Origin of the sequence: Xanthomonas vasicola (genome assembly GCF_000772705.2) — a bacterium.
Taxonomy (GTDB): Bacteria; Pseudomonadota; Gammaproteobacteria; order Xanthomonadales; family Xanthomonadaceae; genus Xanthomonas; species Xanthomonas vasicola.
In genome coordinates, this window is the sequence record NZ_JSBW02000008.1 from 1 (window position 1) to 41,214 (window position 41,214).

Consider the following 41,214-nt stretch of genomic DNA (forward strand, 5'->3'; position numbering starts at 1 on the left):
CGCTGGCTGCTGCGCTGGATCGCGTTTTTGCGTGCCTGGATGCGGGCGATGGAATGGCCATCCTTTAGCCACGTGCCGCTGTCACAGACGGCACGGGGCGCTTGAAGGGGATTTTTCAGGGACAACTAACGAACAATTCAGCGAGCCGTGTCTTGCCCACGCGCGTTGTACCCAATACCAGCGAATGCCCGACGCGTTCGCCCAGCGGCAGGCTGACGTCCACTTCCTCCGGTTCGATGCCATGCAGTCGCGAGAGGCCACCCACGGGCGGCAGCGGCCGCACCGGATTGAAAGACACATCCCAGCCCGTGACCCTCGGCAGGCGCGAAAGCGGAAACGGCGCGAACTCCAATCTTTCTTCCAGCCGCCTTGCCAGCCGATATGCAGGAGTCGGTTCAACGTAGCGGCGGAACTCCGGCCGGTACGTCTGCATCAGCCGATGAGTGTGTTTCTGCTCCCACAGAAAGCCCTTGCCGATGAAGAGCCGCTGCTGGCTGACCGGCACGTCCTTGCTCGTCATCACATAGCGCGGCAGGCGGCGGATGTTGCGCCGGTAGCGCAGGATGATGCGGGCATCGCGGTATCGAATCGCGCCGTAGGCACTGAATGCCAGCGCGCTGCCGACGCCCATGCCCGGACTCAGCGCAAGCGACCACGGGGCCACCAAGGACAGAAACGCGGCGCCTGCACACGCTGCGACGGTGTATAGCTCCACTGCTGGGCGAAGTAGAACTTCAACCGGCTGTTTGCCCGACATGGCTTCATTGCTCGATGCTGGTGGCGGTGATCAGCGCCGGGTAGTGCCGCAGGCCCAAGCGCTCTGCTAGGTCGTCGCCTGCCACGGGGGCCATTTGCACGCCGGGAGCTAATGCGCGTAGCCGCGCCAATGCCTGCACGGTCTCGACATTGACCACCAGGCCGACCGCGCCGCGCTCGTGCAACGAGGCCGCATTGCGCCGCAGCCAGTCTTGGGAGGCCTTGTCGTCGCCGACGACCACGAAAGGCCGAAGGCCAGGGGCCTCGATCACTCGCCGCGCGACGGTGCCGGGCGTGAGCTTGGTGCTGCGCACCGGCAGCATCGCGGCCTCGTCTGCGGGGGGGGCGGGAACCTGGGGCGTCGGGATCTGCGGCCGGGCAGGGGAGTTGACACGCGGTTGGAGGTTCAGGGCTTCGTAGTACGGTAGCGCGGACGTGCCGCCACGGTCTTCGACCACGATCAGCGACTCGCCGGCACGCGAGGTCAGCGGCAGACCCGCCAACAGCACGAGCAGGCCCTTCGCCGCGAGATGGGCCAGATGGGATTTCGTCATGGGGAGGTCTCCTGCCGCGCGGCGAGGACTGCGGCGGTTGGGCGCGTGCCCTGCACGCGCGCGAGGTGGCGGGACACGCTGCGCCGATAGCGGGCTGCGGGCTCGCCACCGGCGGGGCGGTGGTAGCGGCCAATCGCCACCAGCCAGTTTTCGCCGGGGGTGTGCTGCTCTTGCAGGATCTCGGCGGCGATGGCGAGATTGCGGTACGGGTCGAGCAAGTCGCACGCGCTGGCGTAGCGCTGCTGGTGGTAGCCGAGGTTAATCTGGCCTAGGCCAGCGTCGATGCGCGTGTGCGGCGTGGAGCGCATGGCTTGCTGCAAACCGGCGCAGGCGTCGGCGCGGGTCGCATAGCGGCGCGATTGGCCGGCGATGTTGAGGGACCACGGCCATGGGACGACGCGCCCGTGGCGCCGGATGCCGCTCTCCTGCAAGGCCACGGCGTAGAGCACCGGCGAAGGAATGCCGGCGCTCTGCGCGGCAAGCTGGTAGGCCGGCGGCGGGATATCCTGGGCCTGGGCGGCGCAGGCGTACAGGCCCGCAGCTAGCACCACTGCACGCAGGTGCGGCGCGGCTACGGCTGACGCTGCCATTGACCGTTCACCTCGCGCACGGCGGCCGGCAGATCACCGATCAGGCCCAGTGACAGCCAGCGGCCGCCGTCGTGGTTGAGCGTGATGCTGCCGCTGCGCACTCGTGCCGGATCGATCTGCGCGCGCTTGGCCCAGTCGCGGATACGCGCGTCGTCCTGGCGGCTGCCGACCATGTACAGATCGAACTCGGTGCCCGAAGTTTGCAGGCGTTGCACGAGCTGCCCGCATGCGGCGCAGCCGTCCTTAATGAATACCGCCATGCGGCCGCTGCTGCGCACGGCGGCGCCTGGTTTGTCATCGGGCAGGTTCACGCGCTGCATGCCAGGGTTCAGCCTCTGCCAGGCTTCGTCGTAGGCGCGTTGGTACACCAGCAGCTTCTCCACGCGACGCGCTTCGACCTGCACCTGCAACTCCCCGTAGCGCCGCCGCTCTTCGTCGGTGCGGGCCTCGATTCCCAAGGCCGATAGCGGGTCCAGGTTCGGTGAGTAGATGCCGAGTGGTCCCTCCATCAGCTCGCGGTAGCGCGCCCATTCCTGCGGTTGCAGGCCCCAGTCGCGCGCCACGCGGTCATCCAGGATGCGGCCTGCCAGGGGCCGATCCTGGTTGGGCATATTACGGGACTGAGCCGTGGCAGGCTGCTGGGCCGAAGCCGGCAGGTGCAGCACTGCCAGCAGCGATAGAATGAGAACGGGATAGTGTTTCATCGCATGGTCTCTGCGTCAGGGAATCGCTAGGCGGCGGGTCTGCTCGCCCGCCTGGAACACGGCGGTATTTCCTTCGATGCCCTGCAAGCGCCACGGACCGGCCGCGTCGCCGGGCAGCAGTACCTGCACCTGGTCGGCGGTGAAATTCCCCTCGGCCGGGGCGACGGATACGCTGCGCTGGCCGGCACGCAGTTCAGCTCCCACGATGCGGAATGGCAGCGGGGCCAGCTCAAACTTGGCGGCAGTGGGCTTGCTCTGTGAGCGCGGCTTCACAGGCGCAGCCGAACATGTCGTCGCCTGTCGTGTCTTGATCTGCTCGACCTCGGCGCGCAGCGCCTGAAGGTCGTCCATGGAGGCAAGACCGAACAGTGTCTGCTCGATATGTGCGATGCGGGCGTCCAGGGCCTGGCGGGTGTCTTGCAGTCCTGCCGCCGTTGCGGCTGCCGGCCGCTGCTGCAAGGCTTGGGTGGTTTCGGTGAGCCCGGCGACCTGCGCTTGGAGGCGCTGCAGGCCGGAATCGACCTGCTTGAGGTCGGTCAGGTCGCTCATCGCTTGATAGTTCACGGCAGTGAAGACGCTCAGGCTGATCAGCCAAAGCCAGAGCAGGCTTTGCACGACTACGGCGGCAGTCGCTCGCCGGGAAGGCTGCCAGGCGTTTTTCATGATTGGCCTCCCGCGAGGGGAAACGTCTGCATCGCGTCGGCGGAAGGCGGTTCGGGCATCGGCGCGGTAGCGTCGCCGTGGATCTGCTCGAAGCAGACTTGGCGCGTGCGGTCATCCACATGCAGCTCCCAGGACGGGCCGGCCAGAGTGAGCAGCGCATTGCGCAAGGTCATGGGGCCCAGATTCAGGTGCGCCACCGGCAGCGGCAGCGCGTATAGCTCGATCACGGCGTGCGCCGTCTCGCAGAGCTGGTAGCCGCTGCGCTTGAGCACGTGCCGGAGTCCGTCGCCGACCGTGGCGCGTGCATCTGCGGGCATGGAGACATCGACGGTCTGCAGCAGCAGGTCGCGCTGCGCCGCCATCGGGGCCAGTTCCACCAGGGTGTAGCGTCCATAGCGCACGACCGGAATGAACGGCGGCGCCTCGGGTTCCGGTGCGGGCGAGGCTTCCTCGATGGCATCGGGCGCGTGCGGCGCCGCGGTCGTCGCGGTCGTCGCGCAGCCGCCAGCCAGCACCGAACAGAGCAGGCCGAGGATTCCCGCCAGCAGGCGGCGTTCGGGATGATGAAACCAGAGTGGAGAAGGGCACATAGCTCGGCGTCCTGAAACATCGAGCCCTCACCATCACCGCTAACGACGTGTGCAACAGCAAACAATGCGAATCACGCCGCGTCTGATTTGCCGGCAACGGTTCAAAAAAAAACGGCCCCGAAGGGCCGTAAGTGGAGATAGTCAGGCGGCGACAAGCTGTCGGGCCAATGCGACCTCGACAGAATCACCGTCCTGGTTCAGGACATCCAGCCCCGATTCGGGCACGTCGCCCGAGGTGGACTGCGATACCATGATCTTCTTGGCCATTAACTCCAAGCAGGTCATCTGCGAGGAGCCGGCGTAACCGAGATAGATCACTCGCACGGGTTCTTTCTGCCCGATGCGCCAGGAGCGGCGTGCCGCTTGCTGGAGCGAGTACACGTTGTAGCCCGACTGCATGAACACGATCGTCGGGAAGTCCAACAGGTCCAATCCCGTCTTGACGAGTTCGGGGTTGGTGATGAGCACATCGATGCCGCGGTCCAACTGCTCGGCGATCCAGTCTTCACGGCGGCTGGCATCTACGCTCGCGCGCAGCACCGCCACCTTGAAGCCTTCCTGCTCCAGCAGCACCTTCAGGCGTGACGTGGTGTCGCGCTTGCCGGTATAGACCGTGTAGGTCAGGACCTTGCGCCCCTGCGCCTTCTCCTGCTTGCAGATGTCGATCAGCTCACGCTCCTTGGGGCTGATCTCGAACTCGTGGAACTGAGCCGGGACGAACGCCAAGGTGTCGCGCGTGCGCGGATGTAACACGGTCTCCGACCGGAAGCAGCAATCCGGCCAGGCCAGCAGTACGTTGAGGACCACCCCCAACAAAGTCGCATCGCGTCGCGCCAGAGCCTGCTTCAGCTCTGCGGTCAGCCGACCCGCCAGGTCGCGGTAGGCCGCGACTTGTGCCGTGTCCATCGCGACTTCACGGAACTCCTCGTCATACGGAGGCAGGACGTTGCCACCGATGTCCTTGAGCTTGAGGAAGACCGTGAACGGCAGGATGCAGCGCAGCACGCCCTTGGGGCCGAAACCTGGGGCCTTGACCGTTCTGACACTGACTTTCGAGCCTTTCGCGGTCTTGTGCGCCGTACCTGTGCTTTCCGAATAAATATCCTTGAGGACTCCGTGGTCCCTCATGAACGCCATCGCGGCCGAGGCCATGCTGCCGCTCGTGGACGGGCGGTAACCGTCTTCGATCATCCGCCCAGGCAGGGCGCGGAACAGCAGGTAGAACAGGTCGTCGCCGTAGCCGCCCATCAAGGTGCCGGTGAGGAGCAGCGTCTTGCGCGACTTCGCCGCCAGCACGCCCATGGCCTGGCCCTGGGCACTGCCGCCGTTCTTGTACTCGTGCGCTTCATCCGCGATGAGCAGGTCGAACGTGCCTTGCGGCAGGTAGCGTTTGATGAACTCGGACGGTTGGTAGCCACCTTCGCCAAACCCGAACTCCATATTCGCCATCGCCCGTTCCATGCGGGTGGCTTGGCGGTCGGAAAACACCAGCTCACCGTTGCCGTCCATGAGGTTGATGAACTCATGCACGTTGTCTCCCAACATCGAGGCGAGGAAGCCATCACCGAAGCGTTTCATGAGCTTCTGCGCGGTGACTTCCCCGATCGTGGGAATCCGTTTCAAGGCTTTGAGGACGGCCGAAGACTGGTCGCTACCGGACAGGCTTCTCGGGCGGGTCAGCGTCCACAGGGGGGCGGCGCAATGGCTGCACTTCCTGCGGTACTCCTCGGCGTCGAGTTCGATCGGATTGACCGGCTCGCCGTCGAGGTCTGTGATGACATGGCCGCAGTCCGGGCAGGCTGCCACGTCGCCGTGGCGGGTGCGCCGCCGGGTGAAGACGGACCGCCAGTGGAAGCCCATCCGCATCCGCACACGCCCAAGGACGAAGAACTCCTGGCCCGTGGGCTGCACACCCAACTGCTCGCGCAGTTTGATGAGTTTGACCAGCGTGTCGGGGCCGTTGAGTACCCAGACCCTGGCGCCGGCCACTGTCTCCTGGATCTCGCGCCGCCACTTGTAAACCAAATGCGGTGGCGAAAGAACCAGGGTGCGGCGGTAGCCCTCGGCGTTGAGAACGGCGGCCGTGGCGATGCCGACGGTCGTCTTGCCGCAACCCATCTCGCCGTTGACGATCGCGGCGCGTTCGCCACGGTCGATCAGCAACTCGGCGGCGGCATGGACGACTTCCGCCTGGGCCTCAAACAGTTTGCGCTTGAGGCTGGCGACGATGAGCTGACGGCGCGTTTGCGGCTGACCCGTATAGACCGGCGGGTTGGCGCGATTGAGGGAGTCGAGCAGTTCGTCGCCGAACTCACCAACGAAATCCTGAAGGCTCAGGGTCAAAGGGGAAGATTCCGCGTCGAGCAGTTCGCTCTGCACGGGCGTGGCTTGTGCAGCAGTAGATTCAAGATCGAGGGACATGGTGATGCTCCACAAAAAAATGGGGCATGCACCACCCCCAGCGGGGCAATGGCATGCCCCGGGTGGGAAGATCAATCTCAATCGGCACACGGCCGACTGTGGATGGAAAACGCAGGCGCTGGCGGCCTGCGGGGGAAACGTGCTCAGTCCTAGGACGGCAGCACAATGAGGGTGAAATGGCGTTTCTCATCGGTGACGATGCGAATGCTCAGATCAGGGCTGACCAAGTAGCGCGATTCCAGCAATGCACCCGATTGCAGTGCGATGCCGTTGGCGTGCCATTGCTCCTCGGTAACATCACCCCAGTCGCCACGGACGTGGCGACGAAAGTACGGAAGCGGATCCAGGCAGCCCGCGCGAACCAAGCGGTCAATGTCTACGCTGAGGACGAGTGCGCCGGGGGTAAACAGCAGCTCCCGGCAGTACGTTTCGATTCGATGTGATGCCATGGGCTCCTCCTTGAAAAAACTTTGAGCCACGCCCCCCCTGGCGGAGTGAAGTGGCTCCGTCAGGTGGACGGGATGACGATGGACTGCCTTCAGATCATGTCGCGCTCTTCGGAAAGTTGGACCACCGTGGTCTGGTGGTCTTCGCTGGTCTTGACGATCAGCACCAGTTCCGGCGTGATCCGGTAGGAGGAGATCATCAGGTTGTCCTGTTGGAGTGCGACATCGTTGGCTTGGCCGGTCGCCTCGTCGATCTCTCCCCAATCGCCGCGCACATGGCGCTGCACATAAGCCAAGGGATCGATGAGGCCTCTGCGGGCCAGCCAATGCACCTTCTCGCTCAACTGCAAGGAGGCCGGTGCGAACAACGGTTGCTTTTGCGGCGCACGCCGCTGGAACAGACGTGAGAGCATGGTGTTTCTCCTTTGATGAAGTGCAGCGGGACGTCAGGCGTCCTGGGATTAGCGAATGGTCAACACCTCGCCCAGTGTCGGGGAGCCAGGCGTCATATCCCATGCGCGGATGACGGGGACGAACTTGTCGGTGAGGATCCGGGTTTCGGCGATGGAGCCGTCGTCGCGTTCGGTGAATTCCCTCTGGAGCGTCTTGTCCTTGTGGGTGTCACCTTTGACGACGAGCAGGCGCCCTGTCTTGGAACGCACCACGCCGGATATCGCGCCCGCGGCCAGGGCCAGAGCGAGATGCCAGTGGGAAAGAGCACGCGCCGGTGGACGCAGCAACTGCTGCGCGGCCCCGAGGTGCGTGTCCAGCGACGGCCAGAGGCCTTGGAGCCGACCAACCTCATCGGCGAACTGCTCCGGCTCCATCGTCACGCGGAAAAAATGCTCCGGCTCGGCCGGACTGGCGGGGACGATGTAAGGCAGAAACGGCCATTCGCTTGGCAGCTCCTCGGCTTCGACTTCGCCAAGCCCAACCTGCAGCAGCAGATTACGCATGGCCTTGACGCCATCCGGCGCCTGCTCGCGCTGGCGCATCCTGCGGCCGAAGATCACCACCTGCTTGAACTGCGTCTCCACTGCTCGGTAGATCCGAAGGTCCGTGTAGTGACGCGTCAGCCAGCCGACCAGCTCCGCGTCGAGCACATAGCTCGGAACGATGAAGACCAGCACACCGCCGTACTGCACCAGCGACAAGGTTCGCTGATAGAACAGCTTTTCGAGACGGGCGCGGCCCTGGCCCTGGTAACCGATGTTGCCGTTGACGTCCTTGGACAGGTCGCCATATGGAGGGTTGAGCCAGAGCAGCCCGAAGGACTGCTTGGAAATCATCGTGTCCATTAGGTCCGCGTGCAGGCAGTGATCGACCAGGCCGCGGGCATGGTGCGCCCGCTCCGCGTCGAACTCGACAGCGAATGCCTTGGCCTGCTCGCGCCCGAGAGCATGGGCGGCTTCGGCGATCGCCACGCCTTCGCCTGCGCAGGGATCGAGGATGCACATCGGACCATCGCTGGGCATCAGTGCGTTGAGGGCTCTTTCGAGCGTGGGTTCATCCGTGGGGAAGTACCCGGTTTTAACGAAATTGCGGGCTAGCCGCGGGAACATGAGGGCCATGGAAATCTCCTGGTTGGCGGGGATGAATGACGGAACCACGCCAAGGCGTGCTCCACGGGTGGGTCAAGCCGCTACCGCTTCCGGCGTAGAAATCTTGGACGGATGGGCATAGGCGGTGAGCACATCACTGCGGATCAGGGAGCCCAGCGCCAGAGTCAGCGTCGGCACGTCGATGGCGAGCCGATGGCCTTCCAGTGGCCCGAGGTCGAACGGAAGGCGGGCCAGCATCTCGCGGGTTTGCAGCAGTTCCAGCACGGTCTCGCGCCAGTGATCGAGCAGCGGCAACGGGCAGGTGTCCCGCACTAGCATCCACAGGCGGTCGAGCCGGTGGGCGCTGTCGCGTGGCAGCAATGCCAGCGCGCTGGCGTTGGCTTTGTCGGGCTTGACGCAGCGCCGGTCGAACAGCCACAAGTTGGAGAGAGAGCCGAACCGCGTTCGCCGATAGGCGCGCGTGACGCGCTTTTCCAGGCGATCGACGTTGCCGATGAACATCGGGACGCTGCCGCCCTGGTCAGTGATGACGTGGAACTGGTCTAGTCCCTGCTCATCGCGCCCGAGGGTCAGGCGAGCGAGGAACTGCTGGACGGCGGTGTCTCGCGCCCAGATCGACAGGAAGATCAGGTTGCCTTGGTCATCGCCGACGCAAGCGTCGGCCATCACGTCCGGGCATTCGTCAATGCGGTACAGCGTGGTGGAAGAAGTATTTACAAACATGGTGGTGTCCTCGGATGAACGGGAACAGCACCGCCCGTGGGGCAGGTACTGCCCCACGGGGTGGAAGAAAGTCGCTCAGTCCGGCTCGAACTGCCGAGTGTGCGGCTATGAAACTCAGTGCTAGTTCTCAGTACGAATCGCAACCGGCCGGGCAGTAACCCAGTTCGATGCCATGCGAGCAGTAGCCGTTTTCAGCATTCCAGTCCTGGGCTTCCTGCCGAGCGGCAGGTGTTGCGTAGTCCCATTTCTGAGCAATCTGCAAGGCCTGTGCGCGCTGTGATTCGGGCAATCGACCAACTTGCGTGTCGATTGCCGAACTGAAGCGTTCAACGTAGTAGTCGTGAGACAGACCGCAACCTTTCATGGCTTGTGCGGCTGCCGTCTCGCAGAGAGCCCGCCACGCGGATTCATCCAGCGCGCAACGGGTTGTATCGCAAGTGATAGTGGACATGAGACCTCCAGGAAAAAAACCGGGAGCCTCCCCGCATGGGGAAGTAACCCCCGACGGGTGGATGAAGGACACCACGGATGCGGTGCTTGTGATCACGCAGGTTGCAGCTCGGCCTGTCGGCTCCACTCTTGCGTCTTGAAGTCCAGCGCGAAACCCAGCTCGCCAAGGCGTGCGATCTGCGCGCGCAGGGCGCGGCGGTCGATGGTCGAATCAAGCTTCACAGATTCGCCCAGCGGCCACAGCCCGCCGAAAAGCGTGGCGTCCGGATCTTCCGTGCTGCCGGGGGCGGCAGACGTATCGAGCGGCTGCGCATCCACACCGAACGGCGTGGTATCGACCAGCGGGTCTGCCGATGCCTGCACGGGGGCAGGTTTGGCGGGCCGGGATGCTCTGGCCGGGGTTGCCACCGGCTGCGCGCCCAGTTCCTCATCGAGGGGATCGACGTCATGGGTGGCGAAGCTGCGTGCTTCGTCACAGCTCAGTTTGTCGATGCCGTTGAGCGTCATTCCGTCGAGGCTGGCGCGGATCTCAAATCGCATGCCGCCGCCGACCGGGTAGGACTTCGGGAAAATGTACCTGATGACGAACTCCCCGTCGTATTTGCCTTCGGGGTACTGCTCTAGTTCAGGGTCCTTGACCTCGAACACACCAAGGTGTGTGGAGAGGCGACCGACCGGGAACGGGCCGTTTTTACCGCGGATGATGCGCAGTGTGAGCTGGCCTGGGACGACGATGGGCGATACCGATCTATCGGGCACCGATGTGACTGCCATGATGGCTCTCCTTTGAGAAACTAGGAAAAAGCGGCAAGGCCCCGTGAGGGGCCAAGCCGGATCAGAACGAAGCAACCAATGCAGGCTCCTGCTCCTCGACTGCACCTTCGGACTCGCGCTCGGCGGACTCGATAGGCTGGTCGGAAACGGTGTCGGCGGCCGTGTCGATGACGTTGTCGGCTTTGGGCGCGGATGCGTCCTCCGCCGGCGGCGCCTTGGCTTGCGTCTGGCTCGTCGGATAGACCTGGGTGCCGTCGATCTTGATCAGACCGATGTGAACCAACGTCGATTCAAGGCTCGCGGCAGGTTCCCCAGCGTGCTCGCCCTTGGTGCGGATGTACGGATCGATCTTCATGTCGTTGAGACGGAAGGCGATCAGCACCTTGCGATCCCCTTCGATGGCCTGCACGCATCGGCGAACCAGATGCTCGGCTTCAGGGGTGGAGACGATCGTGTCGAAGTACCGATACTCCGGTTCATCGACAGGTCCGGCCAGCGCGGCGATGGAGCACGACAGGAACGGATCGCCATCCTTGGGGGTGACGTCCTTCGGACGGTTGAGGTAGCCGATGCCGCGGGTGATCAGCTCGTGCTGTTTGATCGAAGCCAATTCGTCCCGTTCAATCAGCTCGGCCTTGAGCAGTCGCGCCTTGAGGGACGCTGCGGCCTTGCCCTGGTGCTCGCCCTTGTCGCGGATGTACGCATCGCCCCATAGGTCGCCGAGGCGGAAGCGCACCAGCGGGCGCTGCTTGGGATCGTCAACGCCGATGTAGCGCTGAACGAGCTTCTTGGCCTCGGCACCCGAGACCTTGACATCGAAGTAGCGGTAGCTTGGGTCCCTGGCGGGGCCGACCAGCGCGGCGATGGTGCATGCCAGGAAAGGCTGCGCACGGCGGCCGCCCCTGACGGGTACTTCACGAGCACGTTGCAGATAGCCGATGCCCGAGGTGTGCAGATCGAAATACGATTTCTCGTTGGACGTGGTGCTCATGGTGATCTCCATTGGGAAAAGCGGAGGCACACCAAGCCACGCAAGCGGGGAAGGGTGCGTAACCCCGCGATGGGTTGATAAGGCGAAAGCATCCGCCACCGAACAGGCCGGTGGTCGCTCGCAGATGGATGCGGTGCGAGCTGGCTCGGTCACGCAGTGGGAACTGCGCCGCAACCTCGAAGACCGATGGTTGCCTGGCATGTTGCTGACAACGTCAGCAGGCATGGGGGCAGCATGGCCGAGCCTCATGTGTGGAGCAGCAATGAATCGGTAACCGAGCGCCTCCCTTTGTCCACGGCGACCAACGTCTGCCACATCAGTTACAGCGGTAGAGATGACATAATCAGAAAAATATTAATAAAATTGGCGGCTCCAACTGTGGATCGCAACACCAACGGTTGTGAAGTGGTGCAGGCGACCAGACCTGAACGACTTCACCGCCAAGTGGAGTTGCCCATGTCATCCCGCCGCCTGGATCTGGCAGAACGATACCGTCTGCATGCGTTATATGAAATTTGTATGTCGATGCGGGCCATCGCCGGCGCAGTGGCGCGTGCGCCCAGCACGATCAGCCGCGAACTGCGCCGCAACCAGCATGCTTCGCTGATCATCGGCTCATTGCTGCCTGCTTGCAGAGCGATTTCTATTTTGCAGATCCGTACTCCGCATAGCAGCGAGGAAGCAACGAAAATGCCAACGGGTTGACCCGCCAGTACTTGCCACGACAGACCGATTTCAGCACCATCACCAATGCGCACCTGCGGTCGATTGAGCAGCGGCTCTACAATCGTCCGCGCAAGATGCTCGGATTCAAAACGCCCCTCGAATAGTTGGAACGTGGTGTGGTCCCGCATCGTTGGGGAATTTTCTAAAGTTGTGGTCAGTTACATTTTCGGTAAAGTGATGCGGCGTGAGCCTTATTCTTGAGTACTCATGGCTACTATGCAGATGCTCAAGCGCAACACCCACGTTCGAGCGGAACAGTTGGTACAGACGCTTCACCGCACCCTCGGACCGCTCCGTCCTCTTCTACAAACCGACTAGAAGCTACCCGCCATGCCGAGAACCGCGCATCGCCTAATCGCGTTGCCAAAATGAATAACCGCTTGTCTTAACCTACAGAGGAAGCTCGTTTTGCATACAGCCATCAAAATCGTTGCCATCAGCAGCCTTGCCCTTACGCTTGCCGCGTGCGGCAGCGCCAAAGACGCTAACAAGAGCAACTTCAGCAAGGCCATCCAGGCGTACCTGGACACTCAGAAGGGCCTGTGCGCTGCGATTCCTGCAAAGGGCTTGCCGTTCACCCTGGCGAACCAAGATATGCTGGGCGGCCAGAACAAGAAGCGCGCCGATGCGCTGGTCGATGCGGGGCTGCTGACTAAGCGAGACACCGAAGTCAAAGCCATGTTCGGCAACAAGATGGAGCCGGCCACCGAATACCAAATTACTGATACCGGCAAGAAATTTCTCGTCGCCAACGGTGCAAACACGCTGGCTGCACAAGATGCCTTCTGCACCGGCAAGTACACCGTCGTGGAAGTGGACAACTTCACCGAACCCAGCGACATGATGGGCGTAAAGCTGTCGCAGGTGAACTACCGCTACAAGGTGGACGGTGCAGATGACTGGGCCAAATCGGAAGTCATGCGTGCCAATTATAAGAATTTTGCGGAGCAGACTCAGGGAGATGTACAGGCCAAGGCGGCAGTCATCCTGACCAACGATGGGTGGATGCACGAACGCCTGTTCAAGCGTGGATAAATAGCTCTGAATCCATTCAGAAAAGAAAGGCCCTTACTCAATGAGTGAAGGGCCTTTTTTCTTCTGGAATACTGCATTAATGCCTGGGCCGGTCCGGATATTCGCTCACTCGGGACATTGCCGACCGCTCGATCGCAAATCTGACTCAGCAAGCCGCGCTATGCGGAAGGCACTACCTCCAGCGACAGATGCGTGGCGGTGGCGGACAGTATCAGATCGTCTGCGGAGTGCAGCATGCGATTGAATACGCCATCCTTCGGATCGAAGTACTCCGCGAAGTCGTCGCCGCCTAGTTCGTCGCGCGCCAGTTCCCACCAGTTGTCAAACGGATCGGTGTCCGGGTTGCAGCCGACGGCATAGGCCAGCAGCTTCACGCGTCCACCCGGGCGACGCTCCCCGTGCTCGGCAAGGAAGTACACGCCTTGGTCCTTGACTAGGATGACGCGGCATTGGTTGGCGATCGCCTCCGTCAACACGGGGCGCAGGTCGGAGCCTTTGAATCGCAGTGACATGGTTGAAATCTCCTGTGTCGGATAGATAAAAGGCCCTCCACCCGAATGGATGGAGAGCCTGTGGGGCACATGGACAGAAGGGCTGTAACGCCGTGACGGCGGCTCGGATCAGCCGAAGAACCGTCTGGCTTCGGTGCGGGGCGTCATGCCGGCAGCGCCTGGCGTGGTCGAGCCGCCTTCGCTTTGATGACACTCACGTCGATCAGGCGCCAACGCCCGTCGTCGATGAGTTGCTCTAGCACTTCGCCGAGCATGTCGAAATGCACTTCGTCATGCCGATCGACCAATTCGCCGTCTCGGTGCAGCTCCACCACGTAGGTATCCCCCGCGCGGTCGTACAGCACCTTCACCTGACCCTCGAACTTCGCGGTCGAGACCGTGAAGGTGATCGCCGGAGGCGTCTCGATGATCTTGGACGGCTTCGGATCGACCCAGGAGAAATCGCGAGCGCCCGCATCGACCAGCATATGGGTAATGCGTCGGAAGCCATCGGGCGCCGGCATTTCCTCCAGTTGCTCGATGAGCTGGCCCAGCTCCATGCACTGCGGCGTGGGGATGGGAAGCTTGGCCTGCGCGGATCCAAGAAGGTGCGTCTTGACGGTGTAGGGGACGCCGTCCGACGTCATCTCGGTGCGTACTTCCGGAGTGTCCGCGCGCAGTCCGTCGAAACGGCGCCGCGCGTAGGGTTGGACATGCACATTGGCGCCTTCGGTGGGAACGACGGTCACCAGTTTGGGATCGAGCACAGCGAACTCGCTGGGCTTGAGCTTGACGACGATGGTGTCGTCCGTCACCACGACCACGCGCCCATCGAAGGGTAGGGGATCGATGGCGAAGCCCAATGTCGAAGACTGCGGCTGATCATCGAACACGCGGTACTTGAACGACCGCACGTTGCGAGGGACATGGCCTGCGACAAGCGAAGGCATCATGGATTTGACGAGGGAACGGTCCATGGGAAATCTCCTTGAGGAACAAACAAGGGATTCCCCGCCCGCAAGGGAGAGGTCCCTTGTGGGTGGCGTTGATGGACGCGGACGCGTCCTTGGAATGAAACGACCTGTGCGGTTTCTTGCACTTGCAGCCTTGAAGGTCTCGGCTGCCTGGGCATGTGTCGGCAACGCCGACGAACATGGGGAAAGGATGGCCCTGGAGTGGGCTACCTGCTCGCAGGAAACGGCACGTTGCCGCACCCATATTCCTGCGCGACGGCCAGAAAAAAGCCCCTCGAAAGGGGCTGGTGGTGGGCAAGCCTAGTACATGAAGTAGTGTTCGCGTTGACGCGGGAAGAACACGTGCTTCCACGTGTCGCCGCTTGTGTTGCCACCGTCGAACACGACCATTTCGTAGTCATCAATGTCGGCGTCCACTAGGTCGGCGCTGGCGATTTGGCGCATGTGCAGCGTGCCGCTCATGCGCGCGAACACCAGGATCTGGCCGATGGAGTCGTGCTGGTTCATGGCGTTGACGCAGGCTCCAAGCTGGTGCTCGAAGTCGGATGCGGTCGCTCACGGGCGTGTTCGTCTCGACCGTCTTCCTTAGTGCCGGCGGGCGCGTAGCGCTCTGGGCATGTTGCTGACCGAGTTCAGCGGAACATGGCGGCAGCGTCGCACCAGCCCACTCCGGCGGCCATGGGAAATCTGTACTGGCTCATCGCCCCATTGTGTCTGGGGTATTCGCTTCAGTTGTAATCCGGATAGTCCCGGCGCACCCGCTCTTCCACCGCCATAGCGAGCGGATGCGGCGGGCACTCGGGCAGCTTGCTCAGGATGGTCCAGGGCGTGTCGATCAGCAGATGGCCGGTATCGAAGTGGGGCAGGCCGTCGCGCTGGCGCAGGGCCTGCACGGCGAGCAGTTCGGCGGGGTAGACGCGATCAATGTCCTTCTCGAACTCGTAGGTGTTGCGCTCGGTGCCATCCTTGCTGCGAGCGATGTGCCAGTCGGCCGCGGCCTGCATCGCGGATTGGAACGCCGCTGCGTCGGTGCTGCGCCAGTGGTCGAGCACAGCCTGATACTCGGGGATCAGCGAATGCACCGGCCGGTAGTGGGTAGGGATGCCGAAGGCCTGAGCGAACAGGAAAATCAGGAAAGCGTCGTTGGTGCCTTTGCCCCAGCCCTCGCGGCGCCATTCGTCAGGCTTCAGGGCCTGGTCCTTGTGCGCGACCTGGATCAGGAAGCGGACACCAGCCTCGGTGGCCTCCCATTGCGAAAGCATTGCGGTGGCCGCGACCTTCATGCTGGTCCAGAACGGTAGCAGCGGTTGCCGCTCAGTGGTCCAGGCCAGGGTCACGGCGGCCTCGAAGCGAAATGCGATTGAGCGCATCGCCACCGCCCAGCGCAGCGGCTGGGCGAGTTCGTCCAGGCGGCCTTGGCCGCTGAGGGCGCAGGCTTGGACCGCATACACATGGCCAGCCCAAGCTAGTTCCATCCAAAGTTTGCCCGACACAGGGCCGGAGGCCGCAAGATAGTTCTCTATGTTGTCGAAATATCGCTGTGGTTCATTGTCCCGGCTGGCGCGCTCGATCCAGCGATCACACCGCTTGAAGGTCTTCTTCAACGAAGGATGCCACGTGGGCAGGTGTTGGTCGCTCTTGTCGTTTGCCATCAACTCATCCTCGGGCCGCGCTGAGCTAGGTTCTGTTGCTCCGTTTCCTGGGCCAGCGCTTGTTGCTGGTTGAGCTGCTGGACCTGAGCGAAGCTCTCGGCGGCCGGACGCTGCGCGGCTTGCTCGGCCTCCACACGGACGTGGAAATGCGGGGCTTTGTCGCCGTGCGGCGAACTGACCGCGAAGATGCATGGCGTATCGGCGCTGCCGCCGATGCGCACCGAATCCAGGGTCTTACACAGCGGATCGGCCTTGTATTCCTTCAGCAGGCTCGCGGCAATATTGTGGCTTTCCGCAACGTTCCAACGGCCGTCGCCCTGCACCGTGCGCAGTATCGTGTCAAATGCGGCGTGGTCTGGGTGGTCGGCATCGCCAGGAGTCAGCATCGTCTGTTTCGGCGCTGCGGGCTTGACCCATGGATCTATCTTGCGTTCGATCTGCAAGTGCGGCGCGTCCGGGCTCCGGCTCAGATTGAGCCGCACCCACGTGGCGTTGATGTTCTCGGCCTCCGGGCCGATTTCCCTGCTGATATCCTGAGCGATCGACTTCAGCCCAGGTATCGTGTTCTTCGGATCCCAGTGACCCTGGGCGTCAATCGCCCGCTCAAGCCGCTTGGCTACGAATTGTTCCGGATCCCCGTGTTGCGCCGGCGCCATCCCCTTTGCCGAGGTCTTGATCTCGAAGAATTCTAGTTCGCCGCCGGGGTTGCGGCCGACTAAGTCGATGCCGTGGCCGGAGCGGTTTTTGATCGCGACGATGTCGCTATAGCCTTGCTTTACCAGTTCGTGGGTCTGGATGGCTTCGCCGATGTCGCCGAGCTGGCGCGTGGTGAGCCGGGTCAGGTCCACGCCCTGCGTGCTGTGGTCTAGCGCAGTCGGGAAGTCGATCCTGCCATCGAAGACATCCGGGTTGCGCTTGAGGATGGCGGTGAGTTCGCGCGGTGCCAGTTCGCCGCTGCGTAGCAGGCCTTCGACATTATCAGTGGCGCGGGCGGCGCGGACCAAGTCGTCCAGGTGGCCGTCCTGGCGCGCCTGGCCGACCAGCCCGCGCAGCAATTGCTGCGCGCCTTCGCCCGCCGCACCGCCGCGCTGCGCGGCCTGGTCGACTTCTTCCAGCGCTTCGGCGTAGGCGCCGGCGCGGCCGGGCAATGCCGCGCCCCGCTCGGGTGCGAGTTCGCCCGCGTCGCGCGCGCCGGTGCCGACGCGCTCGGCACGGGCGGCATCGGCCAGACCCTCGCTGGCTTCGCCGGCTGCGCGCGGGGCGATGTCCTCCATGATTCGCGCGGCCTTGCCGAGCTTGCCCAGTTTGCTGGCCGGGACCAACGTGGCCAGCATCTCCACCCCAGCCGCGCCGGCTGCGCTGCCGACATATTCGTGCTCGCGGCCTTCGCGTTGCGCCTGCGCCAGCCCCTGCTGCCACTGCTGCAGCGCCTGGGTGGCGGCGCTGCGGGCCTGGTCGATCGGCTTGTGCGGGTCGGCGACGACCTCGGCCGCATAAATACGGACCATGCCGACCACCACATCGCGATAGTTCGGGTCGGTGACCAAGCGCGTGCCCATGCGCACCAGGTCGACGGTATCGCCGAGCGTGGACACGGCATGTCCCGCCCCGCCAGTGACGAAGCCATAGCCTTGCTGCACATTGCCGACCAGATTGTTGCCGGCCTGCGCTTCGGCTCGCAGGCCGGGCAACACGCCAGGAGCGGCCGCCGTGTCGCGGGTGCTGCGTTGCGCGGCGGCCAAGCCGTCACTGACCTGGGTATCGGCCCAGCGCACTGCGGTGCGGGTACTGTCATAGGCCTGGCCGCCGACCTCGGCCGCCTGCTCGCCCAGCCGTTCGAGCCATCCGTCGCTGAGGTTGGCCTGGTCCAGCGCGTCGGCGAAACGCTGCCGTTCCTGCGGCGTATCCAGGCGCTGGTCGATGGCGGAAAAGAGCGTGGTGCGGTCGAAGGCGGTAAAACCCGGCGAGGCCGGCAGGGCGCGCACCAGTGCGGCCGCATCTACGCTACCCAGACCTTGATGCTGCAGGATTAGGAGCTGCGCTTCGTAGGCCAGCGGATCGACGCGGCCCTGCGCGTCGGTCGCAGCCAACAGGGCAGCGATTTCGGTGGTGCTGGCCATGTGGCTGTCTCCAAGCGTGTGAGCTTTGCTCCTTCGGCCACGGTTTTAGCGCGGCGGGGCCAGCCCTGCAAGTTCCACTGTAGCGTCTGACCCAAGCAGCAGATCAAGACGGTCAATATCCTGCTAATAGCCCAAGGCTAGTGGCGCTGGGTGATGGGGACAAAATATGAGGAACAGGGCCTTGCGGGCGCATGTTCCTCATTGGGGGGACGAGAAAGTAGTGGTATGCCGGAAAGATGCTCACCAGCCGCTGTAGTTCACCAGCAGATCGGCGATGACCTTGCGGCGTTCCAGGTCGAGACCGTCGAAATCCGACAGCCCGTGGAAGTGGCAGCGCTTGAGCATGGCACCGCCATCGCGCGCGTTGTAGAAGCTGACCATGGCGGACAGGAACATGCGTTCCCCGCTGCTCAGGACGCCGAGGGCGTCGTTGATCCGCAGCACGTTGGGACGCAAATCCCATTTGCTCTTGGCCTGGTTCAGGCCTTCAGGGGTGCCCTCGCCGAACCACTCGGCGCCAGCGATCTCGACGCCACGCTTCCACGCCTCGAAGAAGGCTTGGGGCGCATCAGCGAAATGCTGCACTTCCTGCATGATCTGACCGACGATTTCCAGAGGCAGATGTGGGTTCATGATGTGGCTCCTCTAGTTGGATCAGGGATTGGCCAGCTGGGACCAGCCGCCACTTTCGAGGACACGTTGAGCCGCGGCGTAGCTGCGGAAGTACTCGCGAGATTCCCGCGAAACGGGTCCCTCGCTATTGCGTGTGCCGATGTAGTGGCCTGCGGCGCTCTGCAGGACTTCGAGCGGCAGTAACTTGCCGCAATAGATCAAAGCCAATTGGCTGAAAGAGGCTTGCTGGGACATGGATAGGCTCCTAGGAAAAGCGGGGCCCTGTCCCTAACGGGATGGAAGCTCCCGCTAGCGGTTAAAAAAAGCACCGGCATCACGAGGACGCGCGTCCGCAGACTCGATGCGATGGCGGACTGGCGGGTAGCGCGGAGAAACTCCGCGGCAGCCTGGAAACCCTGGCTGCTGGCATGGTGCTGACGGATCAGCGACACATGCGGGCAGCTTGATGTGCGAGGCGAGCCACGTCAGCCGAGAATCGGAACCCGGCACAGCCCCGATTGGCGAAAGTGGAAAAAAAGAAAGCCCCGCAACACGTGCGGGGCTGTCAGGACGGTGCGTGATGCTGGATCGCCGGAGGGATGCGGATGCAGATACGAACTGGCGGGTGGCATGGGTGCAACCCACGGCAGCCTCGACATCCTGGCGGCTGCCGACATGTCGGCAATACAGGAACGAGAATGGCGCGGCCCGTTGGCGGCGTCGTGCATCAATCCGAAGCGATCGATCCCATCTTGTGCAAGCACTGCACCAGCCGCTGGCCTAGCCAGGCGACGCACGGCTAGGCCATGGAGTTGCCGATTGCCTTGTAGCGCGGCGCGTCCGCAGCCGGCTTACCGCGATACGGAACCAGCGTGTAGTCGTCGGGCATGCCTTGCAGACGTTCGCATTCCACGGGCATCAACCGCCGTACCCGCCACTGCGACCAGTCCCTTGGAATGGGGTCATTCCAGTCATAGCGGAAATGCGCCTCGTGGTCAGGCGCCAGCACATGCCCATTGGCCCCGCTGCCCAGTTCAGCAGCCAGACCGTTCTGACGATCATGCAGGGCAACGCAGGCGATCATTGGCACGCCATACCCCGGCTTGCCGTTGGACAGCACGGTGCAAGCCACCTGTCCGTGGCCCGACTCGAAGCGCACCTCGCAGCGGTGGTTCTGCGCGAAGGCGATAGCAGGCACGACACCTGCGTTCGCATGGCTGCTGCGATGCCCGCCTGCACGCAGCGTCGGCGTCAGATCCATCGTGGCATCCGCGCCGCTGCCCTGGGCGGTGAAAGCGATGATCGGCACACCTTTGCCCGTACCGTCCTCGCTGCTGCCCTTGCCGCCGTTGGCGGTGTCGAGGGTGTGGGTGATGCTGCCGGCGACCGACTGCACCATGAACGTCTCCGTGCGGATGTCATGCTTGGGGCCAGCCGCCATTAGGCATGCGGCCACATCGACAGGGCCGATGCCTCCACTGAATCCGAACGTCGTCTTGACCTCACCGTAGGACGGTTTCAGTCCTGCGTAGCCGCCTGATGCTTCAGCGCTTGGTCCAGCAGCACGGGCAGCTTCTTGCCACGGCGCGCTGCCCGCAGAAGAATCCCCGCGCAGGCCCGTGCGCTCAAAAAGTACTTCGGCGGGATCGAAACCATCTCCACCACTTGCCACAAGAAACACACGCTTGCGGCGTTGGGCGACGCCGAAATATTGAGCGTCGAGCACGCGCCAGGCGATGCGGCGCCTGGGGCCAGACACGTAACCTGCGTGCGCCCATTTTTCCCCTGGCGGTTGGAGCGCACGGCTTTCTCCGGCCAATGCGCCCAGGAAATTCCCGAGGGCGTTGCTGCGGTCGCTGAGGACGCCCGGGACGTTTTCCCAGACAAGGGTGGCCGGCGAGCGGTCATTTTGGTGACGGGCTTGGTCGATGGCATTGGCTAACTCCACATAGGCAAGGGTCAAGGCTCCGCGTGGGTCATCCAGTCCCCGGCGCGCGCCGGCCACGCTGAACGACTGGCATGGCGTGCCGCCGACCAGGATGTCGGGGGCCGGCACGGTGCCGGCGTGAACCTGGCGGGCGATCATGGTCATGTCGCCCAGGTTGGGCACGTGCGGGTAGTGGTGGGCGAGCACGGCGCTCGGGAACGGTTCGATCTCGGCGAACCACGCGGCCTCAATGCCGAGCGGTTGCCACGCGAGGCTCACGGCCTCGATGCCGCTGCACACGCTGCCGTAAAGCAGCGGCGCGCAAGGTTGAGGGTGCATATCAGCTCTCCTGTTCGTATGACCCAGGCCAATGGCCGGGCCGGGACGTTGATGGGCAGGAGAAAGGCGCCGAAGGCCGGAGGGCCTTCGGCTCGGGAGGAAAGAAGAAGCCACCCGTGGGCTGATTGGCAGTCCCGGTCGTCGGAAGAACCGTCTGCTGTCAGCAAGCACACCCGGCCCATGTCGTGGCTGGGGCCGGCATCGTCTGGCGCACATCCGCGCACAAAGGGAGCCCGTTTTTGCGCCGGCGGGCACCGGCACTGAATACCGCTGACCGAAAGGGGTCTCCCGATGGCTTGCGTGGGCGAGCAAGCCATCGGGGGACCCTTCGCGATAGGCGGAAGAAAAGCAGATCAGCAGAACGCAAGTGACGCCATTCGTGGAGAAGTCACCTTCAGGTCCCGCGGCCGGGGACGGCTGAGCGGGACGCGCACACGGATCAAGAAGGTGTTGTGCGCTGGGCGTCCAGCAGGGCGTGCGGGACACGAGTCGCGCCGCCGAAGGTGAGCACGGCTCACGGGGGGACGGGGTCGATCAGGAGTCTTTTCGGCCGCCACGGCGCGAGCGTGAGGCTACGCGCTTGGACGTGCCTGACTCGACCGGCAGCGTGCCTTTGCAGTCTGGATAGCGACTGCACGACCAGAACGGGCCGCTTTTGCCACTGCGCTGGCGCGTGGGTGCGCCGCACTGCGGGCAAACCGGCCCATGGGGAACCTTGATTGACAGGGACGCGCTGGCGTACTGCGTGATCAACTGCGAAATCCATGCGGCCTGCTTGCCGATGAACACGTCCAGCGTGAGTTGTCCCGCTTCGATCATGTCTAGCGCTTGTTCCCATACGGCGCTGGTCCCGGGGTCGGCAATCGCTGCGGGCACGGCGTCGATGAGGGTGAATGCCGCATCCGAGGCGCGAATCGCGCGCCCCTTCTTCATGAGATAGCCGCGTGCGATCAGGCCGCTGATGATGTTAGCCCGTGTCGCTTCGGTGCCGATGCCGACCGTATCCTTGAGCTTCTGTTTCAAGCGCGGATCCGAGACCAGCTTGGCGACGCCTTTCATGGACTTGACCAATTCGCCCTGCGTGTAGGGTCGAGATGGCTGTGTCTTGAGCGCCTTCAGATCGACATCTGCTACCTGGCATGACACGCCCTCGCGTAGCGCGGGCAGCACCTGGCTGCGCGCCGCGGTGTCGCTATCCTCCTCGGGTTGCGGTTCGGCCAACACCAGGCGCCAGCCCTTGACGACCACCTGCTTTCCTGTGGCCGTCAGCGTCTGCTGGCCGCAAGAGAGGTTCGCCACTGTGCGATCGAACTCGTGGTGAGGAAGGAACTGCGCGAGGTAGTGCGCCCGGATGAGCTTGTACACCGCCAGTTCCTTCTCGCTCATGGCCGAGAGGTTCGCCGGTTCGAGCGTCGGGATGATGCCGTGGTGCGCGGACACCTTCGCGTCGTTCCAAGCGCGTGATCGTTGTGTGCGGTCGAGTTGGTCAATGATCGGGCGCAGCGAGAAATCGGTCTTGAGCAGGCTGTCGAGGACTATGGGGACTTCGGCAAACATGCTCTCCGGCAGGTAGCCGGAATCCGAACGCGGATAGGTCGTGGCCTTGTGCGTTTCGTACAGGGCCTGAGCGATGTCCAAGGTTTCCTGCACATCCAGCCCAAGCTGCTTGGAACACAACTCCTGCAAGGTGCCCAGGTCGAACGGCAGCGGCGGGCCTTCACGCACGCGCTCGGTTTCGACCGAGACAACCTGGGCACTGCCGGTGGCGCGGATCTGCTGCGCCGCCTGCTGTGCCACCGGCTGCTGCAGGCAGCGGCTCGAGTCGTCGGTGCAGGTGTCGGGCGAAACCCACTGCGCGGTGAAGGCTTGGCCGCTTGTGGTCAGGTACACGTCGATGGCCCAGTACGGCACGGACACGAAGGCCGCGATCTCGCGGTCGCGGTCCACGACCAGCTTGAGCGTCGGGGTCTGGACGCGACCGACCGACAGCACTCCGTCGTAGCCGGCTTGCCGACCCAGCACCGTGAACAACCGACTGAGGTTCATGCCCACAAGCCAGTCCGCACGCGAGCGCGCTAGTGCCGAGTAGTACATCGGCAGCGTCTCGGCCGATGGCCGGAGCTTGCCTAGCGCGGCGCGAATGGACGCATCGTTGAGTGCCGACAGCCACAGCCGCTCGATGGGGCCGCGGTAGCCGCACAGGTCAATGATCTCGCGGGCGATCAGTTCGCCTTCGCGGTCGGCATCGGTGGCGATGACAAGCTGTGTTGCCTTCGCCAGTAGCGCCTTGACGACCTTGAATTGCGTGGCGGTTTTCGGTTTGACCTCGACCTGCCAACGCTGGGGAATGATGGGCAACTGCTCAATGGACCAGCGCTTTAGCTGTTCGTCGTAGGCTTCGGGTGCCGCCGCCTCTACGAGATGGCCGATGCACCAGGTGACGGTGACGCCGGAACCGTTGAGGCAGCCTTCACCGCGTTGCGTGGCGCCGAGAATCCGGCCAATGTCTTTGCCCTGGGAAGGCTTCTCGCACAAGAACAGCCGCATGTCCGTCCACCCGATTTCCGTGGTTCATTGAGTTGCTGGAATCGAGGATGCCGAGCGCTACCAAGAGCAGCAGCAAACAAGCCGCATGCGGTGGCGACCACTTTCACGGGATGGAATGGCTTGGGTGGGGATCGAGTGTGGGTGCAGATGTGGCGGCCGGGAGCTGCGATTGGCGAGAGCGCGTGGAAGTCGGTGGACTTCGATGGAGCTATCCCCTGGGGATAGCTTGCGGGTGAATGGAAGGCGGCGAAGAACTGCACCGCCGCCCTCCATGCTGGTTCACTTCCTGCGCTTCGCGTCTTTCGGTGGAGTCGATTCCTGGACGGCTTGGGGCTTCGGCTCTGCCTCCTGCGGCTTCGGACTGAGGGCCACGGATTCGATGCGGTAGGGCAGGATGCCGACGCTGCGTGCGTTGATCTGCCAGGTCTCGCGTGGCTGATCCTCGTTGTCCGTCCACGGTTCACGCTCCATGCGGCCGATGACGAGCACGCGCATGCCTTTCTGGTAAAGATCCTTCCAGTGCTCGGCATCGCGGTGCCAGAGTTCGACGGGCGCCCAAAAGCCTCCGCGATCCTCGAACTCGCCATCTTTTCTTGGAATGGGGTTGTCGAAGTAAACGTTCAGGCGCAGCAGCCGGCGCGGTTCATCGTTTCCGTTGGGAAATTCGCGGTACTCGGGTGGCGAGCCGACGTTGCCTTCGCCCCAAAAATGCGTGCTCATGATGCAATCTCCGTGGTGGTTGAAATACCCGTGCCTCATCGGCCCCGGGCGCGTGTGGGGATGCCCGGCGCAATCACTGATTGCGCACTGCGGCGGGGAGGGATGTGAGCCGGTGCAGATAGACGGCATCTGCTTCGCCGGCCTTGCTTGCGCATTCCTGCGCCTGCCTGCCCAGGGTGTGAAGCACGCTGATCTGCATGTTCAACGTGATGCGCTGAAGCTCGATCGCATGAAGATCGGCCAGCAGGTTGACCGGCGTGTTGGTGCTGGCGATCAGTTCCTGCCACAGCGCTACGCCCATGGCCGACCTGTCGTGCCTGCGCCAGCGCAGAAAGGCCGTGCCTGCGCCAGTGGACTGCTGGGCCAGCTCAATGGACAGCAGGTGGAAGGGATGCCCACACGCCTGTGGCAGCACCTGCCGCTGCGCCAGGGCCATCAACTCGTCGCGCATGGCAAAGCACTGGCTGGCCCATGTGTCCAATGTCCCCTTACCTTTAAAAGGCTTTAAAAGGCCTTTTAGAGAGGCTGCGTGTTCCAGCCTCATGAAGGCCGTCTGTTGCAGACTTTGGAAGTAGAGGGTGGGCCGGTCCTGATCCTGATCGCTCATGCCGACTGGTCCCCGTCGGTGTTGGCCTCTTCGCCAGGGAGGACGGCTACGGCAGAAATCACACTGCGCTGTTGCAGACCCTGGCGCGCGATGGGCGGCGAAAACTTCGAACGTCGCGTGCCTTCGAGTACGTCCTGCGGCAGCTCGCCAAACTTGTCCATCGCGACCCGCGCCGCCGCATTCTTCGCCGCGAAATCATCGCGGGTGCAGCCCGAGTAACGGTATTGCTGTGCCAGGCTGAAAAGGCTGCGCAGCGCATGTGCGCCCTCGTTGAGCCAGCGCTCCAGTGTGCTGCGGTCGATGAGTGCGGTGTGATGGGCGAGGATCAGCTTGCGGGCGATGTCGTCGTAATCGGCCAGGAGATAGACTGCGGCAAAGCCGAGCTGGGCGTTAACGAAGAGAGGCAACTTAACCGGCTGCACGTTTAGGTTTTCGCCCAGGCTCAACGCGGCGGGGACGTCTGCCAGTGCCTGGTCCACCTGTTCGCGTAGCGATTGCAGCGTGGCCTTGGTCTGGTCGAGTTTTTCCTCGATGCGTAGCATCCACCAGTCGCTGTACGGGTCGTCCTGCTCCGAGCCGCGTTTCATCTTGTTCATCACGGCGATGTAGCCGTTCAGGCCTACGATGCCCGGTCGCCCCTCGGCGGCAGCGCGGCCATGCCAGATGCGGGAAGCGTGATGGGTATGCAGCGTCAGCGACATCGCGCTGCGCAGTGAGCCGAGATTCAATTGCAAAGGTTCATTGGTTGCCATGGTGTCCGTTCGCTTTTGGAAAAGGAGCGGTCAGCATCGGCATGCAGCGGAAGGCAGTCAGTCAACAAACCGAAATTGGCCAAGCCCTGGTTTAAGTTGTGGCCGCTGCGAGCGGCACGAGCTATCCCCAGGGGATAGCTCCATGGCGCGCCAAGGAACGCTGTTCGCCAAGGACAGATCGCACACATATGATCCAGTGCATGGCATCCCGATGCCTGCCCACACCTGTTTGCCGTCCTGAACCTCCGCGCGGCTATCCCCAGGGGATAGCGCTACTGACGGCTATGGGCATCTTCTTCATGACCTTGCGGCCCCGAAAAGTCAGGCCTTACGCAGAAGCTCGCGCAGCCGTTCGATGTGCTGCAGAGCCACTTCGGTCGGAACCACGTTACGTGGTGCTTCCGGTGGCCGATCATACGCAGCAGGTACCGGTGGTGCCGTCCCGACTTGCTTGGCCCATGCATTGAACTCGCCCCGGATAGCGCGCTGGATGATGCCGAACAAATACCCTGCGGGATTGCGAATGGTCGAGCCTCGACAGCGATCCGCCCATTCATCCAGTACGGCTTGCCTCAATGGCGCATCGACCTGCTGTAACGCCACCAGTGCGCCGGCCTGCTGCTCTTCCTTCAGGCTCAGGAAGCGATCAGGCATGCGAACACCTGGCATCGCGCGCACATGCCCATGTTCACGCGCGGTAGTACGTATTTCTTTATTACTTTTACTACGTACAGTACGGTCCTGCTTCGGATTCCGAAGAGCACCGTCCGGCGTGGGTTCCAGCCCTGCTTCGGATTCCGAAGAATGCTGTTCGCCATTCCGAAGAAGGTTCGAAACCCTTTCTTCGGAATCATGGGTGGCGTCTTCTTGTGGATAACTCTCGGGGGCAGCGATGCCCTGTTGGGCAAGGCGTTCGGCAAGCACCTGCAACCGCGACGGCAACGTGCGGCCGGACAGCAGCGGGTCTTCCTCGATTTCCTTGAGGGTGTTGAGCCCCACCATCTGCACGGCCTTCGCAGAATGGCCCAGTGACTGGCTGACCAGCTCCAGATAGTCGGTGTCAAGCTGCATAGCCTCGAATGGGGTCAAGGGCTCATCGTGCAGCACATAGAGGTTGCCGAGGATGCGTCCGGTCTTGGGATCGCGGCGCCTGCGCACGAGGCTCAACCAGCGTGTCAGGCGCAACAGCGTCAAGGCACGTGCTACGGTTTCATGCGAAGCCTTTCCTGCGTTGGGCATCGATGCCAGCCAGGGGCGCAATTGCTCATAGGTGGGGAACGCCGTCACGCCGTCGTTGTTGAGCATCAGCCGGAAGACTTGCCAGGCATTACGTTCCAGTGGCGTCAACCGACGATCCAGGAACAGGCGCCGCGGCACGCTCTCGTGCCGGTTACCGCTGAAAAGGAAACCGTCCCCGCATGTAGGGATAGGAGCAGGCGTAGGCACACTAGGTTTAGGCTCAAGGTCTTTCAGCGCACTATCGAACAAATCGGCGAGGGCTACTGGGCCTTGGCGTGGTGTTCGCGGTGCTGTTTCATCCACGGCCATGGGTCATCCCAATCCTTGGTCGATCCATTTCTTGATCGCCGCCCAGACCACCGACAGCGGCAATGACATGCCTTCTGCCAGGTCCATGGCCGCATCGAGAATCGAGGTGTCGTCCTCCAGATCGACGTTTCTGCTGCTGGTCACGGCCTTCCATTGCCGCCACAACTCCGTGTCCTGGGCTTCGTCTAAAACGGCATGGCGCCCCTTGCGCTTGGGCAGACCAAGGACTTCGCGGCGAAGGGCGACCTCCTGATGGGTCAGCCCGTAGAAGCGGCTCACCATTTCCGTACTTGCTGCCAACCTCAGCATGCGATCAACCGTGGCGATTTCCTTCTCCACGTCCTGAGCCTGCTTTAGTAGCCGAAGGAGCACTTCGCGGTTGACCGTTACGGAGCACCACGAGACGCTGGCGTTTGCCAGAACGCTGATCAGCACTGGGTGCTTGAGCGCATCAAGCTCTTCCTCACCGAATCCCATCGATTTGCAACGACGCAATTGCCCATTGCGCAGGTCGTAGAGTGCTTGGGCGATGACAGCTTGGTTGAGGGGGTGTGGTGCAGACATGCTCGCCTTCCTCGTTCAAGAATCGGGAGCCCTGGCACCGGCTTCCAAATCCAGCAGGCGTCGGGCAAGCCGCAGCAACCGGAACAACTTGACCAGCGCGGTATCGCTCAATCGCTTGGTGACATCGCCTTGACCGTGTAGCAGTGCCGGCAGATCGGTGACGAATTGCCCGTAGGGGCTGGTATCGGTCGGCTGCTGACCGGACAGAGACCCCAGCAGCGCCAGCACGGCGTGTCCACGCGGCAAAGGGGCCTGGGCGCTACATGCGAACCCGATGCCGTCGGGACGGTCCTCGATGAACTCGTCCAAATCCGCCTCGCCGGCGATCTCGCGCGCGAATTGCGCGATATGGATGCGCAGCCGGTCGGGCGCTTCCAGGCCGGGATCGATGTACCAGACGTCGGAGATGGGATAGAGGCCACCGGCTTGCACCGGGATCGACTGCAATACGCGGGCTGAGAAGTCGGGCGGTAGAGCATCACCCAACTGGTCCGCGATCATCCGCTGGATGGACTGGAGCCGCTCTGTCGTCGGTGCCGGCGAGACGATATGCTCCTGCAGCAGCTCTCCAGCCGTTGCCGCAGGGCTTCCTTCGGATGCATTGCCAGCGGTCGCATCATTCTCGCCCGTGAGCGGGCCGCTCGCTGATCGCGCTGTAGTTGGCGAAGGCGTATCGGTGGACGGCGCCGGTCCGGCGGGCGACCGCGCGATGGCTCCGGGCTCAGGCAACGCAGGTGGAGCCGACGGCGGAGTCGGGTCGCTGACCAGCACACGGTAGCGGTTCTCGGATTCGGTCAGGTCCAAGGCCAGCACGTCGTAATTGACGCCCAGCAGTTCGGACATTTGACCGATCAGCTCGTCCTGCACCCGCTGAGGTGCGAATTCGTCAGCCTGAGTGTCGAACTGCGACAGCACCTCTTGAAAGAAGTTGTCGAAGTCCAATTGAAGGGAGCGGCCTTTGGCATAGTACTCCCAGGTGCGCTCGCAGGCCTTGCGCATGACCGACAGTCGCTCGACCTGGTGGCGGCCCAGACCGCCATAGAGCACGGTCGGAATCGCGGGCAGTAGGTAACGCACCGCATCGGCCATGCGGCTGATGTGCGACTGCTGTACGGGGTAGCCGTCGGCGACCAGGCGGCGGGCCAGTTCGGACTGGCTCAGTGTGGCGCCGCTTTCCTCTTCATAGAACTCGCGGGCTTTTTCGACGCCCAAGGCGCGCTCGATGAACGTGAGGCCGCCGCGCAGCTCGTTCTCGGCGAGGTGTCCGGTCAGCGCAACGATTTCTCCGCGCGCAGGCCAGGGCCGGAACAGGCACGATATGCGGAAGAAGCGCTCGTCCTTCGTCTCTGCCCAGAGTTCACGCAGGATCGCCAGCCTTGTATTGCCACCGTTGCGGATGATGTAGTGCGTGTCGCCAGGACGGCGTGTGATGGCTGGTGCCGCATCCAGGCCGCGCTCTCGTATGGAGGCCTTGATTTCATCGTAAGCCGAGTTGCGCTTTTTGCGGGGATCGTGGTCGTAAGGCCGCAACTGGTCCAACGTCACAACCATCGGGGTGTCGGCGATTGGGTCGCTCAAGGCCGTGGCCGATGGGCCGCTGCGCTCGAACCCAGCTGCAAGCAGCTTGCCGGCCATGTCCTGGGACGTCATCTCAGCCATGGCCGCGTCCCTCGGCGTTAGCAGCCCGTGCCATGTGAGCCTCGCGCTCTGCACGGCGTATCTGCGCGCGGGCGTTGAGGGTTGCCCGGTGGTCGCTTGCGGTTGAACTGGTGTAGATAGCCGCGCAGCCGGCCTTGGTGAACTTGAGGTGTCCGCCAGGTGTGCGCTTGACGTGCCAGCCTTCGCTCACAGCAAACTCGATCAGAGCGCGCAGCCGCTTGTGGCCACGGGCCAGTTCATGTGCGTTCGCCATGATGCCTCCCGGTTTCAAGAGGACGCGATGGACGGCCGGATACGTGGACAAATCTGTCTTGCCACTCAGGGAACAATTCGCCGGCGAGCGCGCGCATGGTGTCGAGCGCGGAGGGCGCAACTCTGCCCGGTGGCTGGCGATGCTCGACACGATGCACAGGCAGGCCACGGGTCGCGGCACGCGGATAGGCTTCGATGGCCGGTACGTCGGTGTCAAGCACGCGGATTTCCGCATGGTCTTGGAACAGATCACGCAAGGCCTGCTGGATCAGCCGCGCGTTAGCGGACACGGTGTGGACGCGGTTGATCAGCAGGTTCAGCGGCGGTGGTTCGATGCCGAGGTGTCGGTACGGCGCGATGTCCTCCAGCAACTGCATGGTGCCGCGCCGTAGCTCGCGGGCTGCAAGTATTTCGGGCGTGACCGGAGACAGGGCCAGATTGGAGGCAAGCACCGCCATCTCGAGCAGAACGGAGCGCGCGCCCTGGGTGTCGATCAACACTAAGTCGTAGAGCGGCGCCAGCATCGGCAGTAGGTGTCGCAGACGCAGGCGCCCATCCGGTGCATGCAAAAGCAAGGTGCTCAACTCGCCCCGATGGTCGTTAGAGAGCACCAGATCCAGGCCCACGATGATCGTGCGCGAAATGAGCCTGTCCAAGTCGCGCTCGTTGAATGCCAACAACTCGTAGATGCCGCTGGGGGCGCGGTGGGCCAATTCGTAGTAAGATGACAGCGTTGGCTGCACGTCGAGGTCGAGCAGCAGAACGCGCAGCCCCGCGTCCGCGGCGAGCCCGCCGAGGTTGGCGGCTGTGGTCGTTTTGCCAACGCCGCCCTTGGTCGAGATGATGGATACAACCTGCATGGCGCTCTCCGTCTGAAGGATGGGGAAATCCGAGGAGGGGAGCGGATCAGGTCCGGTTGTTGAGGCGTTCGGCGATCCATTGGTCGATCTCAACCGAATCCCAGCCCACCGCACGCACGCCCAGGCGCAGCGCTTGCGGGAACTGGCGCTTCTTCATCAGGTTGTAGATGTGGGCGCGTTTGAACCCGGACTTCGCTTCGACTTCATCAAGCCGCAGGATGCGGCGCTCTTGCGGTGGCAATACAGGTGCTTGCGACATGGCGGTCACTCCTGAACGCTCAGTGGCGTTTGTTGGCGTGAGCTCCATTCAATAGACATGGCTGCGGAAAGACATTGCAAATGCAATCTCCGCGATTGCGCATACATGCTGGAAATCGTCACGCGTCTGCTCTACGTACATCCATCTGCACATTGGCGAACTTGTGCTATGGTTGTTCCACTAAGGGCTGTTGTGTGGTTATGCCCGTGGCTCATGCCTAGAACGTGGATGGACAAAACCTGGCATCTGCAACAGGTAGTCCTCTCCTGTTCGGTGTGCGAAACTCGAACAGTGGCCGGCCCGTCGACCAGCAAGGAAAAAGCACGCTCGATATCGGGGTTCATGATGCGAGCGTCATGGGGAGCGTCAAGTTCATCAAGACCGATTCGATATGGTCTGATATCGCCGAGGTTTCACAGGGTGCACGGGCCTGCTCAATGCTCAGTTAAATGTAGATAAATCCGAGCATTTCATGCTTGATTTGGCATCTTGATATATCGAGATAGCATCCAGCAGTGATGTGCTGTTTGAAGCTTCTCTGTGTCGCTCCCGATCGGAGGCCATCTGACCGGAGGCCTGCGGCCATGCGGCCCAGCTCTTCTCCTGATTAGCCCTAACGCACAAGGGAGTTCACCCCGGCTCTGCCGGGGTTGGCTGTAGCTGTTTGAAATTTAGGGGATCCCATTAAGCTGGCCGCCTTATTGGCCGGGGACGTCCAGACGTGAATCGGCATGTAGGTACGGGCGCAGCCCGGCGCGGGGGGGGCAACGACCGACAGCCTGACGCCATAATGTTTCCAAATGTGCTGCCATGACCCTGATGCATGCAACTCAATGGTCGTGTTCGTAGACGCATGCCGAAGAAGAAAAGCAATGGCAACGACTGGAGGAGATACATGTCGATACTGCAGGAAATACTGGGCTGGACCCAGGGGCTGGCCACATGGCAAAGCGACGCGGTCGCACGTTTGTTGGCCAAGCAGACGCTGACAGTTGAGGATCAGGACGATTTGTTCGCGCTGCTCAAGACGGCATACGGCATCCCTGACCCCCAGAACCGCAAGCCCAAACCACTCACGGCCGATCAGATCCCCGTGCCCGTCAAGGCGACGACGCACGTTGAACTGCGCGCCATGAAGAACATGCGCCACGTCAACGCGATCGCGGAGCACCAGCATCTGCCATTCGGCGCGGCGGGAATGACAGTCATCTACGGTGACAATGGCTCGGGGAAATCCGGGTACTCGCGCGTGCTCAAGCGGGCCTGCCGTGCACGCGACCAGGGAGAATCCATACATCCAAATGCCAATCTGCCGGTCGGCAAGGCTGGCGCTCCGGAGGCTGCCTTCGAGATTGCCGTAGACGGCGTTGCTAAGGATGCGCACTGGATCCATGGAAAGGCTGCGCCTCCCGAGTTGTCGTCATTCGCCATCTTCGATTCGCGCTGCGCGCGTGCCTACCTAGACAACGAAGACGACTTTTCCTACGTACCCTATGGGCTGGACGTGTTCGAAGGACTGGCGAAGATCTGCAAGCAGTTGAAGACTTCGATCGAAACCGAGCTTGCGCAGTTCGCGGCCGACCTCACGGCATTCGTGCCGTTGCAGGGCGACACGCTCGTCGGCAAGTTGATCGCATCGCTGTCTGCCAAGACGACTACTGCTCAGGTCGATGCGCTTGCTACGCTCACACCTGAAGAACTGACCCAGCACGTCGCATTCGACAAGAGCCTGAAAGAGAACAACCCGAAGGAGAAAGCAATCCAGTTGCGCCTGCGCGCTCGTCGCGTGTCGGCCATCGCGACGAATGCCACGAACAAGGGGGCGCTGGTGGATTCAGTGGTCGCCGCCAAGCTGCGCGACCTGGCGGACAGTTACCGCACGGCGCAGGCGGCAGCCGCGCTCGCGGCGAAGCAGTTTAAGGAAGGCGAGAACCTGCTGCCAGGCACCGGCGGCGAGGTCTGGCGTGAACTCTTCGATGCTGCCCGCAAGTTCGCGGTCGAGTCTCACCCGGATAATGCGTTCCCCGATCTGGGCGCTGAAGCACCCTGCCCACTGTGTCAGCAACCTCTCGGCGAAGGCGCGGCTCGCATGCTGCGCTTCGAGTCCTTCATCCAGCAGGAGGCCGAGAAAACATCCCAGGCGCGCCGTACAGCGCTGTACGCCGAATACAAGCCGTTCATCGCGCATGTCATGACGTTGAGTCTTGACGATGTGACCCATAGCGAAATCGAAGTCCTGGATCCACAGCTTGCCGCTGACGCCAAAGCATTCGAGACATTGTTGACTGCTCGCCAGGAAGCCATCAAGGCAGCGGTGCTGTCGCACAAGTGGGACGGCATCGATCAGCCCTTGGTCACCCCGGCTGCGCGGCTCCAGGCGCTGGCCGACAAGCTGCACACCGAGGCCGAGACGTTGGAGAAAGCGTCGGATGAGAAGGCGCGCGCGGCACTTCAAAAGCAGTTTGGCGAACTCGATGCGCGTGTACGGCTGAGCCAGGTCAAGGACGCCGTGGTCACAGCGGTCGAAAAACTCAACCATCAGGCGAAACTCGCGAAGTGTCTTTCGGCCGTCAAGACCAACGCCATCTCGCTGAAGGCCTCGGAGTTGGCGGAAAAGGTGGTTTCCAAGGAACTGGCCGAAGCATTGAACCGCGAATTCAAGGCGTTGGGTGTCGGTACGCTGCGTGTTTCGCTTCAGAGTCGTGCCGACAGAGGCAAGGCCCTGCACAAGCTCAAACTCGAACTACCGCAGAGCCGAAGCCCCGGCGACATCTTGAGCGAGGGCGAGCAACGCGCTGTGGCAATCGCTGCCTTCCTGGCCGAAGTCGGACTGAGCGGCAGCAAGGGCGGCATCGTGTTCGACGATCCGGTGTCTTCACTCGATCATCGTCGGCGGGAACGCGTGGCAAAGCGCTTGGCCGTCGAAGCTGCGCAGCGCCAAGTGATCGTTTTCACGCACGACATCTATTTCCTTTGTCTTCTCGCAGAGGAGGCAAAGCTGGCCGGTACGCCGATTGCCACGCAGAGCTTGACTCGACGTGCTGAGGGATTCGGGGTTGCCGATCCGGAGCTGCCGTTTGAAGGAAAGAATGTCAGCAAGCGGATCGGCGTTTTGAAGGTTCAGCACCAGGCCATCGTCAAACTACACAAGGACGGCGAAGAGCAAGAACACCGGAGGCAGACCGTCGATGCATATTTTCGGTTGCGCATGGCGTGGGAGCGCGCCGTCGAGGAGGTGCTGCTGCGCGGAGTCATCCTGCGTTTCCGCAAAGGCGTGGAAACGCAGCGACTGGCAGGTGTCGTCGTCGAAGACGGTGATTACGCGCAAGTGAACGCAGGCATGACGAAGTGCTCGAACTACGCGCATGACAAGGCACTTCTGGGGGGTGTTGCCATCCCTGACCCCGACGAACTGCTCGTCGACATCATGGCGCTGGAAACGTGGCGCGTGCAGATTGATAAACGCAGCGTTGAGATATCCAAGAATCGCAAGGTTGCTCCGGTCGTTGCGCCGCCTGCGTATGCCGTTTAGATTTTCTGCGCCACAAGCGGCCACGCTGCCGGCGCAGGACGGGCTCAAGACCTTGCAGGCCAGCCTGAAGGCGACGCAGCGCGGCCGGTCAGCTCAAGGGCGGCGACGGCCAGGCCCCGTGCTGGAGCCGCCCGGCGCTGCTGGTTCGTGCAAACGGCGTTACTGTAGTGGCCTGTGGCAGGGGACTGTGCTCTGCGTCCGTTGCGACGACGCGGATGGCAGTCCTTGAACCTTGATGGAAGTCCTTGGACGAATTTTGTTGCATAGGGCGAAAAACAAGGCTAGAATTCAGGCCTTCGCTAAGCACCGAGGCGAAGAAAGTAATTGGGAATCAACGACTTAGCGCTCTAAAGCATGACTCGTTTCCCGCTCCAGATGTAGACAAGGCCCCGTGTCAGGGGTCTCGTTGTTTCAAGGCAGGATGCCTTGGGTTTTGATGTTTCGGCCTGGTGGTAGAGTGGTTATGCAGCGGACTGCAAATCCGCGTACGCCGGTTCAATTCCGGCCCAGGCCTCCACATCGCATGCGCTGTTTTCTGCAGTCGGGAACGACAGTAGGGCTAGCGCAACGAAGTGACAAGCTGTACAATTTTGCTCCACGCGGGAATAGCTCAGTTGGTAGAGCGCAACCTTGCCAAGGTTGAGGTCGCGAGTTCGAGTCTCGTTTCCCGCTCCAAATTCGAACCCTGGATATCACGCGATATCCAGGGTTTTTAGTTGCAGCGTATGTTGGTCGGGGACGTTTGTGTCGTGAGTGTCTGCTGCGAATACCGAGCATGATGCCAAGGTGTCCGCTGGTGAATGCTCATTCCAGTGCGTATACATGCACCCACTACTCAAGCGCTTTGAAGGAATGCGGGTAGATGGCCGCGTTGAGACAAATCGCGTAAGCGAGGTTGAGCCCGCGTGGTTATCGACGACGCAATCTGGCGACAGGCAACTATCAACCGGCTGCACGATGCGAATGATCGTGCATCGAAATACGCAAGAAGTCGCGCGGCTCGAAGGCCACTGCAGCGTACGCTGACTTTGTTGCCTCATAAAAGTGTGCCCGGGGCGGGGGTCGAACCCGCATAGCCTCACAGCTGAGGGATTTTAAGTCCCTTGCGTCTACCAATTTCGCCACCCGGGCATTGCGATAGCGTGCCTGATTGCGCGGCGATTGTGAATCTTTGTGGCGGACTTCCTGCACTGACTGGCTCCCTGCGGCCTGCGTTATGCTGCCGCCGCACAGCGCGCCGCCACCGGCTGCGTACCATTCAAGGAACCGCATGTCCGGCCAAACGCTTCTCGCACCGCCACCAGGGCGCATCGCCGTCATCGGCTTAGGCTATGTCGGCCTGCCGCTCGCGGTTGCATTCGGAGAGCAGCGCGACACCCTGGGCTTCGACATCGATGCGCAGCGTGTAGCGCAATTGCGCGATGGCCACGATGCCACGCTGGAACTGGACGATACCGAGTTGGCTGCGGCAACGCAGCTGCGCTACACCGCAGATGCGACCGATCTGGCCACGTGCAGCATTTTCATCGTGACTGTGCCGACGCCGATCGACAGCTTCGAGCAACCGGATCTGGAGCCGTTGCGCAGCGCCACTGCCTTGATCGCCGCTGCACTCAAGCCCTGCGATCTGGTGATCTACGAATCCACGGTCTACCCGGGAACCACCGAAGAAGTCTGCGTACCCTTGCTCGAAGCAGCCTCCGGGCTGCGCTTCAACCACGATTTCTTCTGCGGCTATAGCCCCGAGCGCGTCAATCCCGGTGATCGCCAGCGGCGTCTGCGCGATATCCGCAAGATCACCTCTGGCTCGACCCCCGAGGCAGCTGATGCGGTCGATGCGCTGTACACCAGCATCATTACCGCTGGCACCTGGCGCGCCCCGTCGATGCGCGTGGCCGAAGCGGCAAAGGTGGTCGAGAACATCCAGCGCGACGTCAATATCGCGCTGGTGAACGAACTGGCGTTGATCTTCGACAAGCTGGGAATCGACACGCTCGATGTGCTTGAAGCCGCAGGAACCAAATGGAATTTCCTGCCGTTTCGTCCCGGCCTGGTCGGTGGGCATTGCATCGGGGTGGATCCGTATTACCTGATGCACAAATCCGAAAGCGTGGGCTATCACCCGGACCTGATCCACACCGCGCGGCAGGTCAACAACCGTGTCGGCCGCCATGTGGCCGAGCGCGTCTGCGGCATGCTAGCCATGCAGGGCGTCCCGCTCGCGCAGGCGAGGGTGCTGGTGCTCGGCGCTACCTTCAAGGAGAACTGCCCGGATCTACGCAACAGCCGCGCCCTGGAGTTGGTACAGCTGCTGCAGGCGGCGGGTATGCAAGTGGACACCTGCGACCCCTGGGCAGAGCCGGCGGAGGCGCTGCAGCATGGCGGTGTGCAGCTCTGCGAGACGCCCGAAGACGGCGCCTACGACGCCGTGGTACTGGCAGTGGCGCATGCGCAGTATCGCGACTACGACGTCGCGCGGATTGCCGCGCTCGGCAAACCCGGCGCGGTGGTCTATGACGTCAAATCGGTGTGGCCGCGTGCGGCGGTCAGCGATCGTCTGTAGCGCGTCCATCCTGCTGTAACCACTGCACCGCGCCACGCGCAGCGCGTAAGCCGCTGGCGAAACAGGCAGTGAGCAGGTAGCCGCCGGTCGGCGCTTCCCAATCGAGCATTTCGCCAGCGCAAAACACGCCAGGTTGCGCGAGTGCCATCAGCTGATCGTCCAGCGCTTCCAACCGCACGCCGCCTGCCGAACTGATCGCTTCGGCAATCGGGCGCGTTCGCAACAAGCGCAGCGGCAACTGCTTGAGCGTGCGTGCGACCAATGCAACATCGTCGCCCGCCTGCTTGCCGAGATGTTCGTAGAGCAGGGCGGCCTTGACGCCATCAATGCCGACCTGGCGACGCAAATTCTCGCTGAAAGTGCGTCCCTTGCGTGGCTGGCTTAGTTCGGTGTGCACACGCTCAAGTGAGCGACCGGGAATCAGATCTAGCACGAGTTCGGCAACGCCATGCGCTTCGATCTGCTCGCGCAGGTCCGCGGCCATGGCGTAAATCAGGCTGCCCTCGATGCCGTTCGCGGTCGCCACGCATTCGCCCTGCAATGCATGCTGCAAGCCATTGCGGTCTTGCCAGTGTGCAACGACTGGCTTGAGCGGAGCACCTGCATGACGCTGCACGAAGTGCGCACTCCACTCGATATCGAATCCACAATTGGCCGACACCAGGGGCGCAACCGCGATGCCGTGTTGCTGCAATGCAGCCTGCCACTGACCATCGGAACCCAGCTGCGGCCAGCTGCCACCTCCCAGCGCCAACACGGCGGCATCTGCGTTGCGCTCGACCGCGCCGGTGGGTGTATCGAAACGGAATGCGCCGTTCTCGCTCCAGCCCAACCAACGGTGCTGCACATGAAATACGACGCCCTGTTCCTTGAGCCGACGCACCCAACCGCGCAGCAAGGGCGCCGCCTTGCGGTCCATCGGAAAGACACGGCCGGAGCTGCCGACGTAGGTGTCAACCCCCAGCCCGCGTGCCCAGTCGCGCAGCGCCTCTGCGTTGAACTCTTGCAACCATGCTGCAACCGGCTGCTGGCGCTCGCGATAGCGTTGTGCAAACAGCGGCATCGGATCGGAATGGGTGAGGTTCAAACCGCCTTTGCCGGCGATCAGAAACTTGCGCCCCACCGAGCCCTTGGCCTCGTACAGATCCACTGCCAAGCCTGCAGCACAGGCCACTTCTGCCGCCATCAAACCGGCCGGCCCGCCGCCGATCACGGCTAGCCGCCGCATGTTCGAACCCGTCATCGTTCGGCACTCAGCGCGGTTGCACGCCCAGCAATTCCACATCGAAGACCAACGAAGCACCGGGCGGAATCACACCGCCTGCGCCGTTATCGCCGTAACCGTAATCGGGCGGAATCATCAAGGTGCGCTTGCCGCCGACACGCATGCCGTCTACGCCATCGTCCCAGCCGCGGATGACCTGATGGTCGCCCAGCACGAATTGGAACGGCTCGGCACGATCCAGCGAGCTGTCGAACTTCTTGCCATGTTTGTCGGCGGCTTTTTCGTCGTACAGCCAGCCGGTGTAGTGCACGGTGACCATCGCGCCCGGCGTTGCTACTGCGCCGGTCCCGACCGTGCGGTCGATCCGCTCGAAGCTGGCGATGGTGCCACCGGAGGGCGGCAGGGCGGGCGCGCAACTTGCGAGCAACAGGGCGGCACAGAGCGTCGACAGAAGGCGCATGGCAGGGTCCATGAAGAAAGGCGGCATTATCGCACCTGGCTCCCGTTATCATCGCGGCATGGCCAAGCTGCTGCTCAATCTGCGCAATGTTCCCGACGACGAAGCCGACGAGGTGCGTGCACTGATGCGCGAGCAGGGGGTGCAGATCTATGAAACGCGCCCAAGCAATTGGGGAATTTCTGCCGGCGGTATCTGGCTCAGCGACGATGGCGACTATCCACGCGCCAAGGCCGCGATGGATACCTACCAGGCGCAACGCGGCGCAATTGCCCGCGCTCAGCGTCAGCAGGAGCTTGCAGCCGGCACCGCGGAGACCTTTGGTGCATTGCTGCGCAGGCGTCCGCTGTTTGTGCTCGTCACGCTGATCGGCATGTTGGTGGTCGCGTCGCTGGTGTTGCTGCCGTTTCTGCTCTTGCGCGGCTGAACGCGTGGCGTGATGTGGAGTGCACGGTTGCTGTTGCACCGGGTCGCACCTCCACGCACAGTGCTCGCTAGCGGCTGACTGCGCCTTTAAAATGTCGGCATGATTACCAATACCGCTGCCTACGAGTTCGTCACCATCCAGGATCCGCAGACACTTGCGGTAAGTGTGCTCGCGCAAGCCGAGCAGCAGGCGCTGAAAGGGTCGGTGCTGATTGCCGAGGAGGGCATCAACCTGTTCCTGGCCGGCGATGCCGAGCAGATCAGCGCGTTTTACGCCTGGCTGCAGGCAGATGCGCGTTTTGCGCAGATGCGGATCAAGTATAGCGAGAGTGCGCATCAGCCGTTCGCACGGCTCAAGGTCAAGATCAAGCCGGAAATCATCAGCTTTCGGCGCGGCGATGCATCGCCACTGCAAGGTCGTGCGCCTTCGGTGACGCCTGCCGTGCTGCGCGAGTGGCTGCGGGAAGGGCAGGATGATCGCGGCCGCCCGTTGGTGCTGTTAGACACACGCAACGCGCAGGAAGTGGCGTACGGCACGTTCCAGGATGCGTTGACCCTACCCATCGACAAATTCACCGAGTTGCCTGGCGCGCTTGAACCACATCGTGCCGCGCTGGCCGATGCCACGGTGGTCAGCTTCTGCACCGGCGGCATTCGCTGCGAAAAGGCCGCGCTATGGATGCAGGCCGATGGCATGGACAACGTGCTGCAGTTAGAGGGCGGAATTCTGGGCTATTTCGAAGAGGTTGGTGGCGAAGGCTACGACGGCCGCTGCTTCGTCTTCGACGAACGCATTGCGCTGGATCCGGAATTGAGGCCCTTGGTGGACGCCGAACGCCCCGTCGAAACAGGGAAAATCTGACCGAGCGCGACTGGGTTTCCCGATGCATCGGGCATGCGAGCGCCTGCATCATCAATACACGTCGCAGCATCGCGTACTGCGACATCGCGCTACGCGCACGTCACGCATGCTCTAGTGATGCTTTTGATGCTCTAACTCAAAAGTAATACGTCGCATCGAGCTTGCCCTGAATTATTCACGGAGATAGGCTGCACCAGCCAGCAGCTAGCGAGGACAACAAGGATGACAATCAGAGTTTTTCTGATCGACGATCATGCACTCGTGCGTACCGGCATGAAGATGATTCTGTCCAAGGAAGTGGACGTCGATGTGGTGGGCGAGGCAGAAAGCGGTGAAGCCGCGCTGCCGCAGATTCGTCAGCTTAAGCCGGACATCGTGCTGTGCGACCTGCATTTGCCTGGTGTCAGCGGCCTGGAAATTACCGAGCGTATCGTCAAAGGCGATTACGGCACCCGCGTCATCATCGTCTCCGTGCTCGAAGACGGCCCGCTACCCAAGCGTCTGCTCGAAGCTGGTGCGTCCGGCTATGTGGGCAAGGGCGGCGACGCACACGAGCTGCTACGCGCGGTACGTGAAGTCGCCCTGGGGCGGCGCTATCTCGGCAATACGATCGCGCAGAACCTGGCGCTATCCAATCTGGAAGGTGGCGGTTCTCCGTTCGATGCGTTGTCGCCACGCGAACTGGAAGTGGCCTTGTTGCTGACCCAGGGCCTGCGCCAGGAAGACATCGCCAAGCGCTTGAACCTCAGCGCCAAGACCATCAATACGCACAAAGCGCGCCTGTTTGAAAAGGTCGGCATCCAGGACAACATTGCGCTGGCACGGCTGGCCAACCAGTACGGTCTGACCGATCCCTCCAGGGTGTTGTGAGCCGTTGCCCTAGGGCGTGGCGAAGCGTCTGCGTCGCACGGTGGGTCAGGTTGAACCACAGCGCGTAGAGCAGCGCATCACCTACTGGTAAATGGGGTGCATCAGCCCTTCAGCGGCGTCAGTTGGATTGAACCAACGCGTAGAGATGCATCAATTAGATGCGTCAATTGCACCGGCCTTCCTTGTGTGACTGCCGCCGAATGCAGGCGGCGTGCTCCTTCAGCATTGACGCCGAGCATGTCGACGCGCTGCCTACAAACGGCTTTTCCGTAACGATGCTCGTTAGTTGTCCCTGAAAAATCCCCTTCAAGCGCCCCGTGCCGTCTGTGACAGCGGCACGTGGCTAAAGGATGGCCATTCCATCGCCCGCATCCAGGCACGCAAAAACGCGATCCAGCGCAGCAGCCAGCG

39 protein-coding genes, 3 tRNA genes and 2 pseudogenes are annotated in these 41,214 nt (G+C 62.6%); 9 read left to right on the top strand and 35 right to left on the bottom strand.

Annotated elements, in window-relative coordinates:
* Window positions 1–124: 124 nt before the first annotated feature.
* The 14 genes and pseudogenes from NX05_RS01800 to NX05_RS01860 form a co-directional block, all read right to left on the bottom strand.
* Window positions 125–757, bottom strand: a pseudogene (locus NX05_RS01800) (type IV conjugative transfer system coupling protein TraD); the annotation flags it as partial.
* 4 nt (window positions 758–761) lie between these two features.
* Window positions 762–1,310 (bottom strand): integrating conjugative element protein, encoded by a 549-nt coding sequence (locus tag NX05_RS01805; RefSeq protein WP_039431395.1) that lies wholly within the window; start codon window positions 1,308–1,310, stop codon window positions 762–764.
* Entirely contained in the window at window positions 1,307–1,900 is a 594-nt protein-coding gene (locus tag NX05_RS01810) for a transglycosylase SLT domain-containing protein (protein WP_039431394.1), read from the bottom strand. The genes NX05_RS01805 and NX05_RS01810 overlap by 4 nt, the downstream gene beginning before the upstream one ends.
* Window positions 1,882–2,604, bottom strand: a complete 723-nt coding sequence (locus tag NX05_RS01815) for a TIGR03759 family integrating conjugative element protein (RefSeq protein ID WP_039431392.1) — start codon at window positions 2,602–2,604, stop codon at window positions 1,882–1,884. Before NX05_RS01815 ends, NX05_RS01810 begins: the two co-directional genes overlap by 19 nt.
* 15 nt (window positions 2,605–2,619) lie before the next feature.
* A complete protein-coding gene (locus tag NX05_RS01820) occupies window positions 2,620–3,267 on the bottom strand; it encodes a membrane protein (RefSeq protein WP_039431390.1) in 648 nt (215 codons plus the stop codon).
* Window positions 3,264–3,857 carry a PFGI-1 class ICE element type IV pilus protein PilL2 gene (pilL2, locus tag NX05_RS01825; protein WP_039431389.1) on the bottom strand — a complete coding sequence of 198 codons (594 nt, stop codon included), beginning with the start codon at window positions 3,855–3,857 and terminating at the stop codon, window positions 3,264–3,266. The genes NX05_RS01820 and pilL2 overlap by 4 nt, the downstream gene beginning before the upstream one ends.
* Before the next feature lie 141 nt (window positions 3,858–3,998).
* Window positions 3,999–6,278, bottom strand: coding sequence for a helicase-related protein (locus NX05_RS01830; RefSeq protein ID WP_039431387.1), 2,280 nt, complete (start codon window positions 6,276–6,278; stop codon window positions 3,999–4,001).
* Window positions 6,279–6,427: 149 nt separating this feature from the next.
* Window positions 6,428–6,727: a hypothetical protein gene (locus NX05_RS01835; protein WP_015471965.1), complete on the bottom strand. Its 300-nt coding sequence runs from the start codon at window positions 6,725–6,727 to the stop codon at window positions 6,428–6,430.
* 89 nt (window positions 6,728–6,816) lie between these two features.
* Window positions 6,817–7,137, bottom strand: a complete 321-nt coding sequence (locus NX05_RS01840) for a hypothetical protein (protein ID WP_015471964.1) — start codon at window positions 7,135–7,137, stop codon at window positions 6,817–6,819.
* Window positions 7,138–7,185: 48 nt separating this feature from the next.
* Window positions 7,186–8,319 carry a DUF6094 domain-containing protein gene (locus NX05_RS01845; RefSeq protein ID WP_260824136.1) on the bottom strand — a complete coding sequence of 378 codons (1,134 nt, stop codon included), beginning with the start codon at window positions 8,317–8,319 and terminating at the stop codon, window positions 7,186–7,188.
* Window positions 8,320–8,358: 39 nt separating this feature from the next.
* Window positions 8,359–9,009: a hypothetical protein gene (locus tag NX05_RS01850; protein WP_033836512.1), complete on the bottom strand. Its 651-nt coding sequence runs from the start codon at window positions 9,007–9,009 to the stop codon at window positions 8,359–8,361.
* A gap of 127 nt (window positions 9,010–9,136) precedes the next feature.
* Window positions 9,137–9,460, bottom strand: a complete 324-nt coding sequence (locus tag NX05_RS21485) for a hypothetical protein (RefSeq protein WP_039431380.1) — start codon at window positions 9,458–9,460, stop codon at window positions 9,137–9,139.
* 92 nt (window positions 9,461–9,552) lie between these two features.
* Complete coding sequence (locus NX05_RS01855; RefSeq protein ID WP_039431377.1) at window positions 9,553–10,233, bottom strand: DUF3275 family protein; 681 nt, start codon at window positions 10,231–10,233, stop codon at window positions 9,553–9,555.
* A 61-nt stretch (window positions 10,234–10,294) separates the two neighbouring features.
* A complete protein-coding gene (locus NX05_RS01860; protein WP_039431401.1) occupies window positions 10,295–11,224 on the bottom strand; it encodes a DUF3577 domain-containing protein in 930 nt (309 codons plus the stop codon).
* A gap of 596 nt (window positions 11,225–11,820) precedes the next feature.
* Here NX05_RS01860 and NX05_RS24635 point away from each other — a divergent pair.
* Both NX05_RS24635 and NX05_RS24090 read left to right on the top strand, forming a co-directional pair.
* Window positions 11,821–12,054, top strand: a pseudogene (locus NX05_RS24635) (IS30 family transposase); the annotation flags it as partial.
* A gap of 304 nt (window positions 12,055–12,358) precedes the next feature.
* Window positions 12,359–12,985, top strand: coding sequence for a hypothetical protein (locus tag NX05_RS24090; protein WP_033836508.1), 627 nt, complete (start codon window positions 12,359–12,361; stop codon window positions 12,983–12,985).
* Between the two features lie 158 nt (window positions 12,986–13,143).
* Here the strand turns inward: NX05_RS24090 and NX05_RS01875 are convergent, their stop codons facing one another.
* The 18 genes from NX05_RS01875 to NX05_RS01960 form a co-directional block, all read right to left on the bottom strand.
* Window positions 13,144–13,497 carry a DUF3085 domain-containing protein gene (locus NX05_RS01875; RefSeq protein WP_011269728.1) on the bottom strand — a complete coding sequence of 118 codons (354 nt, stop codon included), beginning with the start codon at window positions 13,495–13,497 and terminating at the stop codon, window positions 13,144–13,146.
* A 143-nt stretch (window positions 13,498–13,640) separates the two neighbouring features.
* Window positions 13,641–14,453: a hypothetical protein gene (locus NX05_RS01880; RefSeq protein WP_024420136.1), complete on the bottom strand. Its 813-nt coding sequence runs from the start codon at window positions 14,451–14,453 to the stop codon at window positions 13,641–13,643.
* 297 nt (window positions 14,454–14,750) lie between these two features.
* On the bottom strand, window positions 14,751–14,957 hold the full coding sequence (locus NX05_RS01885) for a hypothetical protein (RefSeq protein ID WP_039431373.1): 207 nt from the start codon (window positions 14,955–14,957) through the stop codon (window positions 14,751–14,753).
* 221 nt (window positions 14,958–15,178) lie between these two features.
* Window positions 15,179–16,102 (bottom strand): hypothetical protein, encoded by a 924-nt coding sequence (locus tag NX05_RS01890; protein ID WP_039431371.1) that lies wholly within the window; start codon window positions 16,100–16,102, stop codon window positions 15,179–15,181.
* Entirely contained in the window at window positions 16,102–18,222 is a 2,121-nt protein-coding gene (locus tag NX05_RS01895) for an XVIPCD domain-containing protein (RefSeq protein ID WP_039431369.1), read from the bottom strand. The genes NX05_RS01890 and NX05_RS01895 overlap by 1 nt, the downstream gene beginning before the upstream one ends.
* Window positions 18,223–18,462: 240 nt before the next feature.
* Window positions 18,463–18,855, bottom strand: a complete 393-nt coding sequence (locus NX05_RS01900) for a hypothetical protein (protein ID WP_011347483.1) — start codon at window positions 18,853–18,855, stop codon at window positions 18,463–18,465.
* A 21-nt stretch (window positions 18,856–18,876) separates the two neighbouring features.
* Window positions 18,877–19,089 carry a hypothetical protein gene (locus NX05_RS01905; protein WP_015471956.1) on the bottom strand — a complete coding sequence of 71 codons (213 nt, stop codon included), beginning with the start codon at window positions 19,087–19,089 and terminating at the stop codon, window positions 18,877–18,879.
* Window positions 19,090–19,633: 544 nt separating this feature from the next.
* The gene (locus tag NX05_RS01910) at window positions 19,634–21,100 is read right to left on the bottom strand and encodes a DNA cytosine methyltransferase (RefSeq protein WP_425521327.1); all 1,467 of its coding nucleotides are present in this window, start codon (window positions 21,098–21,100) and stop codon (window positions 19,634–19,636) included.
* Between the two features lie 534 nt (window positions 21,101–21,634).
* Window positions 21,635–23,647 (bottom strand): DNA topoisomerase III, encoded by a 2,013-nt coding sequence (locus NX05_RS01915; RefSeq protein ID WP_039431367.1) that lies wholly within the window; start codon window positions 23,645–23,647, stop codon window positions 21,635–21,637.
* A gap of 279 nt (window positions 23,648–23,926) precedes the next feature.
* Window positions 23,927–24,367, bottom strand: a complete 441-nt coding sequence (locus tag NX05_RS01920; protein WP_039431365.1) for a single-stranded DNA-binding protein — start codon at window positions 24,365–24,367, stop codon at window positions 23,927–23,929.
* A gap of 73 nt (window positions 24,368–24,440) precedes the next feature.
* Window positions 24,441–24,974, bottom strand: a complete 534-nt coding sequence (locus NX05_RS01925) for a DUF3158 family protein (protein ID WP_011269738.1) — start codon at window positions 24,972–24,974, stop codon at window positions 24,441–24,443.
* Window positions 24,971–25,726, bottom strand: coding sequence for a PFL_4669 family integrating conjugative element protein (locus NX05_RS01930; protein ID WP_039431363.1), 756 nt, complete (start codon window positions 25,724–25,726; stop codon window positions 24,971–24,973). The genes NX05_RS01925 and NX05_RS01930 overlap by 4 nt, the downstream gene beginning before the upstream one ends.
* A 321-nt stretch (window positions 25,727–26,047) precedes the next feature.
* Window positions 26,048–27,274 (bottom strand): STY4528 family pathogenicity island replication protein, encoded by a 1,227-nt coding sequence (locus tag NX05_RS01935; RefSeq protein ID WP_039431361.1) that lies wholly within the window; start codon window positions 27,272–27,274, stop codon window positions 26,048–26,050.
* Between the two features lie 3 nt (window positions 27,275–27,277).
* Window positions 27,278–27,838 (bottom strand): DUF2857 domain-containing protein, encoded by a 561-nt coding sequence (locus tag NX05_RS01940; protein WP_011269741.1) that lies wholly within the window; start codon window positions 27,836–27,838, stop codon window positions 27,278–27,280.
* Window positions 27,839–27,853: 15 nt separating this feature from the next.
* Window positions 27,854–29,497, bottom strand: a complete 1,644-nt coding sequence (locus tag NX05_RS01945; protein ID WP_039431359.1) for a ParB family protein — start codon at window positions 29,495–29,497, stop codon at window positions 27,854–27,856.
* The gene (locus tag NX05_RS01950; RefSeq protein ID WP_015471950.1) at window positions 29,490–29,750 is read right to left on the bottom strand and encodes a hypothetical protein; all 261 of its coding nucleotides are present in this window, start codon (window positions 29,748–29,750) and stop codon (window positions 29,490–29,492) included. Before NX05_RS01950 ends, NX05_RS01945 begins: the two co-directional genes overlap by 8 nt.
* The gene (locus NX05_RS01955; RefSeq protein ID WP_039431356.1) at window positions 29,734–30,609 is read right to left on the bottom strand and encodes a ParA family protein; all 876 of its coding nucleotides are present in this window, start codon (window positions 30,607–30,609) and stop codon (window positions 29,734–29,736) included. The genes NX05_RS01950 and NX05_RS01955 overlap by 17 nt, the downstream gene beginning before the upstream one ends.
* 46 nt (window positions 30,610–30,655) lie before the next feature.
* The gene (locus tag NX05_RS01960; RefSeq protein ID WP_015471948.1) at window positions 30,656–30,868 is read right to left on the bottom strand and encodes an AlpA family transcriptional regulator; all 213 of its coding nucleotides are present in this window, start codon (window positions 30,866–30,868) and stop codon (window positions 30,656–30,658) included.
* An 895-nt stretch (window positions 30,869–31,763) separates the two neighbouring features.
* Here NX05_RS01960 and NX05_RS01965 point away from each other — a divergent pair.
* From NX05_RS01965 to NX05_RS01975, 3 genes are all read left to right on the top strand, one after another.
* Window positions 31,764–34,400 carry an AAA family ATPase gene (locus tag NX05_RS01965; RefSeq protein WP_039431354.1) on the top strand — a complete coding sequence of 879 codons (2,637 nt, stop codon included), beginning with the start codon at window positions 31,764–31,766 and terminating at the stop codon, window positions 34,398–34,400.
* A 443-nt stretch (window positions 34,401–34,843) separates the two neighbouring features.
* Window positions 34,844–34,917, top strand: a tRNA-Cys gene (locus NX05_RS01970).
* Between the two features lie 82 nt (window positions 34,918–34,999).
* A tRNA-Gly gene (locus NX05_RS01975) sits at window positions 35,000–35,075 on the top strand.
* Between the two features lie 372 nt (window positions 35,076–35,447).
* On the opposite strand, the gene NX05_RS01980 is transcribed toward NX05_RS01975, so the two are convergent.
* Window positions 35,448–35,531: transfer RNA gene (locus NX05_RS01980), tRNA-Leu, on the bottom strand.
* A 139-nt stretch (window positions 35,532–35,670) separates the two neighbouring features.
* On the opposite strand from NX05_RS01980, the gene NX05_RS01985 reads away from it, so the two are divergent.
* Window positions 35,671–36,963 (top strand): nucleotide sugar dehydrogenase, encoded by a 1,293-nt coding sequence (locus NX05_RS01985; protein ID WP_039431353.1) that lies wholly within the window; start codon window positions 35,671–35,673, stop codon window positions 36,961–36,963.
* Here NX05_RS01985 and NX05_RS01990 read toward each other — a convergent pair.
* Both NX05_RS01990 and NX05_RS01995 read right to left on the bottom strand, forming a co-directional pair.
* A complete protein-coding gene (locus NX05_RS01990) occupies window positions 36,947–38,206 on the bottom strand; it encodes a TIGR03862 family flavoprotein (protein WP_039431351.1) in 1,260 nt (419 codons plus the stop codon). The two genes, NX05_RS01985 and NX05_RS01990, sit on opposite strands and share 17 nt — an antisense overlap.
* Window positions 38,207–38,216: 10 nt before the next feature.
* Window positions 38,217–38,648 (bottom strand): FKBP-type peptidyl-prolyl cis-trans isomerase, encoded by a 432-nt coding sequence (locus NX05_RS01995; protein WP_026112482.1) that lies wholly within the window; start codon window positions 38,646–38,648, stop codon window positions 38,217–38,219.
* Between the two features lie 58 nt (window positions 38,649–38,706).
* Here NX05_RS01995 and NX05_RS02000 point away from each other — a divergent pair, with 58 nt between their 5' ends.
* The 3 genes from NX05_RS02000 to NX05_RS02010 all read left to right on the top strand — a co-directional run bounded on the left by NX05_RS02000 (window position 38,707) and on the right by NX05_RS02010 (window position 40,803).
* Window positions 38,707–39,072 carry a DUF6164 family protein gene (locus NX05_RS02000; RefSeq protein WP_039431398.1) on the top strand — a complete coding sequence of 122 codons (366 nt, stop codon included), beginning with the start codon at window positions 38,707–38,709 and terminating at the stop codon, window positions 39,070–39,072.
* 99 nt (window positions 39,073–39,171) lie between these two features.
* Window positions 39,172–39,933: a sulfurtransferase gene (locus NX05_RS02005; RefSeq protein ID WP_010378771.1), complete on the top strand. Its 762-nt coding sequence runs from the start codon at window positions 39,172–39,174 to the stop codon at window positions 39,931–39,933.
* Window positions 39,934–40,155: 222 nt separating this feature from the next.
* Window positions 40,156–40,803, top strand: a complete 648-nt coding sequence (locus NX05_RS02010) for a response regulator (protein WP_003489223.1) — start codon at window positions 40,156–40,158, stop codon at window positions 40,801–40,803.
* Window positions 40,804–41,214: the final 411 nt, after the last annotated feature.

Bases quoted from the DNA above. Each gene is read 5' to 3' on its own strand.
- NX05_RS01945 (WP_039431359.1), bottom strand. From the start codon at position 29,497: ATGGCTGAGATGACGTCCCAGGACATGGCCGGCAAGCTGCTTGCAGCT.
- NX05_RS01860 (WP_039431401.1), bottom strand. From the start codon at position 11,224: ATGAGCACCACGTCCAACGAGAAATCGTATTTCGATCTGCACACCTCG.
- NX05_RS01995 (WP_026112482.1), bottom strand. From the start codon at position 38,648: ATGCGCCTTCTGTCGACGCTCTGTGCCGCCCTGTTGCTCGCAAGTTGC.
- NX05_RS01985 (WP_039431353.1), top strand. From the start codon at position 35,671: ATGTCCGGCCAAACGCTTCTCGCACCGCCACCAGGGCGCATCGCCGTC.
- NX05_RS01835 (WP_015471965.1), bottom strand. From the start codon at position 6,727: ATGGCATCACATCGAATCGAAACGTACTGCCGGGAGCTGCTGTTTACC.
- NX05_RS01955 (WP_039431356.1), bottom strand. From the start codon at position 30,609: ATGCAGGTTGTATCCATCATCTCGACCAAGGGCGGCGTTGGCAAAACG.
- NX05_RS01805 (WP_039431395.1), bottom strand. From the start codon at position 1,310: ATGACGAAATCCCATCTGGCCCATCTCGCGGCGAAGGGCCTGCTCGTG.
- NX05_RS02010 (WP_003489223.1), top strand. From the start codon at position 40,156: ATGACAATCAGAGTTTTTCTGATCGACGATCATGCACTCGTGCGTACC.
- NX05_RS01940 (WP_011269741.1), bottom strand. From the start codon at position 27,838: ATGTCTGCACCACACCCCCTCAACCAAGCTGTCATCGCCCAAGCACTC.
- NX05_RS01990 (WP_039431351.1), bottom strand. From the start codon at position 38,206: ATGACGGGTTCGAACATGCGGCGGCTAGCCGTGATCGGCGGCGGGCCG.
- NX05_RS01820 (WP_039431390.1), bottom strand. From the start codon at position 3,267: ATGAAAAACGCCTGGCAGCCTTCCCGGCGAGCGACTGCCGCCGTAGTC.
- NX05_RS01925 (WP_011269738.1), bottom strand. From the start codon at position 24,974: ATGAGCGATCAGGATCAGGACCGGCCCACCCTCTACTTCCAAAGTCTG.
- NX05_RS01910 (WP_425521327.1), bottom strand. From the start codon at position 21,100: ATGCACCCTCAACCTTGCGCGCCGCTGCTTTACGGCAGCGTGTGCAGC.
- NX05_RS01900 (WP_011347483.1), bottom strand. From the start codon at position 18,855: ATGAACCCACATCTGCCTCTGGAAATCGTCGGTCAGATCATGCAGGAA.
- pilL2 (WP_039431389.1), bottom strand. From the start codon at position 3,857: ATGTGCCCTTCTCCACTCTGGTTTCATCATCCCGAACGCCGCCTGCTG.
- NX05_RS01890 (WP_039431371.1), bottom strand. From the start codon at position 16,102: ATGGCAAACGACAAGAGCGACCAACACCTGCCCACGTGGCATCCTTCG.
- NX05_RS01830 (WP_039431387.1), bottom strand. From the start codon at position 6,278: ATGTCCCTCGATCTTGAATCTACTGCTGCACAAGCCACGCCCGTGCAG.
- NX05_RS02000 (WP_039431398.1), top strand. From the start codon at position 38,707: ATGGCCAAGCTGCTGCTCAATCTGCGCAATGTTCCCGACGACGAAGCC.
- NX05_RS01950 (WP_015471950.1), bottom strand. From the start codon at position 29,750: ATGGCGAACGCACATGAACTGGCCCGTGGCCACAAGCGGCTGCGCGCT.
- NX05_RS01875 (WP_011269728.1), bottom strand. From the start codon at position 13,497: ATGTCACTGCGATTCAAAGGCTCCGACCTGCGCCCCGTGTTGACGGAG.
- NX05_RS01880 (WP_024420136.1), bottom strand. From the start codon at position 14,453: ATGGACCGTTCCCTCGTCAAATCCATGATGCCTTCGCTTGTCGCAGGC.
- NX05_RS21485 (WP_039431380.1), bottom strand. From the start codon at position 9,460: ATGTCCACTATCACTTGCGATACAACCCGTTGCGCGCTGGATGAATCC.
- NX05_RS01915 (WP_039431367.1), bottom strand. From the start codon at position 23,647: ATGCGGCTGTTCTTGTGCGAGAAGCCTTCCCAGGGCAAAGACATTGGC.
- NX05_RS01815 (WP_039431392.1), bottom strand. From the start codon at position 2,604: ATGAAACACTATCCCGTTCTCATTCTATCGCTGCTGGCAGTGCTGCAC.
- NX05_RS01960 (WP_015471948.1), bottom strand. From the start codon at position 30,868: ATGTCGCAAGCACCTGTATTGCCACCGCAAGAGCGCCGCATCCTGCGG.
- NX05_RS01850 (WP_033836512.1), bottom strand. From the start codon at position 9,009: ATGTTTGTAAATACTTCTTCCACCACGCTGTACCGCATTGACGAATGC.
- NX05_RS01920 (WP_039431365.1), bottom strand. From the start codon at position 24,367: ATGAGCACGCATTTTTGGGGCGAAGGCAACGTCGGCTCGCCACCCGAG.
- NX05_RS01895 (WP_039431369.1), bottom strand. From the start codon at position 18,222: ATGGCCAGCACCACCGAAATCGCTGCCCTGTTGGCTGCGACCGACGCG.
- NX05_RS01885 (WP_039431373.1), bottom strand. From the start codon at position 14,957: ATGAACCAGCACGACTCCATCGGCCAGATCCTGGTGTTCGCGCGCATG.
- NX05_RS01930 (WP_039431363.1), bottom strand. From the start codon at position 25,726: ATGGCAACCAATGAACCTTTGCAATTGAATCTCGGCTCACTGCGCAGC.
- NX05_RS01935 (WP_039431361.1), bottom strand. From the start codon at position 27,274: ATGGCCGTGGATGAAACAGCACCGCGAACACCACGCCAAGGCCCAGTA.
- NX05_RS01855 (WP_039431377.1), bottom strand. From the start codon at position 10,233: ATGGCAGTCACATCGGTGCCCGATAGATCGGTATCGCCCATCGTCGTC.
- NX05_RS01810 (WP_039431394.1), bottom strand. From the start codon at position 1,900: ATGGCAGCGTCAGCCGTAGCCGCGCCGCACCTGCGTGCAGTGGTGCTA.
- NX05_RS01965 (WP_039431354.1), top strand. From the start codon at position 31,764: ATGTCGATACTGCAGGAAATACTGGGCTGGACCCAGGGGCTGGCCACA.
- NX05_RS01905 (WP_015471956.1), bottom strand. From the start codon at position 19,089: ATGTCCCAGCAAGCCTCTTTCAGCCAATTGGCTTTGATCTATTGCGGC.
- NX05_RS02005 (WP_010378771.1), top strand. From the start codon at position 39,172: ATGATTACCAATACCGCTGCCTACGAGTTCGTCACCATCCAGGATCCG.
- NX05_RS01840 (WP_015471964.1), bottom strand. From the start codon at position 7,137: ATGCTCTCACGTCTGTTCCAGCGGCGTGCGCCGCAAAAGCAACCGTTG.